Here is a 57,671-nt window from a genome sequence, read left to right as displayed (position 1 = left end):
CTGAAGAAACCGGATGATGACGAGGGTGAACGTCTGCGCCTCAGCCTTCATTTCCTAGATTGCATTCGCGAAGGCAAACAACCGATTACTTCAGCACTCTCCGGCTATACGAACAATTTAATTCTCGATGCCATTTACGAATCTTCACGAACTGGGAATGAAGTGAAGCTGAACTGGAACGAATAACATCACACTTGGAGGGATGAACATGCTTAGAGGATTAACAGGGGCTGGACTTGGTAAGCTTGAAAGCAACGAACAATTCATAGAGTTAGCGGCAAAATATGGCTTTCAAGCCGTCGATATCGACGCACTTGGTTTAGTAGAGAGCTACAGTGTAGATGGGGCACGTGAGATGCTTCAGAAACATGGCCTCGTCATTGGTTCCATCGGTTTGCCGGTTGAATGGCGAGGATCGGAAGAGACTTTCCGTGCAGACTTGCCGAAGCTGACACAAGCAGCAGCCGCTGCTGCTGCACTTGGATGTACGAGCTGCTGCACGTATGTGTTACCTTCAACAGATTTGGGCGCTGCGCATTTCATGGCGTTAGCTACACGCAGATTGCGTACTTGTGCTCAAATCCTAGGTGCCTACGGCATCCGTCTTGGACTAGAGTTCGTGGGTCCGCATCATCTGCGTACCCACTGGAAGCATCCGTTTATTTGGACACTGGATGAAACGTTGGATTGGATCGATGCCATTGGTGAGAGCAATGTAGGCTTATTGTTCGACGCGTACCATTGGTACACGAATGGGCTAACGGTGGCCGATATTGAGAAGCTTCGCGCCGAGCAGATCGTGCATGTCCACATCAACGACGCGCCAGACGTTCCCGTGGAAGAAGTGCTGGATAATGCACGTTTATACCCAGGTGAGGGTGTAATCGACTTGGCAGGCTTCCTGCAAGGGCTGCAGCGTATTGGTTATAAGGGGGCTATCTCTCAGGAAATATTGACGGCAACGCCGCCGACAGAATCCCCCGAGAGCTTAGTTCAACGTTCCAAAGCCGGTTTTGATAAAGTGTATGCGGCAGCTGGGATTTGATTTTGTTACATAGAAGGTAAAGGTTAAATAAGATGGGCTCGCCTTGAGTGAGGATGGCATAGACGTGATGAAGAAGCTTGCTAGCGCAAGTGTTCACGGCCACCTTCTAGGCGTGTCCTTTTTCTTTTTATACCAGTAAAAATTAATTCGACAAAGGTTCCTAAAATCCACCCCTACGGAATGACAACCTTTTTACCCATTTTCTTATAGTATTTTCTTGTCCATAGACACAACACATCACGAATTTAAAGGAGATTCAAAGGGGAAATGGAACAAGAAGACTATATCGCAGAGGCAACCTTCCATGCTAACATTTCATACCTCATTCAAGCCCAAACGAAAAAGCAGGCCTTAGAACAGGTTGCATACGGATTAGACCAAACCAACATCCAGCTTAATGAAATTACGTTAGAAAATGAATTAGGGGACTCCCACGTTTTTACGGTTCAAGAAGTTGAAAAAATGGATTGGTATGATGTAGATCATACAGAGTGCTGTAACCAATTTAGGGTGTTTGGTCGTATGCAGCTGCTTATTACTCTGCGGAAACAGAGTGACACTATGAAAGCTGTGGAACAATCAACCTACCATTTGTCTCAGTCACTTGTATACGGTAAACCAGTTTTGACGATATCAGAAGGCTATAAGCACATATTTTTAACCGTTTCACAACATAAAATGGCGTGGAAAATCAAGCTTCAGGAAACAGAAACGGAAACAACAGAAACAGTGCTTTTGAGTAAACTTGCCTAACAATAAATGAAAGAGAGGATACGATCATGCAAATCAAAAAGAAAAACGACATTGGTGAGATTTTGGACAATTTTTCATCGTTTGCCAAATGGGACGCTTCAGGAGAGAAACTATACCTAGTATTTGCTGACAACAAACGCGGAGGACAATGGACTTTGATGAACTACTCGGATGATCGTTTCAGCGTTCATGGAGTTGGCCAAGACTATGTAGATGAGAATGAATCGTTCTTTGAGGAACGTAACAGCGTGGTATCGTTTCTATGGGATAATCGTGCTGCACTCAAAGCAGCGGTCAAACCAACAACCTAGCTTTTGGTTGCTAGGATTAGAACAAGTAAAGAAGGCAAGGAACCTATGGATTAGGTGCCGTGCCTTCTTTCTTTTTGTCCCGAAACTGGCCGGGGGTTAATCCTTCTTGCTTGCGGAACGAACGGATGAAATTTTGCGAATTGTTATAGCGCAGCTTGGAAGAAATATCTTTGATCGGCATATCGGTTTCGGACAGCCATTTCTTAGCCATGTTGAACCGGTAGGTCGACAAGTAGTCACTGAACGAACAGTTCGTTTCTTTGCGGAAAATACTGCTCAAATAATTCGCGTTATAATGCAGCCGGGAGGCGCACTCCTCAAGCGTCAGGTCGGTATCGTAATAGTGCTGCACGAGATCAATAATCTTCTCGGAAATGTTGTGGTACTGGGCATCCTGCCGGTCGCGATAAATGCGAATCAGCGGGTGAATGACCTCTGTCCAGAACCAGTCCTCGATTTCGGCTGTCATATGCAAATTCAGGAGCTCCTCGAAGAGGGACCCTTTGTTCGGATGAATCTGATTCAAGCTGATTCCGGATTCCTGCATCACCATAAGCAGGTTGTTGAGCAGCCGTGCCAGTGGAATTTGATACTCCTGCGGCGTCAGCGGAGCTGCGAATACTGCTTGCAGCAGCTGCTTCAGCAGCTCTTTGGACTTATCCTTTTCGGCAAGCTTGATCGCATCAATCAATTCATTCTCGATCGGCTTCGGATAGTTCAAATTCAAGTAATGCTTCCCTGAGTTAATATTTTCGTATTGAATGATGATGCCCTCACCCAGCTTGATGCGATGCTTCAAAGCCTCCAGACCTTCCCGATAGGCAATCGACATCTGCGAGAAGGCTTGAATTGGGAGACTCATCCCAATGCTTACGTGGAGATTCAGAAAGCTATAGATATGCTGCTGCATCTGCTCGGTTAATGCATATAACGTATTGCGAAAGGCAGCTTCTTCGCTATCGACACTACCAATCAAGGTGACCACGGTTTGGTCAATAATGATGGGAGCGAGGCGCTGCTGCGAAGGAATCAGCTCCTCGATCATATTGTGCACAGCGAAGAGCAGCAGCTCAATATCCCGTTTTTCGTAACGCGTATTGTCGATAGAATCGATCTGCATCGTGATCACAGACATCGTTTTCCACTCTTCAATGTGCTTGTTATAGCCGAATTGCGCCAATTTCTCCAGCAGCTCGCTCTGTTTGATGTGCCCTTGAAAAGCCTTGATTAAGAAAAACGTCCTTACCTGGCCGATATGCTGGTGGACTTCTCTTTCCAGTTGGGACTTCGATTGGAACAAGGTATGGACATGCTCACTGATCATCTGGAACTCGTTGGCCTTCCGCTTCTGATTCACGGTCACAAGCCCTCCGATTTGGTTCAAAAGAAGCTGGATCGGCGAATACATTTTGCGCGAACCTAGCCAAGCTAGGACCATGGAGAGGAGCAGCATCAGGACGCATACATAGATCGTATAGATCCCGATTTTACCGGATTCCTTCGTCAAGCTGTCGATGGAGGTCAAGGATAAATAGGTCCAGTTGTTGAGGTTTGAACGCAGGAAGCTGACGGAATAAGGCTTCTCGTTAATATCCGCTGAGAACTGGCCCATTGGCGCCTCTAACTGTTTCAAATCTGTAAGCCCAGCTTCGGTGATGGATTTGCCGATGAGGCTTGCATCTGGGTGCATGAGAATCCGATTCTGCTCATCGATAATCAGGATATCATCCAGATGTTCGGGATCGCTTTGAATCAAATCCTGCAGACTGCAGGCAGGAATGTTAGCCAGAGCTAAGCCGTATTTCTCCAGACCGGTGGTGGGCAGCTTTTTAACCAGAGAAATACTGTACTCACAGGTAACGCTTCGCGCATTTTCTTCCGTGAAAAACCACTTGGATGGATTAAGCGTCCAAACGCTGTTCTCTTGGGTGTTCATCAGGGTCATAAGCTTATCGTAATAAGGGTAGCTGTCATAGCGGTATAAGCCCGAATTCTTAATCATCCAGTTTTCCCTGGCATTGATCAAGATGACATCTTCCAGCTTGGTATCGAAAGATTGCATATATCGAATTTCGCTGCGCAGGTCGTCATACATCATGAAATCGTTTACAGTTAGAGGCATATCCATCGCCTTTTTGAGCACGGTAGAGTTGATGACCTGATTAAGTGTATGGTTGACAGTCGTTAATTTCTGCTCTACATTGGAGTTGATTTGGGTGATTAGCTGCATTTTACCTTCGTTGACATTCTTTTGAATTTCGCTCGACGAGGTGACGAAGGCGAAAGCGCCGATGAAGATAACCGGCAGCGTGCTGAGCAGGAACCCGAATATGGTCATTTTGCTAAGAAAACTTAAAGAGCGCATCGCATCCAACACCTATCTATCTTGAGGATGATCATTCAGACTATCTATGTATTGTAGTCAAGACAGGCGTTAAGAGCAATAATCATCTGAGTGACGGATAATCATTTTCTCTGATTCTGACTATAAACACCGCTGTTATAAGGGAGGATCTCTCATGAGAACAAATTTATATGGCAAGGGTTTCAAGGTTTTTGGTCTCCTTTTGATAGGACTCTTGATGGTTACTTTGATCAGTGCTTGTCAGAAAAGCAGCTCTCAAAAGACAGATGATGTGAACGGTAATCGTCCCGTTATATCGATTATGGCACCGCTGCATTTTCCGCATCCGCCCATCCCTGAACTCGTTCAGGAAATCGAGAATCGCACACAAACGAAGCTTGATCTGAACTGGGTTCCGGACGGTATATATACCGATAAAATGAACACCGCGCTCACCACAAACTCTTTGAAAAAAGCAACCTATGTGAAATATACGGACTACATGCTGATGAAAAATTCGATCCGTTCCGGTGCATTTTGGGATATCGGGCCTTACTTGGAAGCGTACCCGAATCTGAAACAGCTGAACAAGGAGATTTTGGGACAGGCAGCTGTCGATGGCAAAATCTATGGCTTGTACACTGAGCGGCCTTCCTCTCGGCAGGGCATTATTATTCGTGAGGATTGGCTGAACAATCTGAAGCTGGCTAAGCCGACGAATCTGGATGAGCTGTATCAGGTATTGAAAGCTTTCACGTTCGGCGATCCCGATCTGAATGGGAAGGTAGATACCATCGGTCTGACCGACCGGAATGATTTGGTTTTTGGTGCGTTCAAAACGATCAGTTCTTATTTCGGTACTCCGAATAACTGGGGGGCTGATGGCGCTGGGAAGCTAGTACCTGAGTTCGAAACCCAGGCCTACGTGGACACGATGAACTATATGAAGAAGCTGTATGACGAGAAGCTGATCAATGCCGATTTTGCAGTCACCAGTAAGGAAGTTCAGAGGGATAAACTCATTCGTGGCATTGCGGGCGTCTATATTGGCAGCATGCAGGATGTGCAGCGTCTTTCGGATGAGGCTCAGCTCATGAACCCGAAGGCAAAGCTCACGCTCGTGAACCATATCGAGGGCCCAATGGGTTTTAAAATTTGGTCGATTCCCAATTATAGTGCGCTCTATCTGTTCTCGAAAAAAGCGATTCGTACCGAAGCGGAATTGAAGCAGGTGCTGCAATTCTTTGATCGTTCGATGGATAAAGATGTCGCTAACTTGATGAAGTACGGGCTGGAGGGACGCCATTACACAGCCAAAGGGGATCAGGTTCAACTCACGGAAGAGACCTCGAAGCTCCGTGTGAATGAAGTGAATGCGCTGTATGCACTCATGATCGCGGATTTGAACAATCCAAAGGTCATGCGCGTCTCGGAGAGCGAGTCCTTGTCGCAGCTCGCGGACCGACTGAGCTTGGACAACGAGAAAAACGTCGTCAAAGACCCGACCGTTGGTCTGGAGTCGAAGACCTACGACGAGCGAGGCGTCGAACTGTACAAAATTGTATCTGACGCTACGTACAATTACATCTTGGGGAAACTGGACAAAGCCGCATTCCAGCAAGAGATTGAACGCTGGAAACGGAATGGCGGCAGCCAGATGATAAGAGAGTACAACGAGGCTTATAGTAAACGAGGTTGAGGTTGGGGAAGATGGGAAGATTGGAAAACCGCTGGCGCTGGTGCGCGGCGGTTTTTTTGACAGAATTTATATGCTTTGGGGTAAGCGAAGCTTACCCCTTATTTATTTGAGTTGGGAGAAAGGTCGAAATACCTCAACTTGAGGGATTTGATTGGATTATATCCAGTGATGTCTCATGACATCGGCGGTTGGGGTTAGTTCCATTGGGTTTATACAGTGGAATATGAGGAAACTAGCTCAGAAGAGCTTGTTTTAGAGCATTCTGTTGGAGTAACTCCAATGAAAGCGGGCAAATAAGGTGAATGTGCCTGATTTGATTGTATTTTATCCAATGGAGCAAATGAGGGGAGATTGTCGTCAACCTAGGCGTCCTCCTTCTGAATCAAGTTACTCGGCTGGACGTTACATTGCTTGGTGGGGAATTTCTTTGGAATTTTGGACCGTTGATCCTAATGGTCGTTGCGGGAATCGGTTCTGGCATGCTTAAGAAAAAATATAAACAAGACCGATTAAAAGTTAATATGCTCCGGAACTGATTAGAGAGGGAACTTGAATCTTTTACCGATTCCTCCAATCATCGTAGGCACCAGGAAAAGCTCCCTCCGAATCGCACGTAGGGAGCTTTCTGTAATAAGCCAGCCGGCTAGATCGTCGGCGTATGACTCGTGATTTTCTACAGTTTCGGTCCGGATTACATTCCCCTAAACATTAGCTCAGTCCAACTCTGCGCGAGTGAACAGATCGTGAATAAGCACCTCATCCTCACAGGCAGATTTGAACGCCCATGCGAACTGTTCTACAGCGGCTCCATTACTCGAGTAGGCACAGAACATATCTGCTTCCGGGTCAAAATGAATCGTATCCGCGAGCTCCGGCATCCGCTCTTTCAAGAACACCGCCGCCAGCGAGGCCCAATCGTAACCGTTGCCTTCGACCCCCTCGTCCGCCCGGGTGTCGAATAGCTCGGCCAAATAGCAGCCGACCGTCAGAATGACAGATTTGCCGCCATTATTCTGTTCCACGAGGATAAAGGGGGCCACATCCTTCGTTTCTCCTGCAGCTGCCAATGCCTGTACAGCTTCCGCTTCTGCTGAAAGCTTTGCTATCACCGCACTGCGTGCCTCGTCCGTGAAGCGGAGAACTCCGTTCTCCTGAACGATAAGGCCTTCCACGATCCGCCCATCCAGCCAATCGCTGATGAAGCCGGGAGCGTACCCTCCTTGGCCGAATTCGCCGCCGAAAGCGATCATTTGATCATAGGTATCCAGATACTGCTGACGGCTGGTAGTCGGGTAAGCGTTGGTGTATAGCCAGAACTGCACATCGTACATGAGATGAGATCGCTCATCCGCATGAAATGAGAAATGGGTCTTCTCCTGGACGATCCGGGTACAGACGCTGCGTATTTTGGACTCCAGCCCGTCCACCTCAGAGGCTTGACCGCAGAGTTCCGTGAGCAGTGGAGAGAATTTTCCTTCAGCCACTTTGCGTAGATCGTTCTCTTTATCTTCTTCAGAAGTGTCGTAATCCCCATCATTCACCAGACCGCGGATGAACGTCTCGAAGTCCGGTGCCAGGAATGTTATCTCGTAATCATCTTCCTGATCGACATGGATGATTTCAGGTTCGCCATCCTTCCCACAGTGACTGTAATCCAGCATCACGACATCGTGCCCTGCCGAAGGGCAGTCACAGATTACCACGCCGATATCCGGATAGCCCCACTCTTCAATCATGAACGGACTGCCGAGATCACCGCAGATAGAGTAGCTTTTGTCGCGTCCGATCCCCATAATTCCAGTTATAGCAATATGATCCTCAGCCCAAGAGGTAGCTTGATCTGTCGGAAAGGATGTATTATGGGGAACACCACCGTTCTGATGCTTCATCAGAGCGATATAGGCTGCCGGTAGCTTATAGCCGAGTTCTTCTTCTACAGAAGAAATCAGCTCATCCGTAGGCGGATCAGAGACATATTGTTCTCTGGCATAGTTACTGTCTTCCCAGAAACTGTCGAGATCCATACCTTCAAAAAGGATCGCTCCCGGGTCTTTCTGTTGTCTACTGAGCGTGCGCCGGGATTCAGCCTTTTGTTGTTTTTGCCATTTGCTATGGCTCCAGTCTAGCAATCTGGCTGAATGCTGATCGCCAGGATCCAGCTCCAGCGCGGTGCTTAGCACACCTGCCGCTTCCTCATACCGTTTCATATAATAATAGGAATAGCCTACGCGAAAATACCACAACGGATCATTCTTTCCCTGCTCAGCAATGAAAGCAAACTGTTCCAGTGCTTTTTCATACAAACTCAGATTGTTATAAGCCCGACCCATGCTGCTGATCATGTCGTAATCCCTGTCCGCTGGAGGAATCTTCATCAGAGTGTCTACGATCTGCTGGTGTTCGTTATCCTCGTGCCACTGCATTATCTGTGCGCTTAGCTCTTGTTCCATCGTTGCCGTCTGCCTCCCAAGTGAAAATATGATTTTCTCTATTTTACCAGAGAGAAGGCTGTAAATGGAAATGTTTACCGTCCTTTTTAGCCGTTATAGTGTTTACGGTGAACCTTACCATAAGAGGCTAACTGTTTGGATAAAACTGCATCGAAACAAGGATATGAATACAAAATTGCAGATGCGCGTTAAGCCTAAAAAGGGACCGTCAGGAGATCTTTCCTGACGGTTTTTCTTTACGTTTTGGTGAACTGGCGGAGGAGCTGTGTGGCTACAGGGGAAGCCCGGTTTAGGCTGAGACGATGTTTTTCATCGTTAAAGTCGCTTATGAGCGCGCACGAGTGAGTGTAGCGATGAAAAACATCGCTAAAGTAGCAGGAAGAGTGCCTAACGTCACTAAACTCGTTCCTCAGGCCCCCCGATAATCATCTCCCCGACCGATAATCATCATCTCACATCCCTTGCCAAATCAACGCTAGATGAGTAAATGATTATTTCGGTACCTCCCTGCGGCCGTGTAGTGTGGAATTTGTAGCACACAACAATTTCGCGGAGGTCTAACCAATATGAAGAGAAAATTAGTCTCGATTCCACTTAGCGTTCTGCTCGTTTCCAGCTTTGCGCTGGCAGCTTGCTCAGACGGGGGGAAGTCAACTCCTGCAGCTACGACTGGTGTGGTAGAGTCGCCTAAAGCAACAGCAGATAACAAACCGACGGCGATCACGATTATGGCGCCGCTGAACACAGCGCAAACGCCGCCCGATACGATTATTAAAGAACTCGAAAAGTTAACGAATACGAAGTTAACGTATCAATTTTTCCCAGCGGATACGTATGAGGAGAAGCTGAATACAACGTTTGCTACAGGTGCACTGCCGCAAGTCACTTACCTGAAAAACCAGGCGACATTTATTCAAATGAAATCGGCCATTCGTGACGGACAATTCTGGGAAATTGGTCCATTGCTAAAGGACTTCCCGAACCTGAGTAAATTGAAATCCACGACCAATGATAATACGAAAGTCGATGGCAAGCTTTACACGCTATATCGCGGTGTAGACATTGCCCGTCAAGGCCTCATCTATCGCAAAGACTGGGCAGATAAGCTGGGACTGAAGCCCCCTGCAACAACGGAAGATTTGGTAGCCATGATGAAGGCGTTCACTGAAAATGATCCTGACGGCAACGGCAAAAAGGATACCATCGGCTTAACGGATCGTAACGATCTCATTTACGGATCATTCAAGACCGTGGCCACCTGGTTAGGCGTACCGAACAATTGGGGCATTAAAGATGGCAAGCTGCAGCCTGAGTTCATGTTCCCCGAATATGTAGCGACAATGGATTACTACAAGAAGCTGCGTGATGGTGGACTTATCAATAAGGACTTCGCAGCTACAAGTAAAACGGATCAACAGAAGCTGTTCACCAATGGTACAGCGGGTATGTACATCGGTGCCATGACGGATGTTTCGACTCTTAATAAAGATTTGATCAAAAACGTGCCTACAGCAGTAGTTGATGTGCACAGTATGGTCGCTGGGCCAAGCGGTAATTTCGCAGCATGGGCTCTTCCTGGCTATGCGAACGTCGTTCTGTTCCCGAAATCCGCTACGAAAACAGAAGCTGAGCTAAAGAAAGTTTTGGCATTCTTTGACAAAATGATGACGCCTGAAGTTGCCAACGTTGCAAACTGGGGCATTAAAGATGCTAACTACAGCGTAATCGACAACAAAGCGAAGAAGCTGGATGAAGAGAAATGGACGCGCGAAGTCAAGCCTTTCACGGACGCGGCCATTGGTGATGAAGATACTTCCGGCAGATACTTGGGTATCCCTACGATTCCTGCTCAAGGTAAAGCGGATGAACTCAAGATTGCCAACCTGAAGTTCGCTGTGCAGGATCCGGTAGCGGCTCTGGATTCGAAAACGAATCAGGAGAAAGGCGTCCAACTTCAAGATGTGATTAAAGATGCAACGAACAAATATATGTATGGCACGATTGATAAGGCTGGTTTTGATAAGGCTATCGAAGATTGGAAGAGTCGTGGAGGCAGCAAAATTATCGAGGAATACAACGCTGTTTATAAAAAATAATAAGATAGTCGCGAATCATGCAGGTTGAAGACGGGGAAGGCTGCTGATCTTGCAGCAGTCTTCTCGTTATGAATGAATCGCCGGAAAGGAAGAAGTCGTATGCAGGAAGTGAATGTAGCACAACGTGTGGTGGCTAGGAAACAAAGCAGTGAGCTGGGTAGACGACTCTGGAAAAACAAATGGATCTATGTCATGCTGCTGCCTGGAGTCTTATACTTTCTAGTTTTCAAATATATTCCCATGTACGGATTGATCATCTCGTTTCAGAATTATAAACCGTTTAAAGGGATTAGCGGGAGTGAATGGGTTGGATTAGAGCATTTTCGGCGGTTGTTTACAGAGCCGGATTTCTTGATTATTTTAAGCAATACGTTAATTTTATTTGTCATGAATCTCTTGTTTTATTTCCCGATTCCGATTCTTCTGGCGCTCATGCTGAATGAGGTCAAAGGGGATCTTTTCAAAAAAGTATTTCAAACGATTGTCTATCTGCCACACTTTATGTCCTGGGTTATTATCGTCTCGATCAGTTTCGTTATGCTGACGATGGATGGCGGAATTATCAATGATATTATTGAGTTTTTCGGATTTGAAAAGATCAATTTCTTGTTAGCTCCTGAATGGTTCAGACCGATCTATATTCTTCAAGTCATTTGGAGAGAAGCGGGTTGGGGTACGATTATTTATCTGGCAGCGATTGCTTCTATTGATCCTGGATTGTATGAGGCTGCGCGTATGGATGGTGCAGGACGGATTAGACAAATGTGGCATATTACATTGCCCGCTATTCGAAGTGTCATCATTGTTTTGTTAATTTTGAAAATTGGTGCGGTTCTCGAACTCGGTTTTGAACATGTCTACTTGCTTCTCAACTCCATGAACCGAAATGTTGCGGAGATCATTGATACTTATGTATATACGGCAGGGTTAAAACAAGGGCAGTTCAGTTACAGTGCTGCTATCGGATTGTTCAAATCGTTTATTGGGCTTGTGCTGGTTATGTTAGTTAACCGAATTGCCAAGAAGATGGGCGAAGAGGGCGTTTATTAATGCTTACGAAGTAAGTTTTGCTAAAGCAAAACTCTTAGGAGGTTCTACCATGGTAGAAGATACTACGCTAGCCGGCAGAATGTTTGGCATCATCAATTATTTGTTACTAACGATCATTGGTCTCATTACGCTTATCCCCTTTGTACACGTTGTAGCGGGGTCGTTTACGACAAGCGCGGAAATGGCTGCCAAGAAATTTGTCATCATTCCGACGGATTGGAGTTTAGAGGCCTATCGATTCATTTTCTCGACGAATACGATTTTTAAAGCGATGGGCGTTTCGATTGGTACCACGCTTGCTGGAACGATCATCAGTATGTTTATCACAGCGTTGATGGCTTACGGATTGTCTCGTAAAGACGTGGATGGAAGAAAAGTTATTATGTTTCTTGTTGTATTTACGATGTTGTTTCACGGCGGATTGGTTCCGACCTTCCTGGTTGTGAAGGAACTGGGGATGATCGATAGCTATGCGTCGTTGATTCTTCCTTCTGCGATTAGTGCATTTAACTTAATTATTTTGAAAAATTTCTTTCAAAACATCCCAGAGGGACTCGAAGAGTCTGCCAAGATCGATGGCTGCAGTGACTTTGGCATTTTGTTCCGAATTGTTCTGCCCTTATCGATGCCGGCTATCGCAACCATCTCGTTATTTTACGCTGTGACGTATTGGAACACTTACCTCAGCGCGATTCTTTACCTGAATGAAAGTGCGAAGTGGCCGATTCAGGTCCTCCTCAGACAAATTGTCGTGCTGGCCAGCGGGATGGATGTCAGTGCTGATTTGGATAGCGTCACACCGCCTCCTGCACAATCGATTAAAATGGCTGTTATCGTCGTTGCGACTTTACCGATCCTATGTGTGTATCCGTTCTTGCAAAAGCACTTTGCTAAAGGGGCTATGATAGGCTCCATTAAGGGATAAGGAAGGGATTTCAATTAATCCGAAAATCTATTTAGACATAGAGAGGAAAATTCAATATGACTCAAAATTTAATTAAATCACCCATCGAATGGGCACGAGCTGCCTGCGATTCAATTATGAGCACGTACACGCCTATGGAGCTGCCGCCTGCTGAGCGCTGGCATTACCACCAAGGTGTTTTCTTATGCGGCATGGAAATGCTGGGGGAAGCTGAACAAGATGATCGCTATGACGCCTACATCCAGGCGTATGTCGATGGTTTGATCGACGAAAACGGCAATCTATATTTCGCGCGGGATGAGCTGGATGCGGTTCAAGCGGGGCTTTTGTTGTTCCGATTGGAACAACGGACAGGACACAGCAAATACCGAATCGCTGCGGATAAGCTGAGAAACTTGCTGAACACGCTGAATCTCACTTCGGAGGGCGGTTACTGGCATAAAGATAAATATGCCTACAACATGTGGTTGGACGGTTTGTATATGGCAGGTGTCTTCTCATTGAAATATGCGAATGCTTACGGAGATGATGCATTGCGCTCCACGGTGCTGCATCAAGAGAAGTTGATGCGCAAATATATGAAAGACGAAGAGACAGGGCTGCTGTACCATGCCTGGGATGAAAGCCGGAGGATGCCATGGGCGAATGTCGAAACCGGCTGTTCACCAGAATTTTGGGGCCGCTCACTCGGCTGGTATGGCCTAGCGGTTACACAATTCCTTGATGAGCTCCCAGCGGACGAACCAGGGCGCGAAGAGTTAGTTAACTCGCTGCGTGATTTCGTTCATGCCTTGATTCGATATCAGGATGCGGAAAGCGGACTTTGGTATCAAATCGTTGATAAGGGTGATCAGCCGGATAACTGGCTGGAGACATCATGTACCAATCTGTTCGTATACACGATTGCCAAAGCAATTAAGCACGGGGTTGTCGGCCAAGAATGTGTGGACGCAGCTGTGAAGGGATATGAAGGACTGATCCGAACACTGAAGTTTGACGAGCAGGAGCGGGTGATATTGCCACTCATCTGTATCGGAACGTCAGCAGGCGATTATGAGAACTATGTGACTCGTCCGACTAGTGAGAACGACCTGCATGGCGTTGGCACATTCGTGATGGCGTGTGTAGAAATGGAGTCGCTCATTGGGCATTCGTCCTAAGGAGCGTCAAGTCTTAGCATATCCTTATTCCCTTTCAGGACGTCCATCAGGACGTCCTTTTCATGTTTCTTACGTTAGATCAATGATAATTAAGGAATCCCGAATAAACCAAACTATGGTAGAATAAAACCTAAATAATAGAAATACACATAGATTCAGAGTTTGCTAGGGAGCTGATTTGTCGATGGTCGAGCCGCATTTTGCGCTGAATCAAGAAGTCCGCATTCATTATCTTGTCTCTTCAAGCGACACTGGGAACACTCCGTTAGTTTATATACCTGGCATGCTGGGGTCTGCAGAAGAGTTCTTTTTTTCAGCCTTTGACGATAGAGAATGTACAGCCATCAGCCTCAGGGGGCGCGGGAAAAGTGATTCTCCGAAGACCGGATATACGTTTAGTGATCATGTGGCCGATATTGAGGCCGGGATTTCTCAGAGGCATACAGATTCAGATAGCCTCGTATTGATGGCTTTTTCCAGAGGAGCTGCTTATGCGATGGGTTTTGCTATTCAGAGACCCGAACTGCTGAAGGGATTAATCATATGCGATTTTCCTGCGCAGTACCCCGCATTTAGCGCTGAATGGCTGCAGCGATGTTTAGCTAATCCTCACACCAATTCTGACGTGGTACAGGCTATATTTGACGAAACGGAAGAGGTTGATCTGTGGGATGAGGCCCGTTTTCGATATACAATTCAACATTTTCTAGAACAAATAGATGCACACAAATAGACGGATTTGCCGGAGCGCGCCATCAGGGGGTACAGGATATGAAAAGAACGTTAGCCGTAAGCGATATACATGGCTGTGTGGATGAATTCAAGCAATTACTCGATAAAGTAATTTTTAATGCCGAAGAAGACCAGCTCGTGCTGCTTGGTGATTACGTGGATCGAGGGCCGCAAAGTCGGGAAACTGTGGAATTCGTTATGCATTTGGTGAGAGAAAAGGGAGCGATTGCGCTCAAAGGGAATCATGACCAACGGTTCGTGGACGTTCTGGGGGACGTCGATTCATTGACGGAAATGAAGTTTTTTGAACATGGAGGCATCCAAACATTTAAAAGCTTCTGCGGGTCCGAAGAGCTTGATTTGAAGCAATCGAAAGAACGCATCCGAGCAAAGTTCAGCGATCATATTTCATTTTTAAATAATCTTCCGTATTATCACGAGGACGAGACTCACATTTATGTTCATGCTGGGCTTAACCCTACATTTTCGGATTGGAAAACCCAACCAGAAAGGGACTTTTTGTGGATTCGAGCTCCTTTTGTCCAGCAGCGAACTGTCGTTAAAAAAACAGTCGTTTTTGGGCATACGCCGGCTAAGGATATTCATGGGAAAGCAGATGTTTGGTTTGATCGTGATAAAATCGGCATTGATGGCGGCTGTGCTTACGGTTTGCAAATCAATTGCTTGGAAATCAAAGGCAGAAATCAGTACAAGACCTATTCGGTTGCTTCCAAAGGAAGTTGGAGATAATCGATGGGATAGCATCGGGCTAGCCTTTTAGCAAGAAAAATCAAGAACCGTTATTTTAAATAGCTTACACTGTGTTTAGAATGCTGGAGGGGGCAACCGATGGGCACTGATTACTTTGTGCAGATTCAGAAGACTTTGGATTATATTGAAAATCACCTATCCGAGCCTTTATCTGTTGCTTGTTTAGCCCAAGTCGCTTGTTTCTCTGACTTCCATTTTCATAGAGTCTTTCAAACCATGGTGGGAGAAGCTGTGATGGAGTATGTTCGGAAAAGAAGATTAGCGAGCGCGGCTTATCAGATCGCACATACGGAGAAGAAGTTAATCGATATTGCCCTCGACAATGGGTTCCAGTCCCACGAGAATTTCACTCGAGCATTTAAAAAAGTTTTTGAACGTACGCCGCTAGCTTACCGTAAACAAGGCATACTGACGCCAGTTTATGCGAAAGCGAATGTGCTGCAAAGAAAATTCAACCCCTACTTAGGAGGAATTCGAATGGAATATCAACTGAAGACGAAGCCTGCTTTTAAACTGATTGGTTATGAACTGAAAACGTCCTGCAAAGAGGGAAGAAACCATCGTGAATTCCCCGCATTCTGGGACTCGTATCTACAAGAGGGCAAGGGGAATCGCATTCCCAATCGTGTACATGCAGATTCACAAGTTGAGCTGGGGATTTGTACGGATTTCAACATGGAGACTGGGGATTTAAGTTATATCATCGGGATGGAAGCGACGGATTTTGAGGATGTGCCTGCAGATCTAGTGAGCCGTGAATTTCCGGAGGCAAGGTATGTGGTGTTTACGACACCTAAGGTCACTCAAGATCAATTCGTTGCATCCATTCAGAGCACGTGGAAATCCATTTTCGAAGAATGGTTTCCTCATTCCGGATATGAACATGCAGGTGGCGCGGAGTTCGAACTGTACGATGAACGCTGTAACCCATCCAAAAATGAGCTCATCCAAATGGACATTTATATTCCGATTAAGGAAAAATAGAGCTGCATGCTTGTAACAAATGGGAATCATTTGTAACCAAAATGAAATCTGGTTTTCATCTGGCTTTAAGGTTCGGGGCCTATACTGAAATTCGACCCCCTTTTTAAATATATATACTTGAAGACCCGCAGCCCGTTGCTGTGGGTCTCTTTTTTTGCGTCGCGAAAACGCGATATCCGCGCCTATGGAGCCACACTCGCCCATCACTACGCTCGAATAAGCTCAATTCCGCTGCCAAGGCACCGAAACCGAGGTAAACCGCCTTCGTTACCGTATTCCTTGGAGCTGTCACCTTAGGAAAATGAACCTAGTTTAAGTAAGGTGACAGGGTATTTGTTAAGAAAAGACAGCAGAGCAAAACGTGTCTATTTGCAAGTAAGCGGTGGCAGGATACGATGATATCGCCGGCACAACAGCAGGCTCACATTTGGAAAGGGTGAACACAACATGGAGGAAAGAGTGACCGGCTTACATAAGAAGTTAAGCCAGCGGAAGCCAATTCCAACCAAGCCGATTCCGTCCACATTCCGAGGCCGCTTGATACGGGATCGACATTTGTATCTGATGCTTCTGCCTGTGATCGGATTTTATCTATTATTTAAATATGCTCCGATGGCCGGCGAGATTATTGCCTTCAAGGACTACCGATTCGCCGACGGCATCTTCGGCAGTAAGTGGGTAGGGTCTAAGCACTTCATAAGCTTGTTCCAAAGCATCGATTTCTGGAGAGTACTAAGAAATACGCTGCTGCTCAATGTGTACAGCCTTGTTTTTGGATTTCCGGTGCCCATACTACTCGCGCTTCTGCTTAATGAAGTACGCAAGGAATGGTACAAACGGACCGTTCAGAATCTGCTCTACTTGCCCCATTTCATCTCATGGGTTGTTCTTGGGGGTATCTTCATTGCTATGCTCTCACCAAGCACGGGTGTTGTCAATTTGGTGCTGACGAAGGTGTTTGGTATCGAGCCTATTTATTTCATGGCTAGCTCCGGCTGGTGGCCTGTTGCTTACACCTTATCAGGCATATGGCGGGAAGCGGGTTGGGGCACGATTCTTTATCTGGCTGCAATGGCCTCGATTGATCCGCAGCTATATGAGGCAGCCAAGATGGACGGCGCATCGAAGCTGCGCCAGATTTGGCATATTACTTTACCCGGCATTCGCAGCACAATTGCTATATTGCTCGTTCTCCGCATGGGGCACATGATGGATGTGGGGCTTGAGCAGACACTGGTCCTCCAGAATATGTCCGTCCTGGATGTTGCGGATGTAATTAGTACATACGTGTACCGTGTCGGTTTGCAGAATATGAACTACAGCTATACGACGGCCTTAGGGTTGTTCCAATCCGCAGTTGGCCTGATACTGGTCGTAGGCGTAAACAGATTGACTCGAGCGTTCGGAGAACGGGGGTTATGGTAAGCGATGCAAAGTTTATATAAAAAGCAATCCCTTTTATCCCGTCTTGGTACGTCAGCTAATTATGCGATACTCGGCTTTCTTTCGTTAATTGCCTTATACCCGTTCTGGTATGAAGTCGTATCGTCCTTCAGCAGCAGCAGGGCTATTACAGCGGGTGAGGTGACATTGTGGCCGGTCGAATTCAACGCGGAGGCCTATAAGCGTCTTTTCCAGGATGGACAGCTCTTTGTAGCGATGTGGAATACGGTGCTAGTAACCATAGTCGGCACAGCGCTCAATATGACACTTACTTTACTGGCTGCATATCCGCTTTCCAGACGAAGACTGATGGGGCGTAATGGGCTGCTCATTTTCATCACCTTCACCATGTTGTTCGTTTCGGGCGTAATCCCGAATTTTATACTAGTTAAATCCTTAGGACTTATGGATACCTATTGGGCGTTGTGGCTTCCCTCATTAATTAGTACGTACAACATGTTTGTGATGAAAACGTTCATGGAAGGCTTGCCGGAGGAAGTGGAGGAATCAGCATCTATTGACGGCGCAGGTGACTGGCGAATTCTGCTTCAAATCATTTTACCGTTATGCAAACCGATCATAGCTGCCATTTCACTCTTTTATGCCGTAGGTTGGTGGAATTCATACTTCAATGTATTGCTGTACGTTACCAAAACAACCAAGCAAACCTTAACGCTCAAGCTCTATCAAATGATCCTGCAGGTGGATCAGAATCTACTGGATCATGCATCCGGTAGCGAGGGTGTAGCGGAGATGACGCTTACTCCCGAAGGGATTAAAGCGGCGGCGATTGTCATTGCAGTCACACCAATTCTGATCGTGTACCCGTTCTTGCAGAAGCATTTTGTCAAAGGCGTCTTGATTGGATCGGTCAAAGGCTGATATCTCGGGGCAAATAGTCCTTGATATATACCACACAATATTTAGGGGGATGGAACCATTGAAAATGACTAAACATGCGTGGAAACCAGTTCTTGCAGCAAGTATGTCTTTAGCAGTACTAGCCGCTTGCAGTACTAATACGACTACAGAGGGTGGCAGTTCAGCAAAGCCTCAAGGAAGTGCAGCTGCTACAGCAACAGCGGCCGGTCCGAAGAAAGAGATCAGCATTTCCGCTTTTGATCGTGGGACAGTAGCCGCTGAGGAAGGCAGCTACGAGAGCAACCGTTGGACAAAGTTTATGAATGAAAATTCGCCGGCTAAGGTAACCTGGGTGCCAGTACCTCGTGCACAAGCTCAACAAAAGCTGAGTACCCTAGTGGCTTCCGGGAGCGCACCTGATCTCATTTGGGAGTATGACCGCAACTATATTGCGCAACTGGCCAACCAAGGTGCTATACAACCGGTAGACGGTTTCATCGAGAAATATAGCACGACTATGAAAAAGTATCTGCAGGAGCATCCGGAGCTCAAATCAGCGTCAACGATTAACGGCAAAATGTATGCGGTCACCAGCAGTCGAAGCATAGATGGAATTGCCAACCATGGGATGTGGATTCGTCAGGATTGGTTGGATAAGCTGGGCTTGAAGGCGCCAACGACAACGGAAGAATTGATCGAGGTAGCCAAGAAATTTAAGGAAGCAGATCCGGACGGTAATGGTAAAGCAGATACAGTGCCTATTGTGTTTAATGGCAACGGTGTGCAAATCATTAGAGCTCTCTTTTTCGTGAATGAGAATCAATGGTATTTGGAAGAGGGCAAGCTTAAGTTTGGCAGAACGTTGGATCGTTACAAGGATTCTGTTGCCTATCAGAAAACACTATTCGATCAAGGCTTGCTAGATAAGGAGTATATCACGGATAGCAACTTCCAACGCGCTCGACAAATGTGGACGACTGGCAAAGCAGGTATTTATTTTGGTTCATGGAATATGCAAAACGAATATATGGATCTTAAGAAAAATGTACCTGATGCCAAAATGGTTCCTTTAGAGCCAGTGGCCAGCAAGTATGGGAAAAATGGTCTGTATCAAGAGCTTCCGGCGAATATTCTGGTAGCCTTTAACAGTAAAATGAAAGAGGATAAAATCGAATCCGCTGTTAAATTCCTCGATTGGATGATGGATAAAGGGGATATGGCGATGAAATATGGCGAGGAGAATGTCCATTACAAGTTAATTGACGGTAAGATCCCGCAAGTCATCGATGCTGACAAATCTCGTAAGGAAGTTGGCTACGCTGCTGAGTATGCGATTGTAACTGATTATAGCCTAAAATCCGACTGGTTCCCGATCATGGCTGCTCAGGATCCGCTCTCCCAGGAATATGCCAAATTGAAGACACAGTCACTGGATGTGGCACTCAAAAACAAATACCGCAGAGACATAGCCTTTAGCCCGGATATTCCGGAAGTAAGCCAACTGATCGCCACATTCCATCCGATTGCTACGCAAATCGAGGTGAAAGCCGTAACTGGAGGCAGTGCATCAACCCCAGAGGCTGCTATGGAAGAGTCGCGTAAAGAGTGGAAGCGCCTTGGTGGAGACAATGTGGAGAAGCTTGCACAAGAGTGGTATGAGAAGAATAAAGAGTTCTTGAAATAATCAGTGCACGCCCAATATATATAACTGAATTTACGGGAAGGCGGCTTGCTTGCGTAGGCTGACCTTCCCGTCGTTCTATAAACCCAATTGGAAGGATTGTTCAGCATGAGCATAAATGAGACTATTCTTGATCACAAAGCACTTTTGATAAAAGCAATCAAAGCCAAAGAAAGTGAGTATGATTCTCAGGTTTGTATGCTTCGTCGTCCTTTTCATAGCCCGGGGTATCATACCACGCTTACGGCGAAGGATCACCCAACCACTCATCCGACTTATCTATCGCTGCTCTATGCGGTTGGCTTGCTAAATACGGAAATGAAGGAATATGAACAGAGGGCCTATGATATCATTGGCCGCTTGTTATCTTTGCAGGATCGCAATCCGCTAAGTGATACCTATGGGATATGGCCTTGGTTTTATGAAGAGCCGCTTACACAGATGGCTCCTCCTGATTGGAACTGGGCAGACTTTTGCGGCAAGGAGCTCTTGCTTGTGGTATTGCGCCACGGCCATAAGCTACCTGAAGCGCTGAAAGATCAGATCCAAGAATCAGTAAGCTTTGCATGCGACGCTATCATCAAACGGAATGTAGGACCGCACTATACGAATATTGCGATTATGGGGGCATTTGTGACCTTGATCGCCGGTGAGGTGTATGATCGGAAGGATTATGCTGATTATGGGCTGGAAAGGCTAGAGAAGCTGCTGCAATATACAGCCAATCTAGGGACCTTCCAAGAATTCAACAGTCCTACCTATTCTGTTATTGCCATTGTAGAGCTGTCTAAAATTCGTGAGTATTCCCTCAACTCTCGCGCGAAGGACATAACTGCTGAATTGTTAGACATGGTCTGGCGAATGGTGGTGGAGCATTATCATCCGGTCTCCCAGCAATGGGCTGGTCCGCACAGCCGCAGCTACAGTACCTTACTGACGAATAAGGCCAAATCCTTCCTGCAAGTCGCTACCGATAACAAGCTGGTTTTCTTTGCCTCTGACGATTTGGATTATGATGCAGAGTGGTTTGGCAGCGGTATCCAATGTCCGGAACAATATGTTGAGCAATTTACCCGAGTAGAGGTACGTGATCTTAGGCAGCCTTATTATCGAAATGAGGAGACCGGATTCGTGAAATGGGCGGAGACTTACATAACGCCGCAATATGCGATCGGAGTGTTTAGGAAAGAGATCATGTGGAATCAAACAAGAGGGATGGTTGCTTATTTCGATAATGGCGGGCAGCCGACCTATCTGCAAATGCGCTGCTTACACGATGGGTACGATTATTGCTCGGCTGTTCTCAGTGTTGCAGCGAGCCGCAACCATCTGCTGTTAGGCGTAAACTTTCTGACGAACGGCGGGGATACACACCCGAATTTGGATCGTATTCAAGGCCGTATAGAGGCAACAGATTTCCGGATTCGGATGGAATTTGGCGGTTGCTTGGAGCGTATGAGTATTGAGCAGGAAGGCGCTGTGACGAAAGTGCAGATCAATGGACTGCCACTGCGCTTCGAAAGCTTATATGCAGCCTTTGAGGGTACTGGAGAGAACCAACCGCGCTTCGGTGACAAAAGCGTATCCTCCGCTACCGCCGGTTGGAACTGGGAATGGAGCAAACAGGGAGACACCTATGGACTGGATCTGGTTATTTACACAGGTGAGAGGCAAACAATAGACTTCCAAGCTATGGACAAAGCTGCGTTTTTATTCTCGTTAGCTATAGGTGACTCGGTAGAGGAATTGCCTCTGATTGTCATTGAAGAAGAAGCTGAGCAAGTGATTGCAAGGCATGCTGACAATCGTGCGGACGGTTCGCAGCAACAGCTGTCTATCTCCTTGAAGCCGAATGACAAACATCCGAACTAAGGAAACAAAAAAAAGGAGCTCGCCAATTAAATGGCGGTCTCCTTCCTTTTTTCAAGCATTTCTGAGAGCAGCATTAGCACTAGCCCCTGTCCATAAAGCGTTGGATAACACGGAATTGTGTTATAAGCTTCAATCGTTGGCATAACAGGTGTTCCACCCGACACGCCGGTTACTTCCCCGCTAGGCAGAACTTTTGATAGAATAGATTCAGCAGCACGATAGGCTGCCTCTTTGCTGGATGGGTCGAGCAAACCGCGTTTCACGGCTAGTAAAATACCACAAGCGATACCGGCGCTGCCTGAAGTCTCCGGATAGTAATCAGGTTGATCCATAACAGTGGCCCATAGGCCATCTGCTTGTTGATAACGGATGAGCCCTTGCATCATAGCACGGTAGCGCTCTAAAGTTTCTTCGGGCACCTGGGCGAGGCCCTCGATTTCTTGCAGGATCATTGGCGTTGCGACTGCGATCCATGCGTTAGCTCTCGTCCAGCGCGCAGCGGACATATGATCCTGAGCGATGCAGTTCCAACCGTGGAACAGCACACCCGATCTGTCGTCCTGAAGCAGTCGCAAGTGGAGGTCAAGCTGGTTGACAGCTTCCTGGGCATAGGCGGTTTCACCGGTAAGGCGGGCAAGACGCGCTAGGAACAGATCAGCCATGAAGATCGTGTCCGCCCATACCTGCTCGGGGAAGCTGGCATTTTCGGTGACGGTATGCTCAAACGCGCCTTCCCTTGTACGGGGAGCCTCAGTTAGCATCCACTTCCCAATGCGCTCGGCAGTTTCCAGAAAGACGGGGTCTTTCGTGTGACTGTAAAGAGCAGGAAATATGGCGAAGGGAGCCATGGAGTTAATAACCTTCAGATGCTCCGATTTATGCAGGTTTTGGCATGCCCATGAGGTCAGATGATTCAGGATCTCCGGTTTTTGAATGCTTTCATAATAGGCCAGTATCGATATAACGCCAACACCGGGCACCCAGTCCCAGTGATCAATATCCAACCCCCAATTCCCCGAATGATCAGATAGCATGTAACCATAAATTTGACTAGCGGTTTGTTCTAGATGAGCAGATGCAAGTGTAGTTGGCATTGTTGTATTCCTCCTTGAAAGAGTAGTAGCATACGTTCACTATACTATGCAGGATGACCGTGAGGCTTGGCGTATGCTCTTATTGACTTGGGGTATTGTCTACGAAATAGAACGGAAGGAAGTGAAAAGCTGTGAGCTGGGTGAAATCGGAAAACTTAGAACTGGTGGATCAGCCAAATGTCATTGAAGCGGCAATAGATGAGTGGACGAATCTGACACTCTCTGCCTTTCCCGTTCATTGCTTGTATCGAACAACGAGCTTGTACCAGCGCAGCTTCCATTCACACAGCGGATTTGAATTGTATTTATGTATACAAGGCAGCGGCACATACATTGCCGGTGAACGGATTCATACATTAGGTCCGGGAAGCTTCACGGTTGTAAGGCCTATGGCCATGCATAGATCTCGCCCGGATATGGACGTTCCTTTTCATCGCTATGTTCTTGCCGTGGAGAAAAGCTATCTGGAAGGTTTGTACGAGCGAGATATGCAGATAGCTTCATGGATCGAGCAGTGGCTTCCAGGGCCTGGCAGCGACTCCCTTCATGTCCAATTAAATGCCCGCCAATTGCTGGGCTTGCAGGAAACGCTTAGTCAACTGGAGCGGGAAATCAGGGAACAACAGCCAGGATATCCCCTTGCTGTGAAAGGGCTCATGCTGCATATGTTCACACAGCTAGGCCGTTATCAGACGGATATAAGCATTGTCCAGCCGGGATCGGGAGAACGGAAGAGGGTCGTCGAAAGCATACTGAGCTATATGATGGAGCACTACCAGGAGTCCTTGCGTATAGAGGATTTGTGCGGACAGTTTCACCTTTCGCGATCGTATCTTTGTAGAATTTTCAAACAGGATACAGGGGTCTCCGTCAATGAGTTTCTGATTGCCTATCGCATTAACAAAGCAAAGGAGTACTTACAAGGGAGCGATCTGCCCATTACGGAAGTTGCAGCTTCTGTAGGGTTTCAGGATATTTCCCACTTTTGCCATACGTTCAAGCGATTGACGGAGTTGACACCAAGTGGTTATCGGAACCTGCACCATTCAATTTAATTCGTACATCAACCGGCATGCTAGGGCAAGAGAGTTCTCTTGTCTGGGCATGTTTTTTTTTCATTTGGGGAAGTGACCTATTGGCGGATCAAGTTACATCTTTTAAGACAGTATTATTGAGGCCGTTAAATTGCACTCTTACATCGTTGGATCGAAAGAAATGCGACGTCCGACAAAAACTGTCTATTGTGATTTCAACTGCATTTGATAAGGTTAGTCTCATCATACAATGGAACCCAAGATTTGGGTGGAGGTGAGAGGAAGTGTGACGTCATTGTAGGCAATAAAGCGATTATCTAAGTCAAGCTATTCATTAGGAGAAGGGAGTTCTGTAATGTTAAAAAAAATAGGTCCCATCATCTTAGCAATGTTATTGTTTATTCAAACCATAGGTATGGCATCGACTGATGCGCCTATCGCGCATGCGGCCGAGTCGGATGTACCAAAGCTGCTAAGTGCTAATACATTAGGCCAGTTGTTTCCGGAAAATACACCGGTCATTGATACCGGAGCCATATATGATTGGCAGCAGGAAGGAATATATGCTACCAATGGCGGGCTTTTAGCTGCAGATCCTGGCGATGCGGCCAAAATGACAGACGGTTCTGTAAGCGTTGTCACATCAACCTACAGTCAATCAGGAGCAGCTTACGGAACGCTGGTCTATGACCTGCAGACCGTATACAGGGTATCCGCTTTGCAGGTTTGGTCCGAATTCTCGGCTGCAAGCGGCTTGAAGCAGGTCGAGATTTATGCAAGCATCGACGGTGTGAATTACAACCGCGTTGCAGTTACCGAAAGTACATACGGGGATGACGCAGGTATCGTTCCTGTGACAAGCAGCATTAAACCTGTCCCTTATGCCAGATATGTAAAGGTCATCCTGCACAAAAATCCGGCTAAGCTCATGATGAGCATAGGAGAAGTGGCGATATGGGGGAACACTGCGGAAGCGCCGGCGATTCTAAGTAATAACCAGTTAAAAGCTGGCGGTTACTATGCCACAGGGATGCCAAAGCTGGATACAAAGGCAACCTATAAATGGAGCACCGAACAGCCTTTTGTGACTCAAGCTGGTTTAATGACGAGCGACAATGAAGTCGGCGCGAAGAATGATGGCAGCGTCAGCGGCTTGCCTGATCTAATCGACGGTTCGAGTACGGAGGAAACGGCTGATACGATAGCCAGTATGGCTGCAGGCTCCCAAGGAAAATACGGAACGGTAACTTTTACGTTAAATGATATGTATCAGATTGGGAATATCGATGTGTGGTCCAAAGCGGAGAGCGCTAATTTCATGGACGGCTATGAGGTTCTGTTAAGCGTCGATAACGTCAATTATTTCTCAAGCGGATACACCGCGAATCCGAACAGCCGATATGCAAATAGCATGGTTAATACACCTTCCTACGGTATCCCCGGCAAGCATGCGAAATATGTAAGAATCGTCATGCACAATGCCAACGACTCTGACCGGTTGATTGCAGGGGAGATCGCTATCTGGGGCTGGAAGCTGTATGATGTGACGCTTGCCAAGAAAGACAGCCCGGATCAGGTCGACTTCACGACCTATGTGAAAAATTACAACACGCTATATCTGGATTGGTCTGCGTATAATGCGGTAGTCAACAAGGTCAACAAATACAGCATCTACATTCGGAAGAGCGACTTTACGACAACAAATGGGCTATCCGCTCATGTGACGGCCGACAACGGATCTGTCGAACAGAAGGGGAAATTACTGCTTGTTTCTTCTTTGGAACCAGAGACGACTTATTACATCGCAGTAACTCCGACGAGCACCGTCTCGGGTGAACGAAAGGATGTCAGTACGGTCAAAATAACGACACCTAGCGTTCTCGGAGGGGAGAAGGCCGGGGACATTTTTGCTATTAACGATACGCCTTATGGCGGAGGCAACTATGTGCAGCACGGGAGTAAAGAGGATGAAAACATCATCCGCAAGCTTATTCTGACAAGAGGTATCGAAGGAATTAACTTCAACCGTTGGTGGATTCATGATTCTTGGGTCAAAACGTTCTCCAATAAATACGGGGTTGGGTTCCATACTTTTTACCACGGACCTCAAGATGTCCCGATGGAAAACAAACAAGGAACCTGGTCCTTCTCCACGGTTAATGAGCCTGACTTAAAGGGCACAAATCCTTCCGCACTGGCCTTGCAATTTAAGCAAAACCACGAGAGCCTGAAGGCGGTGGATAGCCGAAATTTACTGGTCGAGCCTGCTCTTGGCGGAACTGAACCAGCAAGTATGACTTGGCTTGAGAACTTATATAAATCAGACGGGCAAAATGGGGCTTTAGTGAAAACCTATTTTGACGTGCTTGATGTACACCCCTATGTGAAAAACCATGAAGGCAGCTTGCCTGGACTCATTCCAGGCGCGCCGGAAATGCTGATTAAGAAAATTGAAGACATACAAGCGCTGAAAACCAAATATGGCGATCAGGCGAAGCCGATTATCTTCACGGAGCTAGGATGGAGCACCTATACCGGAAGCAGCTATCTTCGTCCGGTGAACCCAATCACACAGCGCAATTATTTGGCTAGAGCTTATATGCATGCGATTGCTGGCGGGATAAAGAGAATGCATTGGTACGATTTCCAGGACGACGGACTCGATGCGACTAATCTAGAGCATAATCTGGGACTCATCGACTGGAACGGCATTCCGAAGCCAAGCTATTATGCTTACTATACGATGTCTAAGGTACTGAAAGACGCCAAATACGTAAGAGCCCAGCCTAATGTCGAACACCCATATTATGGGTATGAATACTGGCATGAAGGCAAGAACCAATATATTACGTCACTCTGGGCGGCGGATGAATCGACCAAAACAGCGACCTTCAAAACGAAGGACACAGGGCTTACCGTTGTGGGTATTGACGGAAGCTATACCTATTTGCCAGTCAGCGATGGAAGCGCAAGCTTAACGATTAATGGCGCACCTGTGTTTATTTACTCCAGCACGGGCGTGGAGATTTCGTCCATTGATGATTCCTTTGTGTTAAAGACTCCCTCGGTGGATGTTAGACGTGGAGAGGTTATCCACACTGCGATCAACCGATTCGGGATGGGTGCGGAGTTGGACGGAAGGTTGGAGCTAATCGGTCCATCCGATGAATGGAAGCTGGAAGGTGACGTGAACTTTACAGCGGGAACGACTGCCATTCCGATTGCTATTCCCGTTCCGCTTAACGCGGAAGAGAAGGTCCAGGAGCTTACGCTCCAAGTGATCTCGGGTACTTCGCTGATCTCGTCCGTGAAATTAAAGGCCAATGTGCTGGAAACAATCAAAGTCCGCATGGTGCCTGAGATTGCTGTACCCGGGCAATGGGATCAATGGAATGCAGCAATTTATGTGGAGAATGCGACTGAGGACAAAGAGCTTAACGGCACGATAAGCGTTACCGAGGCTGTGTATTTGGTCTTAGGACAAAGCGGCCAGATTGCTTTCAATGGGCTCTTACCCGGGGAAATTAAGAAAATAACGATTCCGATCACCGAGCTTCCGGAGAAAGCGAGAGCCAAGTTAAAACTCATGGTTGAGCTGGATAGCGGATTTACGAAGATCGTGGAGAGACCGTTTAACTTTATTGCAGCTGTGAACGACCAGACGGCGCCGATCATAGATGGCAAGCTGTTAGAGGCAAGCTGGCATAATGGCATGCCTATCGTCATCAACCGATCGGATCAAAATAAGAACATCGCCAATTGGGGCGGTGAGCAGGATTTAAGCGGCAAGGGCTATCTGAAGTGGGACCGCAGTCATCTCTACTTTGGTATGGAAGTTCAAGATAATATCCATGTTCAAAAAGGAACTGGCGGCGACATGTGGCAGGGGGATAGCATACAGTTCTCTATTGATACGGGAAGAGTTAACGGCATTGGCAGCGCGGAAAACAACGAGTTCGGTATCGCACTAGGAGAACAAGGCCCGATGGTCTGGAGATGGTTGTCAGCTAACGGTAAACCGACAGGGGAGATGACGTCTGTGCAAGCGGTGGTTAATCGCAGCGACATCGCCACCACCTACGAGCTTGCGATTCCGTGGTCGGAGCTGCTGCCTGAAGGCCAATCGCCACAGGACAAAGACATCTTCGGGTTTTCCATGTTGATTAATGAGAATGACGGAACTACCCGACGCGGTTGGCTTGAATACATGAGCGGGATTGGTTCCAGCAAAAATACGCAGTTGTTTGAAGATGTGATTTTCACCGAAATCGCTGCGCCCGAAGTGCGGGTAACAGGGGTTACGCTGGACCAAATGACTGCATCATTGAATCTGGGAGAAACGACCGTCCTGAACGCGACGATCCTTCCTGGAGACTCAACTAACAAACAAGTTCGCTTTACATCGAGTGATCCAGCGGTGGCAAGCGTTGTGCAAGGGGTCTATGGTCTGCAAGCAACCGTAACTGGTGTGTCAGCAGGTACGGCAACGATTACCGTGACGACAGACGATGGTGGCTATACGGCGAAAAGTACGGTGACAATCAAGGCACCTGTAACAGACGGTGAGGTGCAAGTAACAGGGGTTACCATGAACCGCTCGACCGTAACTATGAAAGAGGGTCAAGCGATATCCCTGAACGCAAAAGTCCAACCAAGCAATTCAAGCAACAGGAAGGTCCACTTCACATCGAGCAATCCGGCCGTTGTAAGTGTTACGCAAGAGGTCAACAAGCTGCATGCAACCATTACTGGAGTATCAGCAGGTTCGGCAACGATTACCGTGACGACAGACGATGGCAGTTATACGGCGAGCAGTATAGTGACCGTCATGGCACGTTCAAATGGTGATGACATGCCTTCTGAAGCGGCCGCTGACGAAGCTGTTCCGATCCTGTACGCCACATTCCAGAGAGGAGCTTTGCCATGAGATTTATGAAAAAGAGCTGTGCTCTTGTCGTTGCATTTGCCTTTCTGCTCGGCTTCGTTTCCGTTGTTATCCCTTTGGAAAGTCAACCTGTTCAGGCGGCAAACGGCGAGAAGGTACTAAGCGGAAATGCGATCGGAGGAACACTCTTCCCTGAGGGTACAGCTGCTATTGCTACGGGAGCGTCCTATACCTGGTTGACAGAAGGGATCCATGCGACGGATCCGGCTCTAATCGCTTCGGATGACACCGGTGCGCCGGATATGACCGATGGCAGTAACGGCCCTGACGATAACACGAGCAGCACAACGGGGAGCGCGGAAGGCTCTGCCGCATATGGAACGCTTATATACGACTTGAAATCCGTCTATAAGGTATCATCGGTGAAGGTATGGGCGGACACGGACAATAACAGTCAGATGAGGAATTTCGAGGTGTACGCCAGCTTCGACGGAGTGACTTACAATCGGGTCGGGGCAACGGACAATGTGAATCCACCAGGCTCAGGTTTTGATCCCGTTACGCTTGCTGTCAAGCCCGCCGTTTATGCCCAATATATCAAAGTCATTATGCACAAGGATCCGGCCAAGCAAGTCATGAGGCTAGGTGAAGTGGCCGTATATGGCGATACTCTGGAGCAGATGGCTATTTTGAGCAATAACTATTTAAGGTCTTCCGGCTATTTTTATAATACATCCCTTCCCAAGATTGCGACTGGCGCATCCTACGAGTGGTTGACTGATTACCCGTTCGTTACAGATGGAGATTTAATCAAATACGATAACGATAGCTCCAAGAATGACACCGTAGGGGGAGCGCCGGACTTAATCGACGGTTCTAGCAAAGAATCCGATGCGGCATCTACGACCAACTCAATCTGGGGTTCAAAAGGGAAGTTCGGCACGGTTGTTTTCAACTTGAACGATGTGTATCAAATCGGAAAAATCGATGTATGGACATTGGCATCAGGAGGCAACAAGTTCATGGACGGGTATGAGGTTCTCGTTAGTACTGACGGCGTTAACTATTCGTCTCTCGGTTATACGCCTAATGAGAGCAGCCGCACAGCGAACGTGATCGTGAATACGCCGGGCTACGGTGTTCCGAGCAAGCATGCGAAATACGTCAAAATTATTATGCATAATGCGAATAATTCGGAGATCTTAACGGTCGGAGAAGTGGCGATCTGGGGCTGGAAGCTGTACGACCCTGCGCTTCCGAAGAATCCGACGCCGGATCAAGTTGAGTTTACTGCGGAGCTCAAAAATTACAGCACGCTATATCTGGACTGGTCCAGCTATAACAACGTCGTCAACAATGTAAACAAATACGGCGTATATATCGAGACATCTCCTTTTGCGAGTACGGCAGGGTTGACGCCGAAGTTCACGGCGGAGGCCAAGTCCCTCGAGCAGGTCGGCAAATACTTATCGTATTTCGCCCTGAAGCCGGAGACCACCTATTATGTAGCCGTAACTCCCTTCCATTCGACCGGTGGAGAGAGGAAAGATGTTGAGACGTTGAAAATGACCACGCCATCTGTTCTTGGAGGGGAGAAGGTCGGAGATATATTTGCCATCAACGATGCTCCTTACGGTGGAGGAAACTATGTGCACCATGGCGAGACGGAAGATGTGTTCTTGATGAACAAATTACGACTGCTAAGGGATCTCGGGGGAATCAACAAAAACAGGTGGTGGGATCACAGCAGCGCGATGAAGACGCTGTACGGCAAAAGCGGACTAAATTTCCACTACTTTTATCATGGACCGGGCTTTGTTCAGTCCGATAATAATAGGGGCGCCTATACGTTCTCGACTTATAATGAACCTGATCTTGCCAAAAGAGATCCGGCTGCCGCAGCGGCCGCCCTCAAGGCAAACCATGACAGCTTGAAAGCGGTCAGCAGCAAGAGCTTGCTTGTAGAACCTGCTCTCGCCGGCCTTGATCGATTAAAAGCGGATGAGGGATTGAATTGGCTGGATGCTTTGTATAATTCCGATGGACAGAATGGCGCCTTGGTGAAAACGTATTTCGATGTCATGGATGTCCATCCTTACGTCAAATATGAGTATCCTGCTGTTCCAGGGCTGGAACAAGGCGCACCTGAAAAGCTGCTCCAATCGTTCCAAGAACTGAAAACCGTCATGGCCAGCCATGGTGATGGAGAAAAGCCGATCGTAGTTACCGAGCTAGGTTGGAGCACCTATACAGGCGGAAGCTACTTGAAAACGGTGGATCGATCAACCCAAAGAAATTATTTGGCCAGAGCATACATGCACGCCATCGCAAACGGAATCCGAACGATGCACTGGTATGATTTTGCTGATGACGGCACGGAGACCAACAATTTGGAGCATAACCTCGGTCTGATCGACTGGAACGGTAAACCGAAGGAGAGCTACTATGGTTACTACACGTTGATTAGGGTGCTTAAGGATTCGAAGTATTTGGGCACGGTATCAAATATAGCCAATCCCTATTATGGTTATCAATTCTGGGATGAGAATAAGAACAAGTACATCACAGCTTTATGGGATGCGAGCTGGAAAACGACAAGCAGTTCTTCCCGAACGGCTCAAATTGCGACATCTGATCCAGGTGTGACGATTGTTGGAATTGATGGGAGCTACAAATATATGGCTGCTGTATCAGGAGTTGTAAGCGTGCCTTTGACCGGAGCACCTGTGTTCATCTACTCCCTCGCCGGCGTTACTGTAAATTCCATCAACTGATAGGAAGACCAGATTTCCCCTCCCGGACAGCCGTGTTAATGGTACAATAGAAATCAAAACAATGCGCCGAAGCGGAGGTCCATCATGAGAACCAGCATATCCGGAAAAGCCATGATGATTTATGGTATCGTATTCCTTTTCATCATCGCCCTGACCTTCTGGTTGTCCTATACAGGCACTGTGGGCAGGCTGCAGAAGGACTTGCAGGATGCTAATCTTGCACTGTTGAAACAGGTTGATTCCAAGATCGAGGCTGCCTTTCGCCAGACGGAGAAGGATCTGCTCTCCATGGCGGAAGGGCTGGAATTTGTTTATTTTATGAATAACAGCTACAGTGATGACGGTCACAGATATAGCATTTACTATACTTTGACGAACAGATTGAGGGAATTTATTTCAAATAATCCGAATTATTCCTCAGTCTTTGCGTACTCACATATCAGTGGAGACTTAATGACAGAGGAAACCTATTTAAAGCAAGCTTCGTCAGAGTTCAATTGGTTGGCCCAGTACCTGGATATGCCTGAATATTTTAAGTGGCTATCGACTCAGAAGGTATGGGATGGCCATGAGACCCAAGATGTGATTACCTTGGTCCGCAGCTTTCCTAGCCTCAGCAGTCCTGGCTTCAGGAAGGGTCTAATGGCTATTAGCATCAAAGAGGCTCAGTTGTCTCAGATGATTAAAGCGATCTACGAGGATGGTCACGCTGGTCAATTTTTCATTCTGGATGCGGAAGGGAATGTCGTCACTCATGACGATAAGAACCAGCTTTACCGCAATATGAAGTCGCTGCCGTATATACAGACGATATTAAGAGATCCAGACAGCGGTTCCTTCAACGTGAAGCTGGACGGGATTCAGGAGTCAGTTTTTTACCGGACGAGCGGATATACAGGCTGGAAATTTGTCAGCATAATGCCGGAGTCCACGGTATTTGAGCCGATTAAGGTTACACGCAATCTGCTGCTCACATTTGCCGTCGTGATGTTCTTTTTGGCATTGGCTGCATTATTTTATGTGAATCGCTGGACCTTTAAGCCGCTAGATCGCTTGGCAGGTAAGCTGTCCGGTGTGAACAAGCGTAGAGGGCAAGGCGCAGAGAGTATAGGACTCAGAAACCTGGAGCATATATTCGATGAAATGGTTACGGACCGCGAGCAATTGGAGCAGCATGTCAGGGATTCGAAGCCTATGCTCAAGTGGAAGATTATGATGGATGTATTGAACGGCAATCGTTCTGATTTCCATGCGATGTATCATCATTTAGAATTTTTGGGGATTCACATGTATTCGGAGCGCTTTATCGTGTGTACGGCAGAGATTGGCAAGGAAGGTGAACAGCTTGCTCCGCGGGACGAAACGTTGTACACCTATATGTTCTGTAATGTCGCGGAGGAGCTGATCCGAACTGAACATGCAGGCTTAGCCATCGATCTGGGGGGAGGCCGAGCGGCTGTTCTTCTCAGCTTCGCAGAAGGTGATCCGGAGCAAAATCATTTGAGAACATTAGTCATACTTGAACTCATCCTTGATATCATGAAGAAGCAGTTTGGTTTAACGGTAACGGTCGGAGTCGGCAAATGCCGGATGGAGATGAAAGAGATACCGAGCTCCTTCGATGAATCACAGAAGGCGCTTCATTATAAGATGATCTTCGGTAAGCATTCGGTCATATCGGTAGACGACTTGCAGCCGCCGGACCGACAGGATTATTACAAACTTAGCCGAATGATCGATCCGGTGATGGAAGCCATGAGGCAAACAGATCGCGTCAAGATGCTCACTTACTTATCGGATACATTCCGTGAAGCAGTTGCGAGCAATCTTCCTCCGGAGCTGATCAGGCAGCTGTGCTACGACCTTGTGATGAAATCTTTGCAAACCGTCAAAGCCATTGGGATTGAGCCGGAAATATCGATGGGTCCCCTAAGCAGCTTTTATGACCGGATTGGGAAATGCGAGAACTGGAAAGATGCGGAGCGGCTAGTCGGAGATACTCTCGAGGGCTTGGCTTCACAAATTGAGGAAAAGCGCAATCAACGCGGGAAAAATGAGACGATCGAGCGAATGCTGGACTATATCCGAGAGCATTATCAGGAGTATGATCTGTCCTTAGACCGGTTGGCCGAAATGTTTCATCTCACTCCGCCTTACATTAGCAGACTGTTTAAGGATCACACGGAAAGCAATTTTATTGATTACATGATCGAGATTCGCATTAAAGCGGCAATGGAACTTTTGAAAGATAAGTCCATTAAAGTTAATGACGTTTCGGGAGCAGTCGGATATGCAAATACGAGAAGCTTTCTGCGCACCTTCAAAAAATATACAGGCTTAACGCCAACGGAGTATCGGGAACACATGTCGAAGCCTGTTCCGTCGTAAGTCGCAAATAACGGGTATCACCTGCCGTCTGGCTGGGATACCCGTTTGTTTATGCGCGTTTGGAACGCCTTAGTACAACAATTAATGCCAGGATTAGAAAGATAAGCGGTAATGCCGCGGTGCTCATACCTTGACCAGATCGAACATGTGTTAGCATAGCGCCAGCCATTATAATTACAATAATGCCAGCGGAGTAGAACGCGATGCGCGGCTTCCAGAAGCCGATAACTAGCCCGATTCCAGCTAATAATTCAATAACTCCAACGACATACATGGCATTTAGACCATATCCATAGGCTTCTGTAAAAGCTTCCACCTGCATGGGATTTGTGGATAATTTCATAAAGCCAAACATTAAGAACGCGACTGCCAGCACACATTGAAATATGCGAGTCGTCCATTTCATGTTAAAAAGAGACCGAAAGATAGCTGAGCGAGCCGACTTCATAGCTGCGATGAATCACTTGAACAGGACGTTCTGGGTCCCCGCTGCCCATTGTAATAAAGAGTGGAATGAAATGCTCTGGTCTTGGCACAGCCATACGAGCATTCGGTGCTAAAGCAGCGTAGTCGAACAGCGCCTCCAGGTTCTGCGTTTGCATGTTCTGGATGAGCCATTCGTCGAAATCAACAGCCCAAGCGTCTGGCTCTTTGGCATCCCAATTAAGTGCTCGCAAGTTATGCACAGTAGCACCGCTTCCAATAATCAGAATATCCTCTTGATCGAGGCCGCGCAGTGCTTCGCCAATGCGATACTGCTCCGCAGGCGGCAAGTACGGGTTGACGGACACTTGAATGACTGGACATTCTGGCGTTGGAAACATCCGCAATAGCGGAACCCAAGAGCCGTGGTCAAGCCCGCGCTGCGAATCCAAATTCACAGGAATGTCTTTCGCCGTGAAACGGTCAGCGATCATTCGAGCCAGTTCCACATCCCCTTTGGCAGGGTATTTGATTTGAAACAGTTCATCCGGGAAGCCGCGGAAATCGTAGATGGTGTCATATACGTCATTAGTGGACGAAATAGTGAGAACCTCTGTTTCCCAATGAGCCGTGAAGATGACAATAGCTTTCGGTGAAAGCTTCTTGCCATAGTCGAGCAGGAATTGCGTGCAAGCTGTATCTTGAATAGCCATCATGGGAGATCCGTGTCCTACAAATATGGGTGATATCATGATAAAAACACTCCTTTAAATTACTTTTTATATTACTTAAATTCACTTAGTTACTTTATGTAACTGATATTACGTCAAAATCTTAGTTTCGTCAAGTAACTAAATTACTTTTTGTAACCTTGTATATCCGTGTCAACTTACTCTATAATAAATAGACATATAGAGGTGATAAACATGGAACGCAACCTATTGTGTCCTCGTTTCGAAAAAGCTGTAGAAATCCTCAGCAAGCGCTGGACATCGCTTATCGTTTTTCAATTACTATCAGGCCCGCAGCGGTTCATAAATATCGATCAGGCACTTCCGAATTTGAGCGGCAAAGTATTGTCGGAGCGACTGAAGGAGCTTGAGCATGAAGGTATCGTTAAGAGGGTAGTATTCCCAGAAAGTCCCGTCCGTATCGAATATTCACTTACGGACAAGGGGCTGGCATTGGCGCCGATTTTCGGTGAGATTGCTAAGTGGTCGCAAGAGTGGCTGCCTGTTCAGGAGTAGGTTGTGAAAAAGGTCATCTAACCTGTGAAAGCAGCAGGGTAGATGACCTTTTCGAGTAAGCACGTGGTTCATTAGGCGAATGAGGTAACTGAAGTTGCTTATTTTTCTTAATAGCCCCGGTTATGAGTGTATAAGCAAGTTAGGCATGCTTATAGTTGGCTAATACACCCTGGAAGTCTCGTTTATTAGCTAATAAGCATGTCCTGAGGTCTTATGTGACGAGATGCACTAATATTAGAATGAATAAGCAAGCTGAACTTGCTTACTTATTTCTTGCTAAACTGCTTTTCGTAGAAGGCTCGGTTAGTTCCGATTTGTAATGCCCCCTAAAGTAAAGAAAAAACCGCTCATCTCCTATGGAGAGAGCGGTCTGTATACTTTATCTTGTTATTCGTGTTTCGTAGGATCGACCAATTCCAAAGCGGATAAAGCATTTCCGCCTTCCTCATCGTCCGATTCAACGAACCGTTTGAGTACATTTAACTTGTTTTCCCAATATCGTTCATAATAGGATAGCCAACGCTTCAACTCCATAAGCGGTTCCGCCTCCAGCCTGTATCGGGTCTCGCGGCCGACTTTGCGTTCTTTCACCAACCCGGCATCAGCCAAAATGCGAAGATGCTTGGATACCGCGGTGCGGCTCATCGGGAAATGGCCGGAGATAACCGTAACGGGCATCTCTTGCTCGCCGAGCAGCTTCAACACCTGACGGCGGGTCGGATCGGCGATCGCTTGAAAGACGTCATGCTTCTGCGAGGGGACTGCCATCTTAAGCCTCGACGTGAGCAGCCAGTTTCTTCGCCAGACCAACCCAGCCCATCGACATCGTCTCGCGAACAACCGCGTGAGGTTGACCGAATTCCGTAACTTTTTCTGCATCCCAACCGGAGTGAGTGAGGGTGAATTCCGTTTTGCCTTCTAAATCAGTCAATTCGAAAGTCAGAGACCAATCCTTGCCCCAAGCGAAAGTCAAACGGTTCGGCGGGTCCAGCTCGGTTACTTTACAAGGGGATTTGCCAAAAGGTCCTGCTTCCAAATGAAATTCATAGCCAACCTCTGGCTTGAAATCATTTGGCATGAGCCAAGCCGCGATGCCATCAGAAGTCGCTACAGCATTCCAAACCTTTTGAATCGGTGCGTTAAATACTAGTGTTTGCTTGATATCCGGCAATGTGCCTTGAGTCTGATTTTCCATAAATAAGAAGCCTCCAATGATTAATTTATTAGGATTTCGTTTTTACTTTACTCTTATGACGCAATCGCAGGGCTGACCATTTATCGTCCACCGCGACATTGCTTACAAGACAGGTGCCTGAAGAACGAGAGCTCGTCCTTGCTTGTAGCGCAGCTTCTTCAGCAATTCGTCCTGCATCGTAAGTCATTCCTTCCCGTATGTCCTTTTCGTATTGTGTCCAAAAGATTAGGTTTTTCAAAGGCATTACAATACGAAACCAAATGGTTACACAAAGGATTATACGAAACCTTTTGGTTTCATGTCAAGGGGGTCGTTAGGTAACAATTCTGACTTGAAGTGTCTGTTCTCTTTTTCAACAGCTCTGAAATCATGGTATAGTTATGAAAAACATAGAGTGGAACAAAGGAGAACGATATGATACGTTTTGCTGTTATTGGAACCAACTGGATTACGGAAGAATTCATTCATGCTGCCCGCGAGACGGGGGAGTTCGACTTAACTGCCGTATACTCGCGTACGGAGGAGAAAGCTGCGGAATTCGCTCAGAAATTTGAGGTTTCTCATATCTATACAAGCCTAGAAACGTTTGCGCAAAGTAAGGAATTCGATGCGGTTTATATTGCGAGTCCAAACTCGCTTCACGCTGAATACGCGATACTCTGTATGAATCATGGCAAGCATGTTATCTGCGAAAAGCCTGCGGCATCCAATACCGCTGAGCTCTCAGCGATGATAAAGGCTGCACAAACGAATAAAGTGGTGTTCATGGAAGCTCTCAAGTCCACGCTGCTTCCTAATTTCAAGGCGATTCAAGACAATTTACATAAGCTGGGGAAAATCCGGCGTTATTTTGCGAGCTATTGCCAATATTCCTCTAGGTATGATGCTTATAAGCAGGGAACGATACTGAATGCGTTTAATCCCATTTTTTCCAATGGCTCGCTTATGGATCTAGGCGTCTATTGTATTTATCCGTTGGCGGTGCTTTTTGGTGCTCCTGAACGTGTACAAGCAAGCGGAGTTCTGTTGGAATCGGGAGTCGATGGCGAGGGCAGCTTGCTTCTAAGCTACAAAGAGATGGATGCGGTTATCATGCACTCCAAAATTTCGAGCTCCTATCTACCTGCAGAGATTCAGGGTGAGAATGCGACGATGGTCATCGATAAAATCAACACGCCAGAAAAAGTTGAAATCCGTTACCGAGATGGCTCTGTGGAAAACCTGACGCGGGAGCAAGCTGTAAGAACGATGCGCTATGAAGCGGAAGAATTTATTCGGCTTATTAAAAGCGGAACATTGGAGTCCACGACGAACTCACATGCGAATTCAAGCATTGCTATGGCTATTATGGATGAGGCTAGAAAGCAGATGGGGCTTGTTTTTCCTGCTGACCGTAAAAAAGATAATATCCAATAGGCGAAGGGTTTTGAACTTTTCTTGCAAATGAATCAAGGCGTGCCGTCACATCATTCTACCAATTAGCTTGAGTAGAATAACGGTTTCGCTGTCCATTTGGGCAAGAGTGGCTATCAAGGTTGAGTAAGTTCGATACAGGCGAACGAAGTTGTATTTTGTACAACATTAAGCAAGATAATCGGCGTTATCGCGGCAACTGTTGTAGAAAATACAACATATTCTCCCGAAAGTAGCTCAATCGGGTGAAATGCGGAAAAAAAGTTGTACGATATACAACATCGGAGGCTTGTTGAGAAGAAACCGCCGGAATTGTTGTACGTTGTACAACTTTTGCCTATTTAAGCCGGGGTATGACTGCCACATAGAAAACAAAATTACTCACAGGCCCTTTTTTCACCAGATAAGAATTTATATGATTTGGGGTGAGCGAAGCTTACCCCTTATTTATTTGAGTTGGGAGAAAGGTCGAAATACCTCAACTTGAGGGATTTGATTGGATTATATCCAATGATGTCTCATGACATCGGCACTTAGGGTTAGTTCCATTGGATTTATACAGTGGAATATGTGGAAATAGCTCAGAAGAGCTGGTTTAGAGCATTTTGTTGGACTAACTCCATTGGAAGGGGGCGTATAAGGTGAATGAGCCTGATTTCATTGTATTTTATCCAATGGAGCAAAGGGAAATTGAAGGAGAGCTATCTCGTGGACGGGATCGCGGTGTATGTGAAGCGCCTTGGGCCGTATGCCAAGGTACAGATGATAGAGGTGCCCGATGAGAAGGCACCGCAGAACTTGAGACCTGCTGAGGAACAGCAAGTGCGTGTGATGGAGGGCGAGCAGTTGGCCTTCGTAATCGGCGGCTCGCTGGAACTATCAAGCGAGCTGCTGCGCCGTGCGGATACGCGGCTGTCTTTTGGCCGCATGACGCTGCCGCACAAGCTGCTGTAATCAGCAATCAGCAATATAAACACGCCACTGCTAGTCATTTCAGACATTTACCGTTCGGGCTCTAATCTAGCTGTATATTCATTAGCTGTTGTGAATAGCTTGGCCTGAGTACAGGGGACAATTTACACTTACTCTGATGCTGCCATACTCCCGACACAATCCGAAGCTATATTAAGAGTGTAGCAACTGCACATCATATGGCAGAAGCACAAAACACTCTAGGAGGAATTTAACATGAAGAAAAAACTAACAATCGCTGCACTTATACTTGCTGTATCTGCTGTCGGAGGATCTGCATACGCTGCAAGCGACACTACGATTGGTGGAACGATTAAATCGAGTATAGCTAGTGTATCAGCAACACTTTCACCAACATCATCATCTAAAACAATCAGTGCTGATGAAGCAGCGAAGTTGGGTGACAGCACGAGCTTTGAAAAAATGGCTAAAGAGAAAGGTATTACGTTAGAGGAATTGTTCGCTCAGCTTGAAAAGGAAGGTAAGATAACTAAAACGGTTTCTTCAACTGAACCTGGAAAAGCTACAGGCACTAGCGAGTCAACTATGGCTAGCCAACTAACTGCAAGCACACAATCCAGTGAAGCTGTCAGCCTAGAAAAAATGGCAAAAGAGCAAGGCGTCACGGTAGATGAACTGCGCGCTAAGATTAAAGAAGAAGGAAAGCACATGGAAGTTGGAAAATTAACAGATTCGAGTCAAGCAGTAAAAAGCAATAAGTAACATATAGAGAGCAGTTAGAGCTGTCCCCAAGTAATCTTCCATTCCGGAGTGCTTGTGGGACAGCTCTGTTGTTCGAAAGAATACATATTGGTTAGAATAATACGGTAAAGCATGGTTAGGAAAGGAAGGGTTATTTCCTTGAAGCGAGTATTGTTAATTGAAGATGAGCTACCGATCGCAAGCGTACTTCAAGCCTATTTGGAAAAAGACAATTATGAAGTAAAGTGGAATTCGGGTGAGGGCGAAATCGATGTGATGGAGCAGTTTCTCAGTTGGAGACCCGATCTCGTATTGTTAGATCTTATGCTTCCGAATGATCAGAACGGAATTGAAATTTTGCACCAAATTAGGGAACTAGGAAGCTGTCCTGTCATTATACTTACGGCACGCGGCGATGTACCAGACCGTCTCCAAGGGTTTGGCCAAGGGGCGGACGACTATATTGCCAAGCCATTCGATCCCCAGGAAGTTATGGCCCGCATTCAAGCGGTACTTCGCCGCTCCGTCTACATGACAGATTCGGATATTGTGCGGATCGGCAGCTTGGTTGTTTACGTGAGCACTCGAACGGTTACAGTCGGAAATGAGCAGATTTCTCTGCTTCCCCGCGATTATCAGCTGCTTCAATTTCTAGTGGAGCATCCCAATCAATGTTTTGAACGCGATCATTTACTTAATGAGGTGTGGGGAATCGACTTTGAAGGTGGTGATCGTTCTGTAGATACCGCCATTAAACGGCTGCGCAAAAGTCTTTATCAATGGCCTGCACACGAGGGGGAAATTGATACGATTAGAGGAATGGGGTACAGTTTACGTGTTTACTAAGCATCTGCGCAAGTCTACTCAAAACAATGTGAATGCTCAACCACAAGCTGCCTTTGTTTCCTTGGTACGATATTGGACCTGGCGTTATGTGATGATTCTTCTTGTCATGCTGACGGGCATCGGTTTGTTTGGCATGTACTGGATTCGAATGAGCACGGAGGAGCAGCAGTTTCAATTACTTGAGGCGAGGTCTGCAATGATGAGCGATTCAGTTAGTAAAATAGATGAGCTTCTGCAGTTAAAACCTACCGTCTCAACTTCATCTTTAAATAATTTAGAAAAAACGCCAACAGCCCTCATAACGTCAGAAAATTCCCCATTACAAGGATCCGTCCCTTCGATCCCCTCAGAACTCGTTCCTTCAATTCCAGATGGGTATCAATTTCAAATATTTAATACTTCAGGCGAGATGATTTACTTCTTTAGTCATGCATACGCAGAAGTAGGAGCTTACCTCGAATCCCCGCCCCGACAAAAGGAAGTTCTTTCAGGTAAAAAGATTCGTGAGCAGGTCGATATACAGTCAGGAAAGTGGCTGCGTGTTGGTGTGCCCTTCTATACAAACAATCAAATTTCAGGAACACTCTACATGACCGCCCCATATAACCGGGGTCGTTTGCCCCAAATATACGGTCTCATTGTGCTAGCTTTTGGACTTATTTCCTTATGCGGCTGGGCTGTCGTATTCGTGTTGTCCCGTTCTCTCACAAGACCACTTATTCAACTGGCCCGTGCTGCCAAACAGATTTCTTCAGGCAATTATCAGCCGCATTTGCCTGATTCGAACCTCATTAAGGAAGGTGAAATTAGCGGGTTGGTTCAATCTTTTCACGAAATGACTGGACGTCTAGACCAACTTGAACGTATGCGTACCGATCTGCTTGCCGGAGTTTCACATGAGCTGCGTACGCCGGTCACCTCAATCCGCGGTATGCTTCAAGCGATTCAGGACGGCGTAGTCACAGGCAGCAAAGCCAATGAGTTTATAAATATTGGGTTAAATGAAGCAAAGCGGATGCATGTGATGGTGAACGATCTGCTTAATTTTTCTTCCATGGAGTCAGGTGCGATTCACGCTGATAAGTCTCAGGTCTTACTTGAGCCGTTAATAGAGGAGATTATTCAGCAGTTCCATACCATTCAAGCATCTGCATCCGTTCAAATGGAGCTTGATGTGCTACCTTCCGATTTGGTATGTATCTGTGATCGATCGCATTTGAAGCAAATTATTCTCAACTTGCTAAGCAACAGCGCGGCAGCTGCGGCAACGCGCATCGAGATTACTGCAAGATCGACTGAATCAATGCTCACTATCGATATTTCTGACAATGGCAAAGGGATCGCTCCCGATGAAGTCCCATTTATTTTCGAACGCTACTACAGAGGAAACAGTCGCCGCAAGAAAAAGCAAGGACTAGGTCTCGGATTGCCGATTTGCCGGCTGCTTGCTGAAGTAAATGGGGGAACAATCGAGCTGCTGCAAACGGCTTCGATAGGTACCGTATTCCAGGTTAAATTCGAAAACTTAAGGCTCGAACAGCTTGTTTAAGAGCTGATACGAGCCTTTTGATGTTAGGGAATATATAAAGACTTTTGCATTTTTCAAACGTGTCTTATTTTCTCAACGCTACAGCTGGCTCTGTACGGATTAATTTGTAGCTGGCTATTAGGCTAATGACAATAACAACAATGCCTGTGGAAAGGATGGATAGTATGATTTGTACTGGGGTAATGATAATTGCTAAATGGAGGATCCTACCGATTACATAAGTACAGCTAACGAGAATAGCATTAAAGATAGCCGACATTGCCGCTAAAAGCAGATTTTCGCTGACAATCATTTTCCCTATTGTTCCTTTATTAAATCCCAAAGCCGACAGCAGCCCTAATTCCTTGTATCTCGAATTTTGCAGTTTGATAAGCATGACTGTACTGATAAACAAACCAATTGCCAGAATCAAAATAGAAACGATCAAGAACAAACGGCTAAGATTGTTGAATGTACTTTGCAAAGCGCCTACTTCATTGGCTGAAGTCTTACTATCAATTTTTTTGTCGGCAAGCATTTGACTGACTGAAACAATATCTTCGAAATCTGTCACATCGTAACTGATGGAGTAACGGTCTTTGCTATCCACATTTTCATACAATTCCTGTTCAATATCGGAACTTACAAAGAAATCATCGTAGCCTGCATTATAAATGCCGCTTATCGTAAGTATGTGTTCTTGTTCACCATGGTTTAAGGTAAGTTCTTTACCAAGCAAGTTACTAATATCATTTCCAAATTTCTTGGCAAGGCTCGGACTAAGTGCGATTTCCTTTTTACCTGCTTTTGGCATAACACCGTATGACATATTCTCAGTAGCCTTAGGCATTGGGTATTTTTCTGCTATAGCTTCGGTTTTATCCCCCAGCCTTAAAGTAACATTGGATATTTTGTATTGATAATACACATTTTCGATACGCTCATCAGAGCTCAGTAGCTCAAAAACGGTTCCGTCATCCTTACCTTTGATATAGCCGTTGCTAAAGGCGGTGTTTTTATCCTTGAAATCTGAAATAGATTTTTCCATAATATTGCCCGAAGATAAAGACAACATAAATGCAAGGATACCAATGGAAATGGCCAAACTAACAGCCATATAACGTGTGAGATGAACGTTGAAGTTCTTAAGCCCTCGCTTGAACGCAGATACTTTGTTTGCCTTATTGAAACTGAGTTGATGATGATTACCAGTAAAATCTGTTTGAGTATCGTTCTCTTTTGTAATCATTTTTCCGTTATCGAGATGGATGACGTCATCTGCAAAGGTACAAATCTTTTGATCGTGAGTAATCACAATAACCAATCGTTCTTTTGAAATCTCTTTTAAAAGCTCCATAATTTCATTGGAGTTGCTACGGTCTAATGCTCCAGTTGGCTCATCAGCCAACACAATACGAGGATTACTAATTAACGCTCTTGCAATAGCAGTTCTTTGCTTTTGACCACCCGAAAGATTTTCGGTTTTTTCATCAGTCTTTGATGATAAACCCAGTTTATTTAACAATTCTATCGCATTTTTTTTATTTTCTTCTTCACTAGAAGTATTTAGCTCACAAGCAAGCAAGATGTTTTCAAGTACGGTATATCCGCTTAGAAGATGATAGTTTTGAAAGATAAATCCGATATGATCTCTGCGATATGCACACAATTCATCGGCGTTCAGTTTGCTGATTGAAGTACCCCAAACCGTAATATCACCGCTATAATGACTGTCAAAGCCTGCAATCATATTAAGCAGCGTGCTTTTACCAGAGCCTGACGCGCCCAAAAGGCAAATCAGTCCCTTGCTTGGAAAGTTAAAACTTGTATCATCAATAATAAGTGATTGCTGATATCTTTTTGTAAGGTTTTTTATCTGAATCATTATCGGTCACCTGTCTTCAAAGCTGTAGTAGCATTGGTTTTCATGAATGTAATCATAGTTGTAAAGTAAGCCACAACGGCTATTAAGGCAATCAACAGCGCACCCGTTAACAACATCTTTGAATTAAGGATACTTGCTTTGAACAAGCCTTGTGTAGCTAAATTGATAAGAGGTGATGTAACAAGCATTAACAGAATTGCTGTGATTGCTCCTGTTATCATTTCCGTCAAGTTAAGCAGGCTCAAATGAGCATTATGAAAGCCGCTGATTTTATAAATGGCAAATTCTCTTTTTCGCATCAAGCCTGTGATAAGGAAAATGGCGATCACCATTACGACAGACAACATGCCTATGAGCACACTTGCAGAGCCGGACTGTTCGGTTGTTTGCTTATTTAATCTAACAATATCTTCAACAAGTTCAAATCTGCCAAGAGGGACAATGCCTGTTTCGTTAAGCTCGTCTTTGATGGAAATCATATCAGCAGGCGTCTTTGCACGAATAAGAAAATTCATGTTGCTGCTTTTAATTTCTGCTTGTTTTCTCATATCGTCAAGTGCGGCTTTGTTGAAGAAGAAAGAGTCAGAAACTTTATACGATGTCATTTTGCCTTGAGATTCATAATAGACAGTCGTATCTGCAACGCCTACTATTGTTGCGGTGAGGAACGCATCTTTTAAAACAGGCTTACCGGTGTTCCAATTGTACATAGAGCTGCTAAAATTGACTTCTTTCCCTATTGCTTGCTCGTTTGATATGCCTAATGTTTCAACAAAGCTTTCGGGGACAACAACCTCGTAGTCTTTGCCTGAAGGCATTTTTCCTGCAACCAGCTTATTGATGGATGGCGTACCGCCTGTGCTTTTTACTGTATATTCTTTGCCGCTAACCTTTACTTTTATATTCTCAAACGCTTGTAAAAAAGCAGTGAAATCAATACGCTTATCTCCTGCATATTTATCGTATAAGCCAGCAATATCCTGTGTTACATCAGCTTTCGGCTTTTCTTCCTTATTACCGCTTGTTCCTCCTGCACTTATAAAACTGCCAACTACACTAATATCTTTAAGTCCTTCGCCATACGTATCAATCAGCTTGTCAAATTCACCTTGACTGCTGCCCCCGATTGCTCCGCTTATAGTAGTAAGACATAATATGCCTGCAACCATAAGAGCGAGGGTTGATACGAAAAACCGCCCGAATTTACTTTTAACATTCAATTTGGTGAGTGCAAAAGCATTTTTGATAGATAAGCGATGACTTTCATTGAATGTAAGATTTTCTGTTTTAGTGACAATTTTTTCTTGTGGTGATGCAATCAACTCTCCCTTATCCAAGTTTAAAACGTTTGAATTATTATCAATCAAATTGGTATCGTGGGTTACAACGATAACTGTCCTGGTTTTAGAAATAGCTTTCAGAATATCCATTGTTGTTTTTGAGGTTTTTTCATCCAAGGCACTTGTGGGCTCGTCCGCAATAATAACCTGTGGATTTTTCATTAGCTCTCTTGCGATGGCAACACGCTGTTTTTGACCGCCAGAAAGATATTTCACTTTTTGCTGTGCAAGATCAACGATGTTGAGGTCTATTAAAATCGTTTCAGCTTTCTTTCGATTTTGTTTATTTTTTAAATACTGTGGCAACAACACATTGTCTAAGACCGATACATCTTCGAGTAAATTAAAATCCTGCCAAACAAATCCAAACATATTGTTGTAATAGTAGCTTTTTTCATTAGAGGTTAATTCTTTAATGCTCTTACCGCAATAGTAAGCCTCGCCATCAAAATCTTGTTCCATGCCACTGAGGATTTTCAAAAGAGTCGTTTTACCACTCCCCGAAGCGCCAACGATAAAATTCAACCCTTTTCCCATTGTGAAGGAAATATTATTCAAAGCGAATTCGCCGTTATATTTTTTGGATACATTCTTAATTTCAAACATTTGTTTACCCCTTTCGGTTATGTTAGTTGTTCTTCACTTGATGCAATCATCGTATAACAAACGGTGTTAAATCACTGTTAAGTGATTTTCTTTGTTGTGAATCAATTGCTTTACATAGATTTAACCTAATCTTAGGTACAATAGTAAAAGAGGTGGATTATGTATGAGGATACTTATTGTAGAGGACGAGCTTGATTTGCAAGAAGCGATTGCAGATGGGCTTAGAATAGAGGGTTATGCCGTTGATACCTGTGACAACGGTGAAGCTGCTTACGCGCTTTTATATGAAGTAAATTACGACTTGGTTGTACTGGACTTAAACCTCCCGAAATTGGATGGGCTTGAGGTCTTAGCTGAGATACGAGATGAAAAGCCTGAACTAAAGGTACTTATTCTCAGTGCGAGAAGTAGTGTAAGTGACAAAGTAAGGGGACTAGACGTAGGGGCAAATGATTATTTGGCGAAGCCATTTGATTTTGCCGAGTTGGAGGCAAGAATACGAAATTTGTTAAGGCGGAGATTTGTGCAAGAAAGCAGTATGCTTTCCTACGGAGTAATTAAGGTGGATTTATCAAAACGTATTGCGGTTGTTAATGAAAATGCAATATCACTTACAAAAAAAGAATTTGCCTTGTTTGAATATTTCTTGCTTAACAAGGATAGAGTGGTTAGCCAAGAAGAATTGATAGAACACATTTGGGATCAGAATGCGGATAGTTTTAGCGGTGCTATACGGGTTCATATTGCAACTCTCCGAAAGAAGCTGAAAGCGATATTAAATTATGACCCCATTGGAACGAAGATTGGCGAGGGATACTTCCTATCAGATAAGGAAGGTGATGCTAATGCTTAAAAAAATGCCAATTCGATTGCGACTTACGGTTATGACCGTTGCACTTTTGACTGTTTGTTGTGTAGGTCTTACCTTCATACTTAATTTATCTGCGGATACAATGGCTACAAGGATTGATGCAACTTTGATAGTACCGGCAAAACAAATCGGTGAAGATGGAAGGGGTGTTGGAAACCCTCAATTACCGTCAAGCAGCATGATCACTCTCCCAGCTGGTGATTCCCAACAAGCAAGAATGGATTTTAGAATGAAAAGCATTATTTATATGATTTTTGTTATTGTTGGCGGCGGATTCTTAACCTACTATATGTCGGGCAAGGCACTAAAACCTCTTAATACACTAAATGGTCAGTTGAAGAACATAAGTGTGCATAATCTATCTGAGACATTATCTGTGCCGCCCACAAAGGATGAAATTGCAGAGCTTACTGTCACCTTCAATGAAATGACGGATAAGTTGGATAGTGCTTTTATGATGCAAGGAAGATTTTCTGCAAGTGCTGCCCACGAGCTTAGAACACCTCTTGCTGTGTTACAAACAAAGGTTGATGTATTTAAGAAGAAAAAGGAACATACAAACCAGGAATATGATGCACTTATTTCCGTTATTGAAAAGCAAACCCATCGCTTGAGAGGACTCGTCGGTAACCTGTTAGATATGACGAATATGGACGATAACGGTGAGCAAAGCAGCATTTGTTTAAAGGATGTTTTTGAGGATATTACTTCCGAACTTTCTCACATAGCTAAAGATAAAAAGGTTGCATTGATCTTAGATTGTGATAATAGCATTGTTACTGGTAACACCGACTTATTGTATCGTGCTTTTTATAACCTTGTGGAAAATGGAATTAAGTACAATATTGACGGTGGCGGCAAGGTTGAGGTTATTGTAAACAGATTAAGTAAGGAACAGGTTTCAATCAAAATTAAAGATACAGGCATCGGTATTCCCGAAAAAAACAAAAAGCATATTTTTGAGCCTTTTTATCGTGTTGACAAGTCACGCTCCCGCCAAGTGGCTGGTGCGGGCTTAGGACTTTCGATTGTTGACAGTATTATCACAAAACATAATGGTAATCTTACCGTTACTGATAATGAAGATGGCGGAACTTGCTTTAATGTAACCCTAACTAGATAGCCGCTCGTTCCTAAAGATTCGCCGATGGAGTGATACGGTGAACCTTACCATAAGTAAGGCAAATTGTTAGGATAAAATTGCAGATTCGCGTTAAACCTAAAAAGGACCGTCAGGATGATTCTTTCCTGACGGTTTTTCTCGTTTTATTCCATAGACCCGGAAGGACGCCCGCTGCCTGTGATGATGGGCCTGCTTGTCACAGTTAGCGTACGTGCGGAACGCTTTCGAATCAAATGATACACAATGCCCGCGAGGAGCCAAACGCCTCCCATCCATAGGGCATCTTTGTCGAGCAGAGACAGTAGATAGCCAATGAATCCGGCTCCGATCAACGGGAGAATGAGATAGAGGAACGTTTGCTTCGGCGAGCGCTGCTTATCTTTGATGTATTTTTGAGCAATCACTGAGATGTTTACAAAGAAGAAGGCTGTTAATGCCCCGAAATTCACGAATTTCACCGCATTGTCAAGCGATATAACAAGAGCGAGCAAAGAGACGACGCTGACGATCACGATGTTGGTGACAGGTGTGTTGAACTTAGGATGAAGGGAACCGAATACCCGCTTAGGGAGAATGGAATCACGCCCCATCACAAAGAGGAGACGAGAAACGCTAGTTACCGATGATAGGCCTTGGGTGAAAATGGCGAGAATGAGCACGGTGATGAACACGGAGCTAAGTGCTGCTCCGCCGACGAGCTTCACGACTTCGAAACCAGCCGAATCTATGTTGACGAAGGTTAGCTGTGGATAAACCAGCTGTGTCAGGAAAGATGGCACCAAGTATAGAATACTGGCTGCAATGATGATAATCATGATGGCCCGAGGGATTGTTTTCTCGGAGTTTTTGGTTTCTTCCGACATGGTTGTGACTGTGTCAAAGCCCAGAAATGAGAAGCAGATCATCGAAGCTCCAGCAAGAATGGTGGAGAAGGGTAGCAGGAATGGATGTAGCGGGTGGACATCTCCCGTGATATTTCGGAAAAGGAAAAGACAGAAGACTGCGATAAAAAGGATTTGAATCCAGACGAACAGCTTGCTGATATTTGCAGAAAACTTAATGCCAATAATATTTACGATGCCGAGGACGATATTGAGCCCGATGATCCAGACATAAGCCGGGATGGACGGGAATTGTGCATGAAGATAGATGCCGAAGGTAAGGCAGGCAATGATGGGGGAGAAGAAGTAGTCAAGGAGCAGTGCCCAGCCGACCAGGAAGCCTAAGTAGGGATGGATGCTTTTCTTCGTATAAGTGTAAGCGGAGCCTGATGTGGGAAAAGATTTGGACATAACGCCATAGCTGTACGCGGTGAAGAAGATGGCAACGAAGGCAAGCAGGTAAGCTTGCGTCAGCATGCCATGTGCATTCTCATAAGCAATGCCATAGATGGAGAAATAGATCATAGGCGTCATCCATGCCAATCCCATGTAAACGACTTGGGATAGGTTTAAAGATTTGCGCAGTGTGACTTCTGATTTCATGATGTTGACACTCCCTTATCCTTGTTTTCCGGTGATCGTACGGAGCGTATATGCAAAAAAGCCAAGGAGATATCTATGAAACAGATATCCTCCCGGGCTTTTATCCCTCCGTGAACACAGGGTTAGCTGTGCGTTTTCTCTTGGTCCAGACCGAGGCTGGTTGCACTCGCGGAACCCTAGAAAACCATGTATGTGATGAATCATTACTTACCTATTGGTGGAAATGACATTTAACTTGTTGGTGTTAGATATCAGTCTTGTGTGTAAGTTAATATAACACAGAGTTAAGCTTGTGAGAAGTATTTTAGATAAAAGAAGGAAAAAACTTAGAGGTTATTGACACATATCATTAACGATGTTATGTTTAGTAACACAAACGAATACGATTGTTTACTAGGGTTCCGCCGGTTATGACCGGGCTGGTCCGAGAGTAAACCGCTCTTGTAGAAGAGCGCCACGGAAGGATAAAAACCTGGGAGATATCACCAAGACATTTGAGTCTTGTGATGTCTCCCTTTTTGTTTAACGACATGGCGAAGGAGATTGGTAGCGTGGATAACATTTGGAGCAAGACGATAGGGCCAGGCGGCAAGTGGTCAGGAGCAATTGGTAGAGGGAAGTTGATTCGTTTTACGGCGCTGGAGGCGGGCGCGAATGTGTCTATACAAGTGTTCCACGCGAAGGATCTTACGGAGCGCTACAATATGCCGGATACGCTGAAAGCCCAACATACAGCCCATTTGACGCGTGGTAACGTGCTGATGAGTGACAATGGCCGAGCGTTAGTGAGCATCGTGGAGGACAGTATCGGTTGGCAAGATCCGCTTAGTGGATACACAAGCCGTGCGGCTACGGATGCCAAGTATGGGATGACGAATTTCCAAGAACAGCGGAATGAATGGCTGCAGAGCGGGCAAGAAAACTTTGCAGTAGAGTTGGTGCGTAATGGTCTTAGCATGCGCGATATGATGCCGGTTGTGAATTTATTTTCCAAAGTGTTTTGTGATGACAATGGGGATATGCATTTTAGTGTTGCTCATTGCCCTACAGGTGCCACGGTTACGCTGCGTACGGAATTAGACTCCTTGCTCATCTTATCGAACACGCCAAACCCGCTTGACCCAAGATCAACGTATCCATCAGTGCCTGTCAAAATTGAGGTGCTGGCTGCTGCTCCTGTGGGTGAAGATGATTATTGCTTGAATTACCGCCCGGAAAATCGCCGAGCTTTTGAAAATACATGGGAATATCACACGCTGTTAGGGGGAAATTAAATGGCTGTTTTTAATCGAGTAGAAAGCCCTCGCCTCACCCGGAATGCCATCTATAGCGAAGTTATTCAAGCGGGAGATGGTTGGATGCGGGTTTTGAAGCCAGGGCAAGTGCTGCGCATTGTCGATCTGGAAGGGAATCAGGCGGCGGATACGCTGTTTTATGATGCGGAGAATCCGGAAGATCATTATAGTGCAGTCGCAACGATTGCAGGTCAAAGCAATATTTATCTCAGCACAGGCTCGGTCCTCCGGGTAGAATCCGGTAAGGCATTGCTTGAAATCGTAGCCGACACCTGCGGGCGCCATGATACGGTCGGGGGTTCGTGCTCGGCTCAAAGCAACACGGTGCGTTACTCGCGCGATAAGCTGTCGATGCATAATTGTCGGGATACGTTTATGTTACAGCTTGCTCAGCACGAAAGCGGAGCGTATACGAAACGGGATTTGGCGCCGAATATTAACTTCTTTATGAATGTACCCGTCACACCGGATGGCGGACTGAAGTTCGATGATGGTGTTTCCGCTCCGGGCTGCTATGTAGAGGTCCAGTCGCTAGGCAGCTCTATGGTGCTTATCAGCAACTGTCCGCAGCTTAATAATCCTTGTAATGCCTATAATCCGACGCCGATTCAGGTTCTTATTTGGGAGAAGTAAGTTCCTTTGCTTAAGAGGAGATAGATGGTCTACGAAATTCTAAGGGGTGTGGATACGATGTTTACTAAAGTGCTGATTGCTAATCGTGGCGCTATCGCTGTACGTATTGAGCGTACTTTACGCAAGCTCGGGGTTAAATCCGTTGCTGTATATACAGGGGCAGATCAAGATAGTTTACATGTGGATGGCGCGGATGAGGCTGTTCTGATCGGGGGAGGACCGGCGAAGGAAAGCTATCTGAATACGGAGTTGATTTTGAAAACAGCACTGGAAACCGGTGCGCAAGCGATTCATCCCGGTTACGGCTTTCTGAGTGAAAATGCTGATTTCGCACGTGCTTGCCGTGAGAATGGCATAGTGTTCATTGGTCCTACGCCGGAGCAAATGGAAATGTTCGGACTCAAGCATTTTGCGCGAGAAATCGCCGAAAGAGCCGGCGTACCGATGCTGCCCGGAACACCGCTGATTACAGAACTGGATGAGGCATTAGTTGAAGCTACGCGTATTGGTTACCCTGTTATTCTTAAAAGCACAGCAGGCGGCGGCGGCATTGGGATGCGTGTCTGCGCAGATGAGGCAACATTAAGAGCCGCTTATGATGGCGTGCGTCATTTGGCAGAGACGAATTTCAAGAACGGCGGCATGTTTTTAGAAAAATATATCGCGAGAGCACGTCACGTTGAGGTGCAAATTTTCGGTAATGACTTCGGTGAAGTCGTTACGTTGGGTGAACGCGATTGTTCCATTCAGCGTCGTAACCAGAAGGTTATTGAAGAAAGCCCGGCTCCGAATCTGTCGGATGAAGTGCGTGAGGCGATGTTCGCTTCGGCGAAGCGTCTTGCAGCTGAGGTGGGCTATCGCAGTGCGGGTACGGTGGAATATCTTTACGATCCGGAAACGTGTGAGTTTTACTTCCTTGAGGTCAACACCAGATTACAGGTTGAGCATGGTGTGACGGAGGAAGTGCTGGGTATTGACCTCGTTGAGTGGATGGTGCTTGAGGCAGCCAATGAGCTTACAGATATTCAATCGCTTATACGTAAGCCGGTAGGGCACAGCATCCAAGCGCGGATTTATGCGGAGGACTGCCTCCAGCAGTTCCGTCCGAGTGCAGGGCAGTTGGATCGGGCGGTATTTTCTGATAAAGCAAGGAATGAGACGTGGGTTCGGGATGGTCTTACGGTCACAACCCTTTACGATCCGATGCTGGCTAAAATCATCGTCCACGGTACAGACCGTTTGGACGCCATTCATAAACTGATCGAAGCGTTGGCGGAAACGCGCATGTATGGTATTACAACGAATCTGCAGTATTTGCAGGCACTTCTGCAAGAGAAAGATTGCGTAGACGGGAACGTCTTCACGCAATTGTTGAATACGTTCGAGCCAGTGGAACGGGCTCTGGAAGTGGTAGACGGCGGGATCCAAACCACCGTGCAGGACTTCCCTGGACGCATCCGCCACTGGGATGTGGGCGTACCTCCTTGCGGACCGATGGATCCGCTATCGTTCCGTATCGGCAACAAGCTGCTTGGCAACGCTGACCATGCCTGTGGATTGGAAATGACGCTGCGCGGAGGTTCTTATAAGTTCCGCAGCGACATGTGGTTCTGTGTCGCTGGCGCAGATATGCAAGCGGAGCTGGATGGAACGGCTATTGTAACGTATAAGCCGGTGTTGGCGGCTCGCGGTCAAGTGCTGACCTTTGGTGAGGCGAAAGAAGGTATGCGTACTTATCTTCTTATCGGCGGCGGCTTGGATATGCCGAAAATTCTCGGCAGCTCATCCACATTTACGCTGGGTGGCTTCGGTGGTCATGGCGGTCGAGCGCTGCGCACGGGAGATGTGCTGGGTGTGAATGAAGGCGGAAGTCCGGTTCAAGTGGCGGCAGAGCTTGCTCTGGAGCATCGTCCTGTGATGACGCGTGAGTGGACAATCGGTGTGATCCCTGGACCTCATTGTACAGGTGAGTTTTTACGCGCGGAATACTTGGATCAATTGACGGAAACGAGTTGGGAAGTTCATTTTAACTCCTCGAGGACAGGGGTTCGCTTGAAAGGACCAGCTCCGATGTGGACGCGTGAAGATGGCGGGGAAGCAGGGCTTCATCCATCCAATATTCACGATAATGCGTATGCGGTCGGTACGCTGGATTTGACGGGGGATATGCCTATTCTTCTTGGACCGGATGGCCCGAGTCTTGGCGGTTTCGTATGTCCGGTGACGACGGCTTCGGCTGAGTTTTGGAAGCTCGGTCAGCTTCATCCGGGAGATACCATTCGATTCCATTTACTGACACTTCCAGAAGCAGAAGCCTTGCGAGATCAGCAGGAAAGTAATTTGCGTGCGATTGGTGAGGGAGATTTCGGTCGGCTGGTGCTTGTGCAGCTTCCTGCTGTTAATGAAGAGATTACGCCGGAATATCCGCGTCTTTTCCATGAAACAGCTAATCGCAGATTCCCAATCACGATCCGCTGCTGCGGTGATCAGAATTTACTTGTTGAGTATGGTGAGCTTGAGCTGGATTTGCTGCTGCGATTTCAAGTGCAGGCTTTGATGCAAGCGATTGTGGAAAGCGGCTCGATTCCGGTGCTGGATTTAACGCCAGGGATTCGTTCCTTGCAAATTCACATCGACCCTTCACAAATAACGGTAAGTGAAGCGTGTAAGAAAATTGTTGAGATTGACGCAGCGCTGCCTCCATTAGAAGAGTTTCGCGTACCTTCGCGTATTGTTCGTTTACCGCTTTCTTGGGATGATCCCGCGACACAGCTGGCGATTCAGCGTTATCAACAAGGGGTTCGTCCGGATGCGCCTTGGTGCCCGAGCAACCTGGAATTCATTCAGCGCATTAATGGATTAGATACAATTGATGAGGTTAAAAAGATTGTTTATGACGCTAATTATTTGGTGCTTGGATTAGGTGACGTGTATTTGGGGGCTCCTGTAGCCACGCCTGTCGACCCGCGTCATCGCCTAGTCACAACGAAATATAACCCAGCACGAACGTGGACACCAGAAAATGCCGTTGGTATCGGCGGTGCTTACATGTGTGTGTATGGGATGGAAGGCCCGGGCGGTTATCAATTCGTAGGACGCACCATTCAAATGTGGAATCGTCTGCGCTCAACGGAGAGCTTCAAGGCGGGTAAACCTTGGTTGTTAAGGTTTTTTGATCAAATCCAATTCTACGAGGTCAGCGCTGAGGAATTACTTCAACTGCGTGAAGACTTCCCAAGAGGCCGATATGAAGCGGATATTCAAGAAACGACATTTGACTTAGGTGAATATTTGCAATTCCTAAGCTCCATCGAAGAGAGTACAGAAACTTTCCGTAAGCAGCAGCAAATTGCTTTTAAAGAAGAGCGGGAGAGCTGGAAGGCGAAGGGATTGGCTGAGTACGTATCCGAACAGGAGACTGTCAATGAAGGACCAGAGGATGAGCTGCCGGCAGGGACTGTTGCTGTACGCGGAATTATGCCGGGAAGTGTGTGGAAACTTCTTGTTTCTCAGGGTGAACAAGTGAAGAAGGGTGATAAACTGGCGATTCTTGAAAGTATGAAAATGGAATTCCCGCAGCATGCGCCTTGTGATGGATTTGTTTCAATGATTCAAGTGAAGCCTGGAGATCAAGTTCATGCAGGTCAGTTGATTCTTGGTATTGCACAATCTGCTTAAGGAGAGAGGTGTCTGTAGATGACTGAAAGTATCGGAGTAGCAAAGGAATTAACTATCACTTGGCTTCGGGATAAGTATGAGAAACAAGAATTAACTCCTCAGGAAGTGATAACGGCCATTGTGCAGCGCTCTTCAGATGATGCCGATATGAATATCTGGATTACTCCGCCGACGATGGATATCATCCAGCCTTATTTGGAAAGATTAAAATCGGTTTCTATGGCTGATGCGCCGCTGTGGGGAATTCCTTTTGCGATCAAAGATAACATTGATCTGGCTGGGGTGCCGACGACAGCTGGCTGCGCGGAGTATGCGTATACGCCGGCGGAGCACTCAGGCGTCGTGGAAAGATTGATTGCCGCAGGAGCGATTCCGGTCGGCAAGACGAACTTGGACCAATTCGCGACGGGGCTTGTCGGCGCGAGAAGTCCTTACGGTGACGCGCATAACGCGCTTCGCCCGGAACTGATCAGCGGCGGCTCAAGCTCCGGCTCAGCCGTCTCGGTAGCTCGCGGCCAAGCAGCGTTCTCGCTTGGCACGGACACGGCAGGCTCGGGTCGCGTGCCTGCTGCTTTGAACCGATTGGTTGGCTATAAGCCGAGTCTCGGCGCCTGGCCAACCAAAGGGGTAGTGCCTGCCTGTGCGAGTTTAGACTGTGTAACCGTCTTCGCGCACAGTTTGGATGACGCGCTCGCCGTAGACGGCGTAGTGCGTGGGCTTCACGCAGATGACCCTTGGTCACGCAGTGTGACAAGGGAAGTCGCTAAGCTTCCGGCCAAAGTTTTTCTGCCGGAAGGTGAGCTAGGTTTTTATGGTCCTTATGCTTCTGAGTACCGCGCTGCGTGGGACGCAGCTGTTGAGAAATTAAAGGGATTATGTGTTGATTTGAACATCCCTGTTGAATTTATAGATGTTGCGTTGTTCGCTGAAGCGGCGGCAATACTGTATGAGGGCCCATGGGTGGCCGAGCGTTGGGCGGTCTTGAGCAGCTTTATTGAAGCGAATCCGGGCATTGCGTACCCAGTTACAGAGAAGATTCTCCGCTCGGGCTCCGCTGCAGAGTACGATGCTGCATCCGTGTTCCATGCGATGCATAAGCTTCAGCAGTTCAAGCTGGAAGCTCGGAAACTGCTGAAGGATGCCGTGCTTGTCATGCCTACCTGCGGTGGGACGTGGACGCGCGAGCAAGTCCTTGCTGACCCGATTAGCACGAATCGGGATATGGGGCGCTACACGAATCATTGCAATCTGCTTGATTTGTGCGGGGTTGCTGTGCCGGCGGGCGATGCGGCACCGCAGACGCCTTTTGGCATCACGTTCTTCGCGCTCGCTGAAGAGGAAAGCTTGATCTGTGGCGCGGCCGAGCAGTTCGTGGCGGGTGCTGTTGACGCCGAACTGGAATCGGCTGCTGAAGCGAGTGCGCCGCGTGTTGCGGGCTCGGCGGCGGATGAGGTTGCCGTGGCAGCGGTGCCGACTACGCTGGTCGCGGTATGTGGCTTACACATGCGCGGCTACCCGCTGGAGAAGCAAATGCTAGGCTGTGGAGCGCGGTTCATCCGGGAGGATGAGACCGCAGCGAAGTACAGCCTGGTGAAGCTGCCAACCACGCCGGCGAAGCCGGGGTTGGTCAAGCAGCAGCAGGGCGGCGCAGCCATCCTGCTGGAGGTTTGGGAAATGCCGCTGGAGGCATTCGGCGGCTTTGCGGCGGCGATCCCAGCTCCGCTGGGGATCGGGAAGGTTGAGCTCCGGGACGGCACGGAAGTCCCGGGCTTCGTTTGCGAAGCTTACGCGGCCGCAGGCGCGGAAGATGTAACAGCTTTGCGCACATGGCGCAAAGTGGTGCCTTTATAACAAAGAAGGGGCCGTCTCAAAAGTAGATAAATCTACTAGCGACAGCCCCTTAGGGTCTACTGATCTTCTGGGAAATTCGAATTGATATTCAGAACGAATTTCATACTTCCATTGGATTTTTCAGACTGTCGAGAAAAGCGCTTTCATAGACCGCCTGTTCCTCCAATATGGACAGATGGCTAAATAAATAGCATTCTTACGTTGAAAAATGGAGACACCGAGCGCGC

The 57,671-nt window shown here is 46.6% G+C and carries 41 protein-coding genes, 1 pseudogene and 2 riboswitches (1 of these 44 running past the window's edge); of the genes and pseudogenes, 32 read left to right on the top strand and 10 right to left on the bottom strand.

Going from position 1 to position 57,671, the window contains the following annotated elements:
• The 4 genes from GC098_RS25660 to GC098_RS25645 form a co-directional block, all read left to right on the top strand.
• Nucleotides 1-186 carry the end of a Gfo/Idh/MocA family protein gene (locus GC098_RS25660; protein ID WP_171646056.1) on the top strand. It extends 891 nt beyond the left edge of the window, so 186 of the gene's 1,077 nt are visible here — the last part of the coding sequence; its start codon lies off the left edge, out of view; it ends in the stop codon at nt 184-186.
• Between the two features lie 22 nt (nt 187-208).
• Entirely contained in the window at nt 209-1,045 is an 837-nt protein-coding gene (locus GC098_RS25655; RefSeq protein ID WP_171646055.1) for a sugar phosphate isomerase/epimerase family protein, read from the top strand.
• Nucleotides 1,046-1,312: 267 nt separating this feature from the next.
• Nucleotides 1,313-1,798 (top strand): hypothetical protein, encoded by a 486-nt coding sequence (locus GC098_RS25650; protein WP_171646054.1) that lies wholly within the window; start codon nt 1,313-1,315, stop codon nt 1,796-1,798.
• Between the two features lie 26 nt (nt 1,799-1,824).
• Nucleotides 1,825-2,109 (top strand): hypothetical protein, encoded by a 285-nt coding sequence (locus GC098_RS25645; RefSeq protein ID WP_171646053.1) that lies wholly within the window; start codon nt 1,825-1,827, stop codon nt 2,107-2,109.
• 43 nt (nt 2,110-2,152) lie between these two features.
• Here GC098_RS25645 and GC098_RS25640 read toward each other — a convergent pair whose 3' ends face one another.
• Complete coding sequence (locus GC098_RS25640; RefSeq protein WP_171646052.1) at nt 2,153-4,474, bottom strand: helix-turn-helix domain-containing protein; 2,322 nt, start codon at nt 4,472-4,474, stop codon at nt 2,153-2,155.
• 154 nt (nt 4,475-4,628) lie between these two features.
• Here GC098_RS25640 and GC098_RS25635 point away from each other — a divergent pair, with 154 nt between their 5' ends.
• Nucleotides 4,629-6,152: an extracellular solute-binding protein gene (locus GC098_RS25635; protein WP_171646051.1), complete on the top strand. Its 1,524-nt coding sequence runs from the start codon at nt 4,629-4,631 to the stop codon at nt 6,150-6,152.
• Between the two features lie 713 nt (nt 6,153-6,865).
• Here the strand turns inward: GC098_RS25635 and GC098_RS25630 are convergent.
• Nucleotides 6,866-8,602, bottom strand: coding sequence for an Imm51 family immunity protein (locus GC098_RS25630; protein ID WP_171646050.1), 1,737 nt, complete (start codon nt 8,600-8,602; stop codon nt 6,866-6,868).
• Nucleotides 8,603-9,168: 566 nt separating this feature from the next.
• Between GC098_RS25630 and GC098_RS25625 the strand changes: the two genes are divergently transcribed.
• The 11 genes from GC098_RS25625 (at nt 9,169) to GC098_RS25575 (ending at nt 22,177) form a co-directional block, all read left to right on the top strand.
• Nucleotides 9,169-10,698 (top strand): extracellular solute-binding protein, encoded by a 1,530-nt coding sequence (locus GC098_RS25625; RefSeq protein WP_171646049.1) that lies wholly within the window; start codon nt 9,169-9,171, stop codon nt 10,696-10,698.
• Between the two features lie 99 nt (nt 10,699-10,797).
• Nucleotides 10,798-11,748, top strand: a complete 951-nt coding sequence (locus GC098_RS25620; protein ID WP_029195739.1) for an ABC transporter permease — start codon at nt 10,798-10,800, stop codon at nt 11,746-11,748.
• A gap of 49 nt (nt 11,749-11,797) precedes the next feature.
• A complete protein-coding gene (locus GC098_RS25615) occupies nt 11,798-12,673 on the top strand; it encodes a carbohydrate ABC transporter permease (RefSeq protein WP_171646048.1) in 876 nt (291 codons plus the stop codon).
• Nucleotides 12,674-12,729: 56 nt separating this feature from the next.
• A complete protein-coding gene (locus tag GC098_RS25610; RefSeq protein ID WP_171646047.1) occupies nt 12,730-13,833 on the top strand; it encodes a glycoside hydrolase family 88/105 protein in 1,104 nt (367 codons plus the stop codon).
• 184 nt (nt 13,834-14,017) lie between these two features.
• On the top strand, nt 14,018-14,566 hold the full coding sequence (locus tag GC098_RS25605; protein ID WP_171646046.1) for an alpha/beta fold hydrolase: 549 nt from the start codon (nt 14,018-14,020) through the stop codon (nt 14,564-14,566).
• A gap of 38 nt (nt 14,567-14,604) precedes the next feature.
• Entirely contained in the window at nt 14,605-15,315 is a 711-nt protein-coding gene (locus GC098_RS25600; protein ID WP_171646045.1) for a metallophosphoesterase family protein, read from the top strand.
• Nucleotides 15,316-15,414: 99 nt separating this feature from the next.
• Entirely contained in the window at nt 15,415-16,320 is a 906-nt protein-coding gene (locus tag GC098_RS25595; RefSeq protein WP_171646044.1) for an AraC family transcriptional regulator, read from the top strand.
• 447 nt (nt 16,321-16,767) lie between these two features.
• Nucleotides 16,768-17,745, top strand: coding sequence for an ABC transporter permease (locus GC098_RS25590; protein WP_171646043.1), 978 nt, complete (start codon nt 16,768-16,770; stop codon nt 17,743-17,745).
• A gap of 3 nt (nt 17,746-17,748) precedes the next feature.
• Nucleotides 17,749-18,645: a carbohydrate ABC transporter permease gene (locus GC098_RS25585; RefSeq protein ID WP_171646042.1), complete on the top strand. Its 897-nt coding sequence runs from the start codon at nt 17,749-17,751 to the stop codon at nt 18,643-18,645.
• Nucleotides 18,646-18,709: 64 nt separating this feature from the next.
• The gene (locus tag GC098_RS25580; RefSeq protein ID WP_171646059.1) at nt 18,710-20,308 is read left to right on the top strand and encodes an extracellular solute-binding protein; all 1,599 of its coding nucleotides are present in this window, start codon (nt 18,710-18,712) and stop codon (nt 20,306-20,308) included.
• Nucleotides 20,309-20,413: 105 nt separating this feature from the next.
• Nucleotides 20,414-22,177 carry a DUF8769 domain-containing protein gene (locus GC098_RS25575; protein WP_171646041.1) on the top strand — a complete coding sequence of 588 codons (1,764 nt, stop codon included), beginning with the start codon at nt 20,414-20,416 and terminating at the stop codon, nt 22,175-22,177.
• A 26-nt stretch (nt 22,178-22,203) separates the two neighbouring features.
• On the opposite strand, the gene GC098_RS25570 is transcribed toward GC098_RS25575, so the two are convergent.
• Nucleotides 22,204-23,271: a glycoside hydrolase family 88/105 protein gene (locus GC098_RS25570; RefSeq protein WP_171646040.1), complete on the bottom strand. Its 1,068-nt coding sequence runs from the start codon at nt 23,269-23,271 to the stop codon at nt 22,204-22,206.
• 131 nt (nt 23,272-23,402) lie between these two features.
• Here GC098_RS25570 and GC098_RS25565 point away from each other — a divergent pair, with 131 nt between their 5' ends.
• From GC098_RS25565 to GC098_RS25550, 4 genes are all read left to right on the top strand, one after another.
• Nucleotides 23,403-24,326: an AraC family transcriptional regulator gene (locus tag GC098_RS25565; protein ID WP_171646039.1), complete on the top strand. Its 924-nt coding sequence runs from the start codon at nt 23,403-23,405 to the stop codon at nt 24,324-24,326.
• 334 nt (nt 24,327-24,660) lie between these two features.
• A complete protein-coding gene (locus tag GC098_RS25560; protein WP_171646038.1) occupies nt 24,661-29,232 on the top strand; it encodes an Ig-like domain-containing protein in 4,572 nt (1,523 codons plus the stop codon).
• Nucleotides 29,229-31,964 carry a discoidin domain-containing protein gene (locus tag GC098_RS25555; RefSeq protein WP_171646037.1) on the top strand — a complete coding sequence of 912 codons (2,736 nt, stop codon included), beginning with the start codon at nt 29,229-29,231 and terminating at the stop codon, nt 31,962-31,964. The genes GC098_RS25560 and GC098_RS25555 overlap by 4 nt, the downstream gene beginning before the upstream one ends.
• An 84-nt stretch (nt 31,965-32,048) precedes the next feature.
• Nucleotides 32,049-34,352 (top strand): helix-turn-helix domain-containing protein, encoded by a 2,304-nt coding sequence (locus GC098_RS25550; protein ID WP_171646036.1) that lies wholly within the window; start codon nt 32,049-32,051, stop codon nt 34,350-34,352.
• Nucleotides 34,353-34,401: 49 nt separating this feature from the next.
• Here the strand turns inward: GC098_RS25550 and GC098_RS25545 are convergent, their stop codons facing one another.
• Entirely contained in the window at nt 34,402-34,758 is a 357-nt protein-coding gene (locus tag GC098_RS25545; protein ID WP_171646035.1) for a DoxX family protein, read from the bottom strand.
• Between the two features lies 1 nt (nt 34,759).
• On the bottom strand, nt 34,760-35,527 hold the full coding sequence (locus GC098_RS25540) for a DODA-type extradiol aromatic ring-opening family dioxygenase (RefSeq protein WP_171646034.1): 768 nt from the start codon (nt 35,525-35,527) through the stop codon (nt 34,760-34,762).
• A 174-nt stretch (nt 35,528-35,701) separates the two neighbouring features.
• Between GC098_RS25540 and catR the strand changes: the two genes are divergently transcribed.
• A complete protein-coding gene (gene catR, locus GC098_RS25535; RefSeq protein ID WP_171646033.1) occupies nt 35,702-36,022 on the top strand; it encodes a catDE operon transcriptional regulator CatR in 321 nt (106 codons plus the stop codon).
• A gap of 387 nt (nt 36,023-36,409) precedes the next feature.
• On the opposite strand, the gene GC098_RS25530 is transcribed toward catR, so the two are convergent.
• Both GC098_RS25530 and GC098_RS25525 read right to left on the bottom strand, forming a co-directional pair.
• The gene (locus tag GC098_RS25530) at nt 36,410-36,790 is read right to left on the bottom strand and encodes an ArsR/SmtB family transcription factor (protein WP_171646032.1); all 381 of its coding nucleotides are present in this window, start codon (nt 36,788-36,790) and stop codon (nt 36,410-36,412) included.
• Between the two features lies 1 nt (nt 36,791).
• Nucleotides 36,792-37,217 carry an SRPBCC family protein gene (locus GC098_RS25525; RefSeq protein WP_171646031.1) on the bottom strand — a complete coding sequence of 142 codons (426 nt, stop codon included), beginning with the start codon at nt 37,215-37,217 and terminating at the stop codon, nt 36,792-36,794.
• A 414-nt stretch (nt 37,218-37,631) separates the two neighbouring features.
• On the opposite strand from GC098_RS25525, the gene GC098_RS25515 reads away from it, so the two are divergent.
• From GC098_RS25515 to GC098_RS25495, 5 genes and pseudogenes are all read left to right on the top strand, one after another.
• Nucleotides 37,632-38,633: a Gfo/Idh/MocA family protein gene (locus GC098_RS25515; RefSeq protein ID WP_171646030.1), complete on the top strand. Its 1,002-nt coding sequence runs from the start codon at nt 37,632-37,634 to the stop codon at nt 38,631-38,633.
• 642 nt (nt 38,634-39,275) lie between these two features.
• A pseudogene (locus tag GC098_RS25510) lies at nt 39,276-39,581 on the top strand (23S rRNA (pseudouridine(1915)-N(3))-methyltransferase RlmH); the annotation flags it as partial.
• A 237-nt stretch (nt 39,582-39,818) separates the two neighbouring features.
• On the top strand, nt 39,819-40,325 hold the full coding sequence (locus GC098_RS25505) for a hypothetical protein (protein WP_171646028.1): 507 nt from the start codon (nt 39,819-39,821) through the stop codon (nt 40,323-40,325).
• A 138-nt stretch (nt 40,326-40,463) separates the two neighbouring features.
• Complete coding sequence (locus tag GC098_RS25500) at nt 40,464-41,150, top strand: response regulator transcription factor (protein ID WP_171646027.1); 687 nt, start codon at nt 40,464-40,466, stop codon at nt 41,148-41,150.
• Complete coding sequence (locus GC098_RS25495; RefSeq protein ID WP_312880338.1) at nt 41,140-42,699, top strand: ATP-binding protein; 1,560 nt, start codon at nt 41,140-41,142, stop codon at nt 42,697-42,699. Before GC098_RS25500 ends, GC098_RS25495 begins: the two co-directional genes overlap by 11 nt.
• A 64-nt stretch (nt 42,700-42,763) precedes the next feature.
• Here GC098_RS25495 and GC098_RS25490 read toward each other — a convergent pair whose 3' ends face one another.
• A complete protein-coding gene (locus GC098_RS25490) occupies nt 42,764-44,563 on the bottom strand; it encodes an ABC transporter ATP-binding protein/permease (RefSeq protein WP_171646026.1) in 1,800 nt (599 codons plus the stop codon).
• Nucleotides 44,563-46,509: an ABC transporter ATP-binding protein gene (locus GC098_RS25485; RefSeq protein WP_171646025.1), complete on the bottom strand. Its 1,947-nt coding sequence runs from the start codon at nt 46,507-46,509 to the stop codon at nt 44,563-44,565. Before GC098_RS25485 ends, GC098_RS25490 begins: the two co-directional genes overlap by 1 nt.
• 163 nt (nt 46,510-46,672) lie before the next feature.
• On the opposite strand from GC098_RS25485, the gene GC098_RS25480 reads away from it, so the two are divergent.
• Together GC098_RS25480 and GC098_RS25475 are read left to right on the top strand one after the other, a co-directional pair.
• Nucleotides 46,673-47,362: a response regulator transcription factor gene (locus GC098_RS25480; RefSeq protein WP_171646024.1), complete on the top strand. Its 690-nt coding sequence runs from the start codon at nt 46,673-46,675 to the stop codon at nt 47,360-47,362.
• Nucleotides 47,355-48,503, top strand: a complete 1,149-nt coding sequence (locus GC098_RS25475; protein WP_312880337.1) for a sensor histidine kinase — start codon at nt 47,355-47,357, stop codon at nt 48,501-48,503. Before GC098_RS25480 ends, GC098_RS25475 begins: the two co-directional genes overlap by 8 nt.
• Nucleotides 48,504-48,646: 143 nt before the next feature.
• Here GC098_RS25475 and GC098_RS25470 read toward each other — a convergent pair whose 3' ends face one another.
• Nucleotides 48,647-49,987 (bottom strand): APC family permease, encoded by a 1,341-nt coding sequence (locus tag GC098_RS25470; RefSeq protein WP_171646022.1) that lies wholly within the window; start codon nt 49,985-49,987, stop codon nt 48,647-48,649.
• An 87-nt stretch (nt 49,988-50,074) separates the two neighbouring features.
• A riboswitch (guanidine-I (ykkC/yxkD leader) is annotated at nt 50,075-50,178 on the bottom strand.
• 191 nt (nt 50,179-50,369) lie between these two features.
• Nucleotides 50,370-50,468, top strand: a riboswitch (guanidine-I (ykkC/yxkD leader).
• Between the two features lie 70 nt (nt 50,469-50,538).
• Here GC098_RS25470 and GC098_RS25465 point away from each other — a divergent pair.
• From GC098_RS25465 to atzF, 4 genes are read left to right on the top strand one after another with little or no spacing between them, the layout of a single operon-like run.
• Complete coding sequence (locus tag GC098_RS25465) at nt 50,539-51,261, top strand: urea amidolyase associated protein UAAP1 (protein ID WP_171646021.1); 723 nt, start codon at nt 50,539-50,541, stop codon at nt 51,259-51,261.
• Nucleotides 51,262-51,915 carry an urea amidolyase associated protein UAAP2 gene (locus GC098_RS25460; RefSeq protein ID WP_171646020.1) on the top strand — a complete coding sequence of 218 codons (654 nt, stop codon included), beginning with the start codon at nt 51,262-51,264 and terminating at the stop codon, nt 51,913-51,915.
• Nucleotides 51,916-51,972: 57 nt separating this feature from the next.
• Nucleotides 51,973-55,593, top strand: a complete 3,621-nt coding sequence (uca, locus tag GC098_RS25455) for an urea carboxylase (protein ID WP_171646019.1) — start codon at nt 51,973-51,975, stop codon at nt 55,591-55,593.
• A gap of 18 nt (nt 55,594-55,611) precedes the next feature.
• Nucleotides 55,612-57,444, top strand: a complete 1,833-nt coding sequence (gene atzF, locus GC098_RS25450; protein ID WP_171646018.1) for an allophanate hydrolase — start codon at nt 55,612-55,614, stop codon at nt 57,442-57,444.
• Nucleotides 57,445-57,671: the final 227 nt, after the last annotated feature.

This window comes from Paenibacillus phytorum (assembly GCF_013141715.1).
GTDB lineage: Bacteria > Bacillota > Bacilli > Paenibacillales > NBRC-103111 > Paenibacillus_E > Paenibacillus_E phytorum.
The sequence above is the reverse complement of the archived record's forward strand: the minus strand, read 5'-3'. Positions and strand labels throughout refer to the sequence as shown.

Bases quoted from the DNA above. Each gene is read 5' to 3' on its own strand.
- GC098_RS25655 (WP_171646055.1), top strand. From the start codon at position 209: ATGCTTAGAGGATTAACAGGGGCTGGACTTGGTAAGCTTGAAAGCAAC.
- GC098_RS25650 (WP_171646054.1), top strand. From the start codon at position 1,313: ATGGAACAAGAAGACTATATCGCAGAGGCAACCTTCCATGCTAACATT.
- GC098_RS25645 (WP_171646053.1), top strand. From the start codon at position 1,825: ATGCAAATCAAAAAGAAAAACGACATTGGTGAGATTTTGGACAATTTT.
- GC098_RS25640 (WP_171646052.1), bottom strand. From the start codon at position 4,474: ATGCGCTCTTTAAGTTTTCTTAGCAAAATGACCATATTCGGGTTCCTG.
- GC098_RS25635 (WP_171646051.1), top strand. From the start codon at position 4,629: ATGAGAACAAATTTATATGGCAAGGGTTTCAAGGTTTTTGGTCTCCTT.
- GC098_RS25630 (WP_171646050.1), bottom strand. From the start codon at position 8,602: ATGGAACAAGAGCTAAGCGCACAGATAATGCAGTGGCACGAGGATAAC.
- GC098_RS25625 (WP_171646049.1), top strand. From the start codon at position 9,169: ATGAAGAGAAAATTAGTCTCGATTCCACTTAGCGTTCTGCTCGTTTCC.
- GC098_RS25620 (WP_029195739.1), top strand. From the start codon at position 10,798: ATGCAGGAAGTGAATGTAGCACAACGTGTGGTGGCTAGGAAACAAAGC.
- GC098_RS25615 (WP_171646048.1), top strand. From the start codon at position 11,798: ATGGTAGAAGATACTACGCTAGCCGGCAGAATGTTTGGCATCATCAAT.
- GC098_RS25610 (WP_171646047.1), top strand. From the start codon at position 12,730: ATGACTCAAAATTTAATTAAATCACCCATCGAATGGGCACGAGCTGCC.
- GC098_RS25605 (WP_171646046.1), top strand. From the start codon at position 14,018: ATGGTCGAGCCGCATTTTGCGCTGAATCAAGAAGTCCGCATTCATTAT.
- GC098_RS25600 (WP_171646045.1), top strand. From the start codon at position 14,605: ATGAAAAGAACGTTAGCCGTAAGCGATATACATGGCTGTGTGGATGAA.
- GC098_RS25595 (WP_171646044.1), top strand. From the start codon at position 15,415: ATGGGCACTGATTACTTTGTGCAGATTCAGAAGACTTTGGATTATATT.
- GC098_RS25590 (WP_171646043.1), top strand. From the start codon at position 16,768: ATGGAGGAAAGAGTGACCGGCTTACATAAGAAGTTAAGCCAGCGGAAG.
- GC098_RS25585 (WP_171646042.1), top strand. From the start codon at position 17,749: ATGCAAAGTTTATATAAAAAGCAATCCCTTTTATCCCGTCTTGGTACG.
- GC098_RS25580 (WP_171646059.1), top strand. From the start codon at position 18,710: ATGACTAAACATGCGTGGAAACCAGTTCTTGCAGCAAGTATGTCTTTA.
- GC098_RS25575 (WP_171646041.1), top strand. From the start codon at position 20,414: ATGAGCATAAATGAGACTATTCTTGATCACAAAGCACTTTTGATAAAA.
- GC098_RS25570 (WP_171646040.1), bottom strand. From the start codon at position 23,271: ATGCCAACTACACTTGCATCTGCTCATCTAGAACAAACCGCTAGTCAA.
- GC098_RS25560 (WP_171646038.1), top strand. From the start codon at position 24,661: ATGTTAAAAAAAATAGGTCCCATCATCTTAGCAATGTTATTGTTTATT.
- GC098_RS25555 (WP_171646037.1), top strand. From the start codon at position 29,229: ATGAGATTTATGAAAAAGAGCTGTGCTCTTGTCGTTGCATTTGCCTTT.
- GC098_RS25550 (WP_171646036.1), top strand. From the start codon at position 32,049: ATGAGAACCAGCATATCCGGAAAAGCCATGATGATTTATGGTATCGTA.
- GC098_RS25545 (WP_171646035.1), bottom strand. From the start codon at position 34,758: ATGAAATGGACGACTCGCATATTTCAATGTGTGCTGGCAGTCGCGTTC.
- GC098_RS25540 (WP_171646034.1), bottom strand. From the start codon at position 35,527: ATGATATCACCCATATTTGTAGGACACGGATCTCCCATGATGGCTATT.
- catR (WP_171646033.1), top strand. From the start codon at position 35,702: ATGGAACGCAACCTATTGTGTCCTCGTTTCGAAAAAGCTGTAGAAATC.
- GC098_RS25530 (WP_171646032.1), bottom strand. From the start codon at position 36,790: ATGGCAGTCCCCTCGCAGAAGCATGACGTCTTTCAAGCGATCGCCGAT.
- GC098_RS25525 (WP_171646031.1), bottom strand. From the start codon at position 37,217: ATGGAAAATCAGACTCAAGGCACATTGCCGGATATCAAGCAAACACTA.
- GC098_RS25515 (WP_171646030.1), top strand. From the start codon at position 37,632: ATGATACGTTTTGCTGTTATTGGAACCAACTGGATTACGGAAGAATTC.
- GC098_RS25505 (WP_171646028.1), top strand. From the start codon at position 39,819: ATGAAGAAAAAACTAACAATCGCTGCACTTATACTTGCTGTATCTGCT.
- GC098_RS25490 (WP_171646026.1), bottom strand. From the start codon at position 44,563: ATGATTCAGATAAAAAACCTTACAAAAAGATATCAGCAATCACTTATT.
- GC098_RS25485 (WP_171646025.1), bottom strand. From the start codon at position 46,509: ATGTTTGAAATTAAGAATGTATCCAAAAAATATAACGGCGAATTCGCT.
- GC098_RS25480 (WP_171646024.1), top strand. From the start codon at position 46,673: ATGAGGATACTTATTGTAGAGGACGAGCTTGATTTGCAAGAAGCGATT.
- GC098_RS25475 (WP_312880337.1), top strand. From the start codon at position 47,355: ATGCTTAAAAAAATGCCAATTCGATTGCGACTTACGGTTATGACCGTT.
- GC098_RS25470 (WP_171646022.1), bottom strand. From the start codon at position 49,987: ATGAAATCAGAAGTCACACTGCGCAAATCTTTAAACCTATCCCAAGTC.
- GC098_RS25460 (WP_171646020.1), top strand. From the start codon at position 51,262: ATGGCTGTTTTTAATCGAGTAGAAAGCCCTCGCCTCACCCGGAATGCC.
- uca (WP_171646019.1), top strand. From the start codon at position 51,973: ATGTTTACTAAAGTGCTGATTGCTAATCGTGGCGCTATCGCTGTACGT.
- atzF (WP_171646018.1), top strand. From the start codon at position 55,612: ATGACTGAAAGTATCGGAGTAGCAAAGGAATTAACTATCACTTGGCTT.